The following is a 57,671-nucleotide window of genomic DNA, read 5'->3' as shown; positions in this document are numbered from 1 at the left end:
TATGGAGGCGTGCACTTATTTATGAAAAATTATCTTCAAAGCTCAATTTTAGTCAGTACAATAAATTAAGTCCTGATGTTATCAAAGCCTTTGCGGCAGAAGTCAATAATGAAGACATAAAAGATGCCGATTTACTTATTCCTCATTTTCAATCATATTTATCGTTTCATCGTTTACTTATATCATACTTAAAGTATAAATCTGATTTTAATACATTACCTAATTTAATGAGTATTTCTGTTAAGCATTTTGAAGGTAAAATTCGAGATTGGCTAATGTTTGACTTGCTACAAAAAACAGATGATAGGAATTATGGATTTAAAGTATCTCAGCAAGAAAAAACTCAAATGACAAACACATTTTTGAGTATATGCAAAACAGATGAGTTTAAGGATTATATAAAGGAAAGAATAATACTTAATAATACTAATTTGAAAATAGATGAGCTTGTTAATATCAATAATGAGGTAATTCCTCTAAATAAAGTAATAAAAGGGAAAATCTCATTTGTTGATTTTTGGGCTTCATGGTGTGCCCCTTGCAGAGCAGAAATGCCAGCATCTAAAAAAATGAGATTAGCTTTTTCAAAAAAAGGTATAAATTTTATTTATATATCAATAGACGAGAATCCTTCTGCTTGGAAAAAAGCAATTAGACAAATTGGTTTAGGAGAAGATGAAAATTATCTGCTTCCAAAAGGAAATGAATCAGAATTAGCCAAGAAATTTAAGATTGAGTCTATACCAAGATATATGATTATCGGCAAAGATGGTAAAGTGATAAATGCCGATGCTTTACGCCCATCTGACCCTAAGTTAAAAGAGATTTTTGATGAGTTACTAAAAGAAAAATAGCAAAAACATGATGAACAATTAGATTAAAGTTACAGGCTTAAATAAAAGGATTTAAGTGCGGTTTTTGCTCTTTGAATAACCATGAAATACCAAAAAAATATTTGGCTCGTGATGTAGAGAAAATCATCAAGCATTACTCAACAATAGGATTTGCAAATCAACAATAGATTTATTTTTAACCTTAAAAAACAATGAAAAGTTTAGTGAATTTCACTGATTCAGCTTTGTCAAGGACAGAGATGAAAAATGTAAAAGGTGGAGCATGTGCAGTAGTCCACTGGTCAGGTGGCGCTAAAGGTGCGGGAATAAGACAGCAAAGTCCAAGTATTTTCACGAAAGCAGAAGCTATTCAATGGGCGAAGCAAGGCGGTGCAGGTTATGGATGGTGCTGTACTAGTTGTGCATAAGCCAAGTTGATTACAATATAGAGATAATACGTATTTATCCCTATGCTCACTATAAACTTCACAAATATGAAATATTGCTTTCTCGTCATTTTAGGTATCATTTTCTTTTCATGTAATAATGAAAAAAATAATAGTGCAGTTTCAGATTCAAAATCAACAGAGCTATCTCAAAACATCACAATTATTGTCAAAAACCCTTTGCAGAAGGAAATCTTTTTTGATTGGTCTTCTTTGCTTGATGCCGCTACTCAACCTTATGAAGCTACCTCAGCCCACGATACCATCTTTATAAAAAGTAATATTCCCGTTAAACTCAATAGTTCTGATATGATTAGAAGCGGTAAAAATATTCAGGTTGTACAACATACTTTTTTGTTATATCCAAACGATACCGTATTTCTTGAAAAGCCTCAATCAATCACCAGCATTTCTGGCAAATCTGAGCAAAGAAGTAAAGAGCTTTCATTTTTCCCTCAGTTCAGAGAACAATTTGGAAACTATGAAGGCTGGTATGTGCCAACACCCTTCCGTGATGATAAACCAGCGGTAAGACTACAAAAAATCAAAGAAGCTTATCAAAATCGTATAGCGTTTGCCAATCAATTCTTTAAAGTCAATCATTCAAGTGCATCTTTCAAAGATTTCATCAGCAAAGAATTTTACTACAAACAATATTCTGATTTCTTGGCTCTCTACCAAGAAAATCTCCTAAAAAATAAAGCTATCGTTAAGGATGCTCAAGTAGCTCGTTTTCTTGCTGATTTTAAAATTGATGATAGTGCCAGCGAAATTCCAATTTATGGGTATTCTGTCCTTTTGTTAGAATCTTTGTTGCAATCAGACAAATCTGAAATAGACTTCTATCAAAACCTTAAAACCAAATACTCAGGCAAAACACGAGACATCATTTTATATCGATTCGTTGATTTTTGTATTCTCAATACTTCTAAACATATCTCTACGCTTTATACTTATTTCCAAAAAGATGCAGAAAATATTGTATTGAAAAATAATCTAAAAGAGCAATATCAATTCATGGCGAATACTTTAAATTCGAGTGGAAATAAATCATTAGACAGTTCGACTGTTATTCATTTTTCAGACAAAAAAACGCTTACTTGGAAACAGTTTCTGGAAAAAAATGCTGGGAAAATCACCTATTTAGATTTTTGGGCAAGCTGGTGCAAACCATGTATTGAAGAAATGAAATATTCGCATGAGGTTCAGAAAAAATATCCCAACATTAACTTTATTTATCTCTCTCAAGATGAAAACTACAAACATTGGGAAAACTCCATACTTGCCCGAAATATGTCAAAGGAAAGCCATTATTTGATAGGTTCATCTAAAAACTCTGCCATATTATCGCAGTTTAATATCACAAGTATTCCCAGATATATGATTATTGACCAATATGGTAAAGTCTTAAATGCTGACGCTCCACGTCCTTCGGATGCTAAACTTAAGACAGTTTTTGATGAATTACTCAAAGAAAAGTAATGAACGAATAGCAATACACTTATGTAGAATTGAATGAATTTCTGTGAGTGGAGCTCTCTCTTGGAAAAATCGCAACATTTATCAATTCACAGTTTACCAGTTAACAAGTATTATCCAACAATCAATATAGTCTAAACCTCAAAACAATCCAGAATGAAAGTCAATCTCATCTTCCTATTACTTTTCATAACCATCTGTTTTTCATCTATTTCACAGACTCAAAAACCTGATTCTATAGTCGTGACAATGGATAAACAAACAAAACGTAATATTGATAAGTACAATAATTTTTGGTATTTATTTCCGTATGTAACTGTGTATGATAGTCATCATCCTAATGGGATTGAAATACTCAACAAACAGTCATTAAAAGATACAATCACAACCTTATTATTCTCTACTGAAGACGATTTCTATATACTCAATTGTAGAACCTTACAAAGTGAAGTTGAAGTAGTTGTTAAAAATGGAGATAAGGTTATTCTATCTTTAAATAATGAGCAAATAGCGATAAATGTTACCAACAGAACAACTCAGCCTTTAGAATTTAAGGTAGATGAAATATTATATCACAGACAGAAAACCCCATTAATTTTAGTTAAAAAATACTACAATCCACTACATTTTATGTCTATTGAGGAGGCATTGAAGACTCCTAAAAAAAAGTATCTCGTAAAAAAACAAGCATTTGAGGAAATTGCCGTTTGTATAAAATCGGCTACTCAAATAGTAGATTCTTTAGAGCAAAATGCCTTAATTTCCTCCAATACGGCTAGTTTTAATAAAACAAAATTTAAGACCTTCTTGCTTTCACTAAATATCTTGGAATCTAAAATAAACTTTGATTCTGCCAGAATATTACTAAACTCCTACCCTAATACGCTTCTGTACCCCGACAAATACCATTACAAATTAGCTGAATGTATTACCGATAAATTTATTGTCGAAAAAGCTAAAGAAATTCCATTTAATGATCTTACTAATAGAGACTACGCTGAAATATATGATAAAATAAACCAGAGTGACCTATTTCTAACAAGACATAAAAACTTTCTTTTAATGCGAGAATTAGACAGGATTTTCAAGTCTTTTTCGAGAAATATTAGTAAAAGATACTACGATTCTTTTCTTACCAATACTCAAGATAGTACAGCTAAAAATATAGTCCGTGATAAATATGCATTCTTTTTTACTCCAATCAATAACCGTGATGAAGTGTTATCTGTACAAAATCAAAAGCAGTCATTGAGTGAATTACTAAAGGAAAATAAACTTACCTATGTTGACTTCTGGGCATCATGGTGTGGCCCTTGTAGAGTCGAAGTACCGCATTCTAAAAAGTTACAAGAAAAGTATGAAAAGGATATAAACTTCATATACCTTTCCACTGATCAAAATGCTACTCAATGGAAAACGGCGATAAATCAACTTACTCTACCTTTGAAGAAAAACTTCTTAATAACCAATCCTAAAAACAATACATTAATTCAAAAATATAAGGTTATCTCTATTCCTAGGTACATGATTATTGATGCTAAAGGGGTAGTGATTAATCAAAATGCCCCACGTCCTTCCGACCCTCGACTGATAAAGGTTTTTGATGAATTACTTAAAGAAAAATAAGGTGTATATACCAAATTAGATTGTCGTAGTTGGCTTGAATTAGCAGGAATAAGTGAAGCACCAACTACTTTTTTAAACAATTGTGAAATACCAAAAATTTATTTGCCTCGTGATGTAGAGAAAATCATCAAGCATTACTCAACAATAGGATTTGCAAATCAACAATAGATTTATTTTTAACCTTAAAAAACAAGAACAATGAAAAGTTTAGTAAATTTTTCTGGTTCAGCTTTGTCAAGGACAGAGATGAAATTAATTAATGGAGGTGGTACTTGTATGGTTCAAACCAAAGTAAGCGGTAAGGCTGTTGGAGGCTATACTAAGAGTGAAGCAAAAAGATTAGCAGGAATGTGGGGTACACATTGGTGTTGTACTGGCTGTAGTACAGCATCTTGGACATAATAATTCCCCTTCTCCTACTTGATATGAGCAGTTAGTGTTTTGATAACATTAACTGCTCATATAATAATTAAGTCATGCACAATTTTAATTAAATAAAAATGCGATATAGCTTTATTGTTTCGACGCTTATCTTAATATATTTATTAAATATTGGATTACTGGGTTGCAATCACTCCGAAAAAAGTAATGAAGTGCTAATCATTTTTAAAGGCTATCCCTCAAAAGAAACCCATTTTATCTTTGGCAGCGGACAAACATATACAGACGATTCTCCCAGAGTTTCATATTATGATTCTAAGAAGTCTGTTTTTATACCTGTGAATACAGAAAAAAAGATGGATACTGTAAGAATTAAGGTGGTTGCCGATTATATTGTTGTTACTCATAGATTCAACTCCATTACTAAAAATGATTATTTACTTAGAAAAGGAGATATAGCAGTTTTTGAATATAAGGGTGATTGTCCATCACTAAAAATATTAAATCGAACTGTGCTAAAATATGATGTACAGTATGATAGTCTTATAAAAAAAAGGTTTCACCGTGAAATTATTTCACCTATTGATAAGTACTTTGAACCATTATTCGCTCTTAACATTTCAAAACTTCCCCACAAAGATTTTGTAAAAGAAGTCAGCAATGAAGTGATTAATATCAAAAAAGTAAACTTAAAACTATCTCTTGATTTAGTTACTGAAGAGAGCATTTTTTTAGATTCTCTACTTTCACAAAAATTAATATCCGAAGATGCTTTTGGGTATTATAAAAACCGAAACTTTTTTACTAAACAAAAACTCTACCTTGCAGATAAACAATTACAATTAGGTGGATTTGAGAAAATACTAACTCAGAGTAATGATAAAATCATAAAAGACCTTAATTACAAATCCTTTTTAGAAAGTGGCTTTGATACTTTTTGGTTGAGTAAAACAACTCCAAGAGACTTGAAAGATGGCGTAAACAAAGATTATAAAGAAGCCTACCAAATGATAAAAGGGATTTCTTTTTTAGGAGTGGATGATAGAAATTATTTACTTGCCCGTGAAGTAAATCGTATAGCCAATTCATTTTCCAGTAAAGATTTTTTAGCCTATTTCTCTCTTTTTGAAAAAGACGTTACAGATACAACCTATGTCAACTACATTAGAAGTAATCACACACTAAAGTTTAATGATAAAAGAAATGAGACCAATTCCTTAGTTTTGATGTCGTCAGATAAAAAACAATTAAGTTTTGATGATCTAAAAAAACGCCATGTAGGGAAATTGATTTATGTTGATTTTTGGGCAAGTTGGTGTGCTCCTTGTCGCAAAGCTTTACCTGCCTCTGTAAAAATAAAAGATAAAAACAAAGAAGTAATTTTTGCCTATTTATCCATAGACAATTCTCCCCAACCTTGGATAAAAGCAATGAATGCTGAGGGTTTAAGTAATTATGCCGAAAGCTACTTGGTCATTAATACCAAAACTTCCAATTTTCTGAAAAAGCAAAATGTAAGTGCTATTCCCAGATATATGATTTTTGATAAAAAGGGAGTTTTAGCCTTTGCCAACGCCCCAAGTGCTGAGAGTAAGGAATTGGAAGCAACGTTTGAAAAGCTATTGAAGTAATGTATATTATGTGTTCTCTTTCTGATTGTATGCTAAACTTCACAAATATAAAATATTGCTTTCTCGTCATTTTAGGTATCATTTTCTTTTCATGTAATAATGAAAAAAATAATAGTGCAGTTTCAGATTCAAAATCAACAGAGCTATCTCAAAACATCACCATTATTGTCGAAAAACCTTTGAAGATGGAAATCTTTATTGATTGATTTTCTTTGCTTAATACACTAAGTTAAAAGAGTTTTTTGATGAATTATTAAAGGACAAATAAGATAAGCTTTATGGAACTAAGGTATTTAATCAAAACATGGAGAAGGAGCATAAATCAATATATTCATGCTCAAAAACAAAAATATATATATGATAAAAGCATCAAAATTTCTTTAAACAACCTACATCGAATAGATAACCACTTTATACCTGATACCAATGACGAAATTCGTCTTTTTGCCATAATTAGAAATGAATCATTACGACTGCCACATTTCCTGAATTACTATAAAAAATTAGGAGTAGATAGGCTTTTTTTTATTGATAACAACTCTACTGACCATTCAGCCCAAATACTTTTAAAAGAGTCCAATACACATCTCTTTTATACACAAGAAACGTATGTGAATCATTGGTGCTGGATGGAGTATTTGTTAGACAAATATGGCAAAAATCATTGGTGTGTTGTTGTAGATATTGATGAGTTGTTTACATTTCCCTACTCTGAAAAGCTAACTTTAAGAGATTTAATACAATACATGAATAATGAAAATACTCTTGCTATACAGACATTTTTATTGGATATGTATTCAAATCAAAGCGTTCAGCAAACAACTTATGTGGCAGGACAGAACCCCATCGATTCAGTAGCGTATTTCGATAAGTTTTATACGAAAACCCATTTTGAGTTTTTAAATAGAAAAACATTCCATACTTTTTATTCATCAATTTTTACAGGTGGAGTAAGAGATAGAGTATTTGGAAAAACATCACCACCACACATTTTGTCCAAAATACCATTCTTTAAAAACGTCAAAGGCTCTTATCTCGTTCAAGGTATGCATGCCATTGACGGTTCTAAGTTAAGTGATATTCAGGGTGCAGTTTTACATACAAAATTTTTATACGATTTCATTGAAGAGGTTCAAGAAGAAACACAAAGAAAACAGCATTTTGGAGGAGCATTTTACTACAAAAGCTTTAAAGATAGCATAGATAAAACCACAGCTTTATCGCTCTACAATACAGATTCTATTAAATATGTTGATTCTCAACAGTTAGTAGAATTAGGTATAATGAAAACAAATGATTTTTTTAATGAGTTTGCGGATAAACATTTAATATAATTATCCAAAGACTGTCTTTAACAAAGACATAACACAAAGATTTATGCCCAACTTCCCCTTCTACCAACAACTCGACCAAATGGAGTGTGGCCCTACTTGTTTACGCATGATAGCCAAACACTATGGGCTGAGTCTAAATATTCAAAGGCTTCGAGATGCTTCGGGGTTTAGTCGGGAGGGCGTTTCATTGTTGGGTATTGCGGAGGCGGCCGAAAGCATGGGTTTTAGAACTATCGCCGTAAAAGTTCCTTTTAATAAATTAATCAAAGATGCCCCGTTTCCTTGTATTATCCACTGGCAACAAAATCACTTTGTGGTTTTGGTTGAGGTACAAAAAAACACTGTTTTGTTGGCTGATCCAGCCAAAGGTTTACGCAAAATAGCTAAAGATGATTTTTGCGAGCATTGGGCTACTACGCAAGAAGATGGTCAACCTGTTGGCGTAGCTTTGCTATTAGAACCAACCCCTGCTTTTTATGAACAAGAGGACGATAAAAAACAGGGCTTAGATTTTTCGTATCTTCTCAAATACCTTTGGTCATATAAAAAACTATTGATACAGTTAGCCATTGGTTTGTTAGTGGGCAGTGGCTTGCAATTGGTTTTTCCCTTCCTTACGCAGTCTATTGTTGATGTTGGCATTCAGACACGTAATCTAAACTTTATTTATGTCATGCTGGCGGCACAATTGATGCTTTTTGCCAGTAGAACCGTCGTAGAGTTTATCCGTTCATGGATATTACTGCATATCAGTATCCGTATCAATCTCTCAATCCTTTCCGATTTTCTGATAAAACTGATGAAGTTGCCCATGTCATTTTTTGATACAAAAATGTTTGGCGACATTATGCAACGCATTGGCGACCATAGCCGTATTGAGCAGTTTATGACGGGGCAAACGCTCAATACGCTTTTCTCCATGGTCAACCTGCTGATTTTTGGCTGTGTGTTGGCATTATATAGTTTGCCTATCTTTTCCATTTTTATGATTGGGTCTGTTCTCTACGCATTTTGGGTCATACTTTTTTTAAAAGAAAGACGCAAATTAGATTTCAAAATGTTTGATGTGGCTGCCAAAAATCAAGGCTCATTGGTACAATTGATTCAGGGAATGCAAGAAATAAAATTAGCCAATGCCGAACACCTCAAACGCTGGGAATGGGAGCGTATTCAAACCAGAATGTTTCAATTTCAAACAAAAGGATTGGCTTTAAACCAGTACCAACAAGCAGGAGCGTTTTTCTTGAATGAAGGGAAAAATATCTTAATCACTTTTTTCTCTGCCAAAGCCGTGGTTGATGGTCAACTAACTTTAGGAACAATGCTGGCAGTCCAATACATTATTGGGCAACTGAATGCCCCGATTGAAGCACTGATCCAATTTGTACAAGCTGCCCAAAGTGCTAAAATTAGCTTAGAACGATTGAATGAAATCCATGAATTGGAAGATGAAGAGAAAAAAGAACAAATTACGTACAACCCTAATGGTAAACATCATGTGGGCATTTCCATCAAAAATTTAAGCTTTACCTATCCAGGAGCGGGTAATGATCCTGTTTTAAAAAATATCAATCTAGATATTCCAGAGGGAAAAGTAACTGCAATTGTAGGAACAAGTGGAAGTGGGAAAACCACATTACTGAAACTATTATTGAAGTTTTATGACATAAAAGGCGAAATCAAAATAGGAAATGTACCTTTTGATAGCTTTAGGGCACGAGATTGGCGAGGTAGGTGTGGTATCGTAATGCAAGATGGTTTTATTTTTTCTGATACTATTGCTCGGAATATCGCTTTGGGCGACGAACAACCCAACCTTGAAAAACTATACCATGCTTGTGAAGTGGCGAATATTTTGCCCTTTATCGAAAGCTTACCTTTGGGCTTTAATACCAAAATTGGTTCGGAAGGCAATGGCATAAGTCAAGGACAAAAACAACGCTTGTTGATTGCCAGAGCTGTCTATAAAAACCCCGAGTACTTGTTTTTTGATGAAGCAACTAACGCTTTAGATGCCAATAACGAGAAAACCATTCTAGAAAACTTAAATTCATTTTTCAAAGGAAAAACTGTTATTGTGGTAGCGCATAGACTCAGCACTGTCAAAAATGCTAATCAAATTATCGTTTTACACAATGGAGAGATTACCGAGATTGGCACTCACGAAAGTCTAACATCCAAACGTGGTGAGTATTTTAATCTTGTCAAAAATCAATTAGAATTAGGCAACTAATTCATTTTAATGCACTTATCATAAAATTTTGATATATGGAAAGCATCATCCAAACACCCAAGCCACCTATAAATGGTTCAGTAGTTTCTCCAAAGCCCACCCTAAGACCTCCTCTTGAACTTCGCTCAGACGAGGTTAACGATATATTATCAAATCGTCCAGCTTTTATTATCCGTTTTGGTCTATCTATTATTGCTTTAATAGGAATGTTAAGTATTATAATTTCATGGTATATCAAATATCCCGAGGTGATTAAGGGTAATGCCATAATTACAACTGAGATAGAACCCTTGAAGGTTATATCAAAGTCTTCGGGTAGATTACAAAAAATATTAGTCAAGCCAGAGCAGTGGATAAATCAAGGAGACTATATTGCAGAAATAGAAAATACCACACGTTTAGAAAATATTCCTATATTACAAACTTTGGCTCATCAAGCACAACGATATTTAACGAATAATAACGATAAAGTTATTTTTCCATTACACACCATCACATTCGGAGATCTACAGTCGGAATACAACCTATTACTTAAAAACTATGAAGAATCAGAAAGACTTATCAATGATGCCATTTATCTTCAAAGAAAAAAAATACTCACACAACAGATTATTGACTACAAAAAGTTGGTAGAAATAAACCAAAAACAAGTAGAAATAAATAAAGAGGAGTTTAGAAATGTGGAAACCAAATATCTGGCCGACAAAAAGATGTACAATGAGAAAGTCTACGGTAAACTTGAATTTCTAGGTTTTGAGAACGCTTTTTTACAAAAGAAAAAGGAAAATGAAAACTATGCAAAGGTATTAGTAGAAAATAGCTTGACTCTTTCCGAAAAAGAAAAACAATTATACGAGCTAGATTTTGAATACATCCAAAAGACCAGAACTTTTCGAGATAATATTGCGCAGTCTATTCAAAACATTGATAATCTTATAGCAAACTGGAAACAAAATTATATCATTACGGCTCCTTCAAGTGGTTACCTTGCTTTTTTAAGGAATTTAACAGAAAATCAAGTGATTCACGCAAATGATACTTTAATGTCGGTATTACCCCAAAAGCAACATTATATTGGGTATGCAAATGTTTCCTCACAAAACTTTGGAAAAGTAAAAGTTGGACAAAAAGTAATCATCAAACTTTCAAACTATGCACCAGAGGAGTATGGAAGTATTGATGGAACTATTCAAGATATTTCATCAAGTACTTCAAACAACCAATACCGTATAAAAATACAATTGCCGCATCAGCTAAAAACAACCTTCAATAAAAGTATAAGCTTCCGACCAGAAATGATGGCTAGTGCTGAAATTGTAACAGAAGATTTAAGATTATTAGAACGTCTATTTTATAGTTTTAGAAAGATAATAATACAGTTAAGCATAAATATATAATATAGTATTAAACACAAATCAATTAGCATGTATATTATATCTTTCCTATTACTACACTCAAAATTCCCAAAACTCATGTAAACTTCTAAATTCCATGAACAAGATTTACACCACCACCCTCTGTTTTATCACAATCATTTGTTTATTAGGCTCATGTAAACAAACAGAAAAATCTGATAATACAGGTGGGTCATACGCTACTCTATATGGTACCATCAATGTCTCTCCTGAGTTAGAATCAATTGATAATATTCCCTTGTATCAGTTCAACTATGCGCTTCAAGATAGAGCCCCAATAGCTCGTATAGCATTAGATAAACCACAAAAGGAGTATCAAATCAAACTAAAAATCGATAAGCCAGCACTCTTTCAATTGGCACATCAAGGAATTTTTGTTAGTCCTCACGATTCTGTCCATCTAAATATTTCCATCAAAAAAGACGCTCATTCTGATTTACCCAAGACAATCTTCCAAGTATTGTCTTCTCAAAACAAGGGTAATTATCTCTATTATCAACAGTTTTCTGACCCAGAAACTTCAAGTTTACTGAATATCAACATTGAAGATTATCTTCAGAATTTTAGTCAGTATAAGGCAAGATTAAAAGAGGAATATGATTTTCGCAGAAACCAGTTTAATAACTTTAGTCTTCAATATCCTGTTAGTAATGAGTTCAAATCATGGGTACTAAATGACTTAAAGTTTCAATATTTCGACGGTTTAATTAGCACACTATACTACACTAATCATACGACACTAGACGCAGATTTTTTTAAAGAAATTAAGACCTCTTTTCAGCAAAATGATAGTCTTCTTCACATGGTTTCGTATGGAAGTTTTTGCCTAAACTATATTTGGCAATACAAGAATCAAATCAAAAATGGTAATGACTATTGGAATAACCTGTCGAGTTTAAATCGCCTCACACATTCTATCAATACAAATTTTAAGGGGACTACAAGAGACTATCTGTTATATACACTGTTGAGAGATATTGCTGAAAACAAAAATCAGCGCTATGACTTTTCCATTCAACAGTTTTTTCATAACACAAAAAATCAGATAAAAGATAGCCTCTTTATCAAGGTTGTTAACCACTTAAACTTCACAGAATCAAATCTTTCTATCCCAGAAGATGTGCAAAAGCTATCACTAGAAAATAGTATTGGTGAGCGAAGTGAACTAAATGATATTTTGAAAAAACATAAAGGAAAAATCATTTTTGTTGATTTCTGGGCTTCGTGGTGCAGTCCATGTATAGCTGAATTTGGAAGCTTAAAAAAAATCATACGTTCATACAAAAATGAGATGGTCTTCATTAATATTTCCATTGACTCAGAACAATCAAAATGGCAAAAGAGTGCTCAAAAGAATCTACCCGAAGGAGTTGAATCATATAGGATTCTAGGAACCAAAGCCAATGATGACATATTAAGTTCATTCTGGGGTTTGTCCACTATTCCTCGCTATATCATTATTAACCAGCAAGGGAATATAGCTTATTTCAATGCTCCACGTCCTTCCGAATCCAAACTTCAAGAAATCATTAAGCAATTGACAAAGACCAATTAGCTCGATTGATTTAGCATACTTTCATGTATAAATATCTTTTCCTTAAATAGAAATTTTAGCTTTAGCCGTGTATCAAAAAGTACTTGTACTTTTTGATACACGGCTAGGAAATGAAAATATATTTTCTAAAATTTGTTATAACTAAGGATTTAGTAGTTTTTTTCTAAATCAAACTTTTACTCCTATTTCTAAACCTCATAAAATCATGTACATAACCTATTGCCTTCTCTCTTTTTTCTGGATATGCTTTCTATTTAAAAGTCATAGCGCTATTCTATATGCTGAAAATATTCGTACAACTGATTCCACGTTATTAGACATTCGAGCTTCAAAAGAGAAGCCGTTCAAATTCTACTATAACGATATATTTGGTGAACGTCCTGTTTTATACGAAATACAGAAAGATACCCTGTTAAAGCTACACTTCGACTACCCTATTTTGGTGATTGTAACTGATAGTACTCCCACTCGAAAAACACTTTACAGTAAGTTTCATGGGAGATTTACGGTAAATAACTTCTTAGTCCAGCCCAACGAATCAATCCTAGTCGAAAAAGATAAGGAAAACATCACTCATTTTAGTACCAAGGATAAAGTGCGTACAAATGAACTCAGCTTTTTTGTCGCAATGGAAAAGGAGCTGGGCTTATTTGAAGGCTTCGGAGCCGATTTAATGCCTGTCCAATTCACTGCCATTGATGAAATTACATTTGCTAGAGAGAAATTCGAGAGTCGTATGCATTTTTTGAGTAAGTACCAGCAAATTCATGAATTAAGTCCCTCTTTCATTTCACAATTACACGCACTTTTTCTATTCAGAAAACTCTCAAGCTTGATGTCTGGCTATTATTCTGTTTATAGAGGAACATTTAAAAAGAGTCATGAGCTGATTGAGCAGGAAATAAGCACCACTGTAAAATTAGATGAAGCTCTTTTCTATTCAAGCGAGCAAAGAAGTTACGTTCAACAATTTCTATACAGTTGGGCACTTAAGAGAAAACAGCCAACCGACGCAGCTACCTTGATAAGCATTGCAAGTGAAACATTTAAAGGAAATATCCGTGAAATGGCAATGTATGACTTAATCCGTGCTGCGGTGGTATTAGGACAAGAAAATACAAACACGACACTAGAAGCATACCTACAATATGCTTCGGATAGCTTTTTAAAAGAATACGTCATCAAGAGTTTTCAACCACAAATACTGGCTAAACGATTAGGCCCCAATAATGACATTTTAGATAGCGAACTTATTTCAAATAAAGATTTGGAGGCACATACATGGAGAGAGCTATTGAGTACAGACGAGAATAAACTTATTTATGTAGATTTTTGGGCTTCTTGGTGTGCTCCCTGCCGTGCAGAAATGCCTGCTTCAAAGCAACTGAGAGAAGCATATTCTACTAAAGGAATCAAGTTTGTTTATGTTTCAATTGATGATAATATAAGTGCTTGGCAAAAAGCTATTACTGAATTAGGCTTAGATTCGTCGACTCACTATCTAATGCCCGAAGGGAAAAAGTCTGCATTTGCTGACAAGTTTAAGGTAAGTTCCATTCCTCGTTATATGCTCGTAGGACGCGATGGCACAATGATCAGCGACAATGCACCCAGACCGACCAATCAACATATACGAAGTTTTTTGGACGAGTTTTTGAAGAAATAAGATACATATACACAAACCCTACAACTATGAAACTCATTCTCATCAATCTCTCTCTTATATGTATGATGGCATGTACAAGTCTTGCACAAAAGCAAGATACAATCAGGGTATTTGATATTGAACCTTTTATGAGTTCTTACCAAGAAATTAGCCCTGATACGATGGTATATATGGCAACACAACACCCTGCAACGTTCCTCGAAGGAAATATGGCGCTGAATCGTTTTGTAAAACAATATCTACAAAAGCACATTAAAAGCTCCGTACAAGATAAGGTCATGGTTTTGTGTTCTATCATTATCGAAAAAAATGGTTGCATCTCTTCTGTTCATATTCTACCTACCAACAATACCGATAAAGGTTTAGAAAGTCATGTAAAAGAAGCGTTATTTGCCTCCGCACCATGGATTCCTGCTTTACAAGACGGTAAACGCTTGAGATATAAAACCTACTTTTCTATTCAGTTTCCTTAGGTCGGCTTTTAAGGTTTTTCAGAAATACTGCTTGCTCAACCCATTTTCACTTAGGTATAAAGGCTTTAAAAGCCGAAGATCTTTCTCTATCTGCTAATTATCTTTTGTCCAAAGATTTCGGTTCGGAGCTTGCCAAAAAATATAAGATTAAATCCATTCCTCGCTATATGATTGTTGATAAAAATGGCAAATTTATCAATACTGACGCCCCTCGCCCATCAGACCCTAAACTTAAGGAGTTGTTAAAAGAGCTTTTGTAAGGGGGACACTTGAGAAAGTGAGCAACATTAGATTTGAGTTTTTTTAGGCATAAGGCAACAGGCACAAGGCAAAGAGTCCTAAAATATTTTTAAAAATCAAAGACATACTTTTTTTCAAAGCCCAAAGCTGAAAGCCGATACCTCAAAATGTTTCCCTCTTAGCGGGCAACTTAAGTCGCCCGCTAAGAGAAATGACATATCGCTAGACGCAAAGTATTGCGTCTCTACTTGTAAATAATAACTACTCATTCAAAAACATTTACACCTTATCTCATCCTTTTTTCAAAAAGATGAAAAACTGGTATATCTACGCTTAAAGTCATACCATAACGCAACATACTCACTTCTGATACCGTATTAGTCAATCCTCCTGACGAAGTGGCAACATTGACCTCTCTCAATTGTGGCGTGATTTGCGCTCCTACTTTTAGGGCAATAGGCGCATTTTTAACGCCCCAAACCAAATAACAACCTGGTGAAAAGATTTGAGAAAACTTAATTTTCGGAAAACCATTAATCTCGTCTCCTTGTGACCAACGATAGCTGAATGCCGCCCCAATATCTACAATTGGCACAAACAAACTCAATGAATGTCCTCCACGACTATCTCCTTCGTAACCGCCCAATACCTTACGTTTTTTGCCCCAACTAAATGCCACACCAATCGGTGCAGTAATACCTGTAACGAAGGCACTTTGCGATACGCCTCTACTTGAAGCAATGGGTTGCTCAACGCCCGCATACAACCCTGGGTAAGCATTGATATCGAGACTAAAAGCATTTTTGCGCTTAAGACTATAGGAGCCAACAGGAGCTGCATATTTATCAATAATCTCCTGCAAATCCGTGGTCGAATCAGAGGTAATTACATCGGTCATAAAATTGGCATAAAACGTAATTTGGTCAAATTTTGCTTTAAGACGTTCCTTCTGTTTTTCCTGAACCTTGGTATTATTTTGAGCCATCAATTCATCGATATTTTTTACTTCCGATAAGCTTTTCTGAATACTTTCAAAAGTCCTTTTCTGACTTGTCAAATCTTCTACTTGCTTTTGTAGCAACTCCAGCTGTATTTTGGTTTCTTGTAATTTTTTGATGGTCAAAATTCTCAAAGAATCTTTGTCCATGTTGTCTTTTAGTTGCTTCAAAAGCTGATTCGCTTCTTTCTCTTTTGTTGCTATCAAACCTTTATTGGCTAGCAAATCCTTTTCTACCTGAGCAATATGTGTTTTTTGTAAAATTGCCAAACCATTATTCAAAAGTCCTAAGCGTATATCTTTGGGACTAACCTCTGCCCAAATAGGCTTCATCGCTGCAATAGTATGCAGTAAGCCTGAACCGTAACTTTTGGTATAAAATGCCTTAATAGCTTCGATGGCATCGGTGGCGATGGGTTTCCATTTTTGATTATAAGCACTTTTGTAAAAACTCGTATCGGGCTCACCACTTTTGAGCAAATATTTGATTTGAAAACCTACATTTACCATATCAAAAATCGATTGGGTATAATGTAAAAAGGGCTTTACATCTCGCAAAGGCAGATTATCGGAGGTAGAATTATAGATAATTTGCTTTTGAATATCATCTAGCATGAGTAAAAACTGGCTAACCGTCTGATTAAAATATTCTAAACGATTATTGGACTCGCCTAGCCAATTTCCAAGACTCTGCCCGTCCGCACCTACTTTCAAATTATTGAAAAGCAAGGTGTCTTTTTGGTACAACAAGCCCAAGAAATAGCGACCAACCAAAGGGTCAGAAAACTGCTTCAATGCCTCCGAAGGACGAATCCACATTTTATTGGCAGGGTCGTTAGTCAAATCAATAAGGTTGTCTGACAACAAAGCTAACAAACGTATCGTGCGACTCACCTCCGAAGTTCGAATGTCGGCATCGGTCGCATAACGTGTTTTCAGAAAATCTAAAAGTGTAGCAGGATTAGTACCTTTTTCCAATAAATCAAAAGAATGATAGGTCATCAAAAAGATTTTGAAGCTATCTTCCTTCAACATTTCTGGATGATATTGCTGAATATAGCTTTCAAAATTTTGAGGAATTTTGGTTACATCAGTATGAAAAGCCGCCAACCACGTATTTCCTAATGAGGGCAATCGGTAAATATTTTCATCATTCTGCAACATCAAGTAAGTAGCAGGAAAAAAAGCCCGAAGCTCTGGAATTGTATCAAGTCGATTTCGGAGTTTATCAAAAAAGGCCAATGTCAATTCCTGTTTAGTACGTTTGACCAACCATCTGGCAGTGGCGTCCACCATGCGAGTGGTCATGTCCAAAGATAGTCCTGAGCCCGAGGATGAAACATTTTGTAATTGAGGTTTTCGTGTATTATTAAGCGCATCAGTCGTAACAAATGATTGTGTTTCGAGAATTTCTTTTTCCTTTTTCTTGATAAGATTTTTGTTAATGACCGAATCCATAATCGCTATACGAGCACCTGCCATTTCACTCAAAGTAGAATCCAAATCAGAGGCTATTTCACCTACTTTGAATTGAGTTATCTGAATCGACTCCTGATACTTTTGGCGAATAGAATCAGGCATCGGTTCAAACTTTACATACAAATTACGGCTCGAAATAGGCAAACGTTCAGCCCCTACAAAACTAGTCGTTTTATATACCACATTGACTTTGTAGCGTGTATTGAGCGAATCTATACGCAGTTTGAGTTTGCTCATGAGGGTATCTATCGCCTTAGCCGTTACACGAGCCTTGTCATTAATCACCGACTGGGCTCCGTCAAACTCATGAAAAAGTTTAAAGGCATTTGGGAGCTGATTAATCGTATTCAACTCATTATTGACTTTAGAGAAAGGCTTTTTGACAAAACTTTTAATCGCCTCATAATCTTTGGCATTCATGACTCTTTTCGTATCCAAATAGCCAAAGAAAGTCCGTTTGGCGCCACCACGGCTTGAGTTTGGATAAATTTTCTCCAAAGAATCCTTGTACACCCGCAGCGTGAGCGCATCATAATAGGCATTTTGAGAAAATGAAGAAAAGCCTAAAAACAGGCATAATCCTACTAGTAGTAAACGTGTTTTCATAGATTATTTTATGAGTTAGAAAGAGTGGCAGGTGGTCAGCCGTTGGCAGTCGGCTATCGGCGGTCGGCTATTGGAAATATATCCTTTCGATAGCCGATAGTCACTAACTACCGAAAGCCGAAGACCAATAGCCACAAACCGCCGACAGCTGTAAGCTGAAAGCCGAAAGCCGAAAGCCGAAAGCCATCACACATAGCTATATGCCCATGCCATGAGAGCAAATTGGAGTGGCAAACGAGCATACAAAATCCATTTAGGAAATTGTTTGAATTTATCGGAAGTAGCCATATAAATGTTGGCAGGAAATACGGCAACAAAAAGTGCAATAAGCCCCCAAGCAGCCCATGAGCGAGTATTTTCGAGTAATAGCCCTGCGCCAAAAATAATTTCAGCAAAACCACTTAGTGCCACCATCAGTTGATGAGCAGGAATATACGGTGGCATTATTGCTAGAAAAAACTTAGGTTTGACAAAGTGAAAAATGCCAGCCAATACCATCAGTAAACTCAATAAGTACATCATAGCTATGGATTTGAAAGGTTAGGAATATGTTTGATTTGAGATTTTTGATTGCTGATTTGGGATTATGATAAATTTTTTAAGAAGCTGTTTAAACTTTCTTAAAATTGCTTTCGTAAGCAATGAATTTATACTGTTTGAGCGAAGCGAGGTGGTACGCCACTCCGATTATAATTCTTGATTTTTTTGCGGCCGCCGCTGCGGTTACTTTTTGTATCAAGGCGGGAACACCTAGTTAAAAAGTAAGACGAAGAATTAATCAATAAAATATGTTTTTCGAAAAGTTTAAACAGCTTCGATATTTACGAATCTGAAATCCAAAATCTAAAATCCGAAATCCTTATGATAGTTCTACACTCCAGTTACACTAAGGTAGGGATAATTTATGTATCCTAAAACATTCTTATTTTACAGGCTGTTATCTCAGATAGGAAGTGTAACTTTGTGGTCTGTTTTGGATTCTATAAATTACAGAAGCGCAGTTAGACTTTCAAGGCATTTTTTTCATCAAAATATTTTGTACAATGACAGTACTTCCATACAAAGAGCAAGAGGCTAGCAAAAAAGAGCAAGTAGCTCAAATGTTTAATAATATTTCACATAAGTACGACTTTTTGAATCACCTTTTGAGTGGTGGTATTGATATTTTATGGCGTAAAAAAGCCATCAAATTATTGAAAGCTGCTCAACCAAAAACAATTTTGGATATTGCTACAGGAACGGGTGATTTTGCTATTGAAGCTTTAGCTTTAAAGCCTGAAAAAATTGTCGGCGTGGATATTTCGGAAGGAATGTTGAATGTGGGTAAAGAGAAAATCAAGAAATTGGGCGTTGATAATATCATCGACATGCAATTGGGCGATTCTGAAAGATTACTTTTCGAAGACAATACTTTTGATGCTGTCATCGTTAGTTTTGGCGTAAGAAACTTCGAAAATTTGGAGAAAGGACTCACAGACATGTGCCGTGTGTTAAAACCAGGAGGTACATGTATCGTTTTGGAATTTTCAAAACCGAAGTCATTCCCTTTCAAACAGATATATAATTTCTATTTCAAATACATTTTGCCTACTATTGGTAATATGGTTTCAAAAGATTCATCGGCTTATACATATCTTCCAGAGTCTGTACAAGCATTTCCTGATGGTGAAGACTTTTTGAAAGTATATCACAAAGCAGGTTTTACTCAGACGCAATGCTTACCACTTACGTTCGGAATAAGTACGATTTACATTGGCAAAAAATAATTTTTGCGATTGTTACAGGCATATTGGTGCTAGGGTTTTCTCCAAAATCTCAGGCGCAACGCTACAAATACAAAAGAATCTATGACGAGTTTTATGATGAAAAACTTGTACATTTTGGTTTTCTTTTTGGTTTTGGTGACGCTCGATTCAACTTGTATCATGGTCCTCAAGTAGCAGCGCCTTCCGATACATCAAGGTCGATCGTTTCGCCAGGCAATTTTGCCTTCCTCGTTGGAGGTATTGCTAACTTTACGCTAAGTAAGCATTTTGACCTTAAAACGGGTATTAATATTGCGCTCTATGGTCGTGAAATTGATTACCGTTTCAACAATTCTCCCAATTACCCACCCGAATTGCGAGAATCAACATGGCTTGAAATACCTGTATTATTAAAACTAAAATCTCAAAGAAGGGGTAATTCGAGGATGTTTGTCGATGCAGGATTTAAGATAGGCCTTGAGGCAAATGTTCGTAAAAATGCAGCGACAACCACTCGATTAAATACCAAAACGGGAGATTTTTCGATTGAATATGGCATTGGATTTGAACAATTTTTCAAATACTTCAAATTCACCCCAGAACTACGATTCTCACATGGATTAGCCAATATGTATGTGGCGCCAACTAATCCACTTTCATATTCTAATGCCATACAAAGACTTAATTCTCATTCAGTTACACTGTATTTGATGTTTGAGTAAGCGTTATTTGTTAATAGTTATTCGTTATTGGATAATTCATTAAAAAAGCCCTCATTCGAAATGTTCGAATGAGGGCTTTTTTAGGTTAGAGAAGCTAAAAGTCTAAATATAATTCTATCCTTTCAATAAATTCATGTTCTTTCTTTTCAATTAGTTTTTCCCTTATTAACAACAAATCTTTATTTTTTCTTTGCGCATATAAATCACGCATTTCATCAGTTATGAATAATTCTTCATATTGCCCTCTAAACTCATCAGAAAGAAGATACTGTAACGAGGTTTGCTTTTTATTTAAATCATTAAGCATGTTTCTCTGAATAGGTACAAAAACAGTATTTCCTATCGAGTTTTCATTACGAAATAGCTTATACTCATTAATACCTGTAATGATATTGGAATTAATTGGTTCGGTAGTTAAAATACTATTTTTATGAATAGCATAGTTAACCATGAATAAAGCTAAAGTTTGCTTTCTTACACCACCAAAGTCAATTTTATCTGGAAATGTCTCTATATCAAGCTGCACATCTGGATCCCAATAAAAAGCGTTTGTGTTATTCTCTCTGCAAAACTTCAAGAAGTATTCAAACGCTTTTTTACGTTTTGAAGGATTATACTTGGTAAAACAATTTGTATAAGCAGACTGCCAAAACCATAGTTTTAAATTATAAATATCCTCTTTTACTAACTTTTCTTTAATATTAAAATACTGAACTAAAAAGATAAAATGTAGATTTGCAGGAATATATTTCAAATCAAATATTGCTAAGTATTTCTTAAAAAAATCTACAGAAAAATTACAATTTTCTAATGTCCTTGTAACAACTTCAGAAAAATTTGGCTTTTTACTAAGCACCTCTACATCAGTCGCTTTACTATCTAAATATAATGGACCAAAAGAGCTTTGAATAGTTCGGAAAATATTTTCTCTGAATGATTCTCTTTTCTTTTTGTTGAAAAAATTTCCTTTTTCAATTTTTTCAACCAATTCTGATATTCGAGCCCCTAATCTAAAACTTTCAGTTGATGTAATAGCAGATAATTGTTCCTCTTCGTTTACAGGTTTTCCTCGTGTATTTACTCTAACAAACATTTGATTGGCAGTCTCAAAATCTCCTCCTGATATATCTACAGAAGGCAGCATATAGTCCTGTATTTTATATGCTATTTCCTTAAATTTTGATAGGTAATTGTTAATATCTTCGCCATTCAAAAGATTTATATTTTGTGCAAACTTGGTTTGAATATCATAAAATTCTCTTGTATCAGCTAGTTTATATAATTGTACTTTATAGAAATCCAGTTTCTCAATATTTTTGGGGCCAATTTCAACACGATCATCCTTAAAATTATAAATCAAATTAAAATTCTCTAACCATTCTATTTCATCTCTAATTAGATTTGTCGTATTCGGATTTATTAGACACCCAACAATAGTCGAAAGTCTTTGAAATCCATCTAAAATATAATTGGAGTATTCACTTGGAGTGTCGGATGTATATGAGCCTATATTCCTATCTTCATAGTCTGGATCATAAGCTATATCATCACTGGGTTTCCACAATAATACTGTTCCAATCGGATATCCTTTAATTATACTATCAAACAAATCTCGGCGTTCTTCGGGACTCCATTTATATCTTCTTTGGAAAAATGGTATTCTAAAATTGCCCTTTTCAAAGTCATCTAAATAATACGCTAATCGCCTAACTCGTGCATTTATCTGTAGATTGGTCATAAAAGGTAATTTATTTCATGAATGATGTGTTCAAATTCATTACGCTCAGTACTATCTCGATTATTAACCTTTGATTTGAATAATGGCTGGTGTCTTATTATTTCCTCTAAATCTTTCCTACCAACATGTTCAAAATTAGAAGAAAAATTAGATTTAAAATTTGGGAAAGGTAGTCCTAAACCAATTCTCCTAAATAGATCATCACTCAAATTAGCATACAGATTTTTGATTTCAGGTTTTAATGATGCCCTATCCCTAAGTTTCCCTTTTGATGAAAAGCCTTCCTCTAAATCAAAAAAGTCCATTTGATATGGCTCTAATTTAATATATGCTTTTATGAAATCTTTTTTATCACGCTTATGTAGCATGCTATTAAATACAGATTTTGGCATATAGTTTTCTTTTTCTCGTTTGAATAAAATGTGATATGCAATATTTCTTTTCTCTAAATACTGTGTTTTACTTTTAGGCAAACTTGGCAGGCTAATCGTTCCATCATTATTCACTATACAATACTCTCTATCACTATCTTTGATTACATAACAACGCAAATAGTCTTCTTTATTTTTTGTAAGTTGCGGATGATTGAACATCTCTTTTAACATACCATTTACTGTATTATCACTTCCTCCACCACCATTTTCAAATTTTAACCAATGATTATCTTTTGCTTCAATTAATTCATTGGCAAAATTTTTGAATATACAATTAATAAACACTGGTTCATATTCATAATTCTCAACTATAATAGTTAGAGGTTGATTTAGATACAATTGAGCTTCAAAGGTATTGAAACTGTCTGAGGCATTTTCACTGATATTAATAGTTTTTTTTGTAGAAGAGGGTCTTATACTTCTTTGAAAAAGTTTTTCCAAAGATTTGATATCTCTTGTACCTAATTCTTTATACCATTCTGTTTGCTCGATACTTTCAAGATCCATACCTAGCCATGTGTGTCTACCAGATATAAAAAAGTCTAGGATTTCATCAAGAGAATCAAAATTTTGTGAGTTTAAAAAGCAATTATTATCAATTTTTACTTGCATCCGTTTTTCTCTTTTTTTGGTTTCTTCTCAATTTGTAAACTTCATCAATGCTCTCATTAAATACATTGTCAGGCCAATCTTCAATCTCGCCATCCTCCTCTATTACGATTGGCTTTAAAGTGCTAATTTGATTGTTCTCATCATAATCTACATAGTAAATTTGGAGATCATCTGGCGTAAAATGAAAATCAGGATCGGCAATTAGATTTTGTAATCTTAAAATAAAATTTTCAGAATGAGTTTCGACCAGATATCTCTTGTTATTATCCTCTAAAAATGATTCTACAAATCTCTGGGCTAAATTGCCGTGAGCAGCGGGATGTAAATGACTCTCAGGCTCCTCTATGATGATAAGAGTAGGCTCTATTTCTTTCATAAAAGACCTTGTTATCAGAGGTAATACTTGTGTAATTCCTTGTCCAGTATTTACGATATTGACAGGCTCTATATTATTATTTTTCAGAGTAAATCTATATTTGAGATTTGAAGACCCTGGAATTTGATGATCTTGAATTTCAAAAGACCAATTTTCAAAATTAGATTTATACCAACTACTTACTGCGTTGCAAATTTCTTTTTCATTATTATAATCATTAATTAAAATAGAATAGGCATTTTCTCCTCGTAATCCAATTTTAGTAAACTCTTCATTTTTAAATGTGTATTCCTCCTCAGGCTTTACGCGTAATGCTTCTATATAGTCGTAATTTAGTTGTATATCTTCAATAACATTATTTTCCCGTACAAACCCTTGAAATAATGACTCTTCCTCCTTTGTAAAAAGGACTTTATCATTTTCAAAATATGTCCACTCTTCTATTTCCGACTTATCTTTAATCATATTTGTTGGAAGTTTGACGGCAACCTTTAATAACCCAAAAGTAGAGTCATCCTCACTATTGGAAATTTCAAATCTTAAATACTCCCCTGGAAATATTCTTCTGTTATAAACTAAGTCTCTATATTCTGAACCAATTTTTACTCCTCCAGATTCAAGCTTTAAAGCTTCATTAATTTTACCTTTTAAACTATCTCCCAGCATTGTAGGGAGCTTCAACACAGCCGTTTTACCAGTATTATTCTTGCCTATAAGAATAGTAATAGGCTTTATTTCCAATGTTTGCCAGTCTTTAAACAACTTAAAGTTTTTAAATTTTATCTTGCTAATCATATCTTTTGCGTTTTGAAACATTTATTTTTCAAGAATATAAATGTCATATCCAAATATAATAGGGTGAACTTTAGTATCTATTTAGAATACATTTTAATGCTAATCTACATGAATTTAGATAGAATTCATACTAATTCACAATATCCCAAATCTCTGCCGTATCATTATTTTTGGCAATGAGTAGGGCTTTTTTACCATTTGCTTTTTTGAGAATTCTTGTTTTGCGCACTTGTCCTTTTACTAAAAATCCTGTTTCTAAAGAGGTCATTTTCCTAAAATTACCTTTCCCATCATTTTGAAGAATTATACCGAAGTTGGCATCAAATCTTCCGATTTCTGGTAAAACATCAAAGAAATTTCCATTCATGATAATTTCTAGTACGCCATCTTTATTCAAGTCTACACACTGGATACTGGTAATAGGCGAGGTTTGTGCCATCATGGGGAATGGTGTAAACTTGAATTGTCCTTTGCCCAAATTCCACATAACGCCAGACTCACTATTATTGACCTTTTGGACTGTAGCAGATTCCAATTGACTGTCTTCAAAAAGGTCCCCCATTTGGGCTGAAGCATAATCTGAAAACTTCAAAAACTTCTGTTTTATTTCTGGTAACTGCTTTTGCAAATCGGCTTTCAAAACCATTGGCCAAGGCTCTCCTTGACGATAACAAGTCATGATTTGCTCGAAAGAACCATTTTTATCAAAATCATTTACATATAATTCTGCTGGTTCGGTGGCAGATACTTTGAAGTGATGATTATTGCCTAGATTACCCAACACAAAATCCAAGTCTCCATCATTATCCAAATCCGCTGCTTGGATGGCGTTCCACCAACCGTTTAAAGCTTGATTCCCAAGGTCTGATTTTGTAAAGTTTTTACCTTTGCTATTTTGTAAAATAACTACAGACATCCAGTCGCCAACAGCTATTATTTCGGGATAATGGTCGCCATTCAAATCCTGAATAGTCACATCGGTAATCATTCCTAGTGCTTGGTTAGTACCTAGAAGCTGACCCGATACGTCTTTGAAATTACCCTTGCCATCATTCTGTAGAATAAAACTGTTTGGGTTCTGCCCATAGCGTGCGGGAGTCATACGAGTACCTACAAATAGGTCTAAATCCCCATCTAAATCATAATCTAATGCCTTGGCACAAGCTCCACTGGTACGATTAGTTGGGAGAGTTGGACTATAAGTAAAATTTCCTTTCCCATCATTCAAGAAAAGACAATCCGCCAATTGTGGGTCGTTAGGTAAAAACTCGTTACTGCCTGTGACCCAGTATAAGTCCAAATCTTTATCACCATCAGCATCAAACAATAAGGCATCAACCACCTCAAAACCCTTATATGGTTCAAAAGAAGGCATATTTTTAGGCGATAGTTGTCCCGATGTTGACTGCAAATAGATTTGCTTGGGTTGCGTTGCCGAACCACCGATAAATACATCCTCGATGCCGTCGCCATTGATGTCTCCTACAGCTAAGGCTGGTCCTTGGGTAGAGTATTTTTGCTTGAGCAAACCATCACGGTTATAATCTACAAAGTCATTTTCAACATGGGTATATTTCCAACCAGACTGTACGGTATGATTTACTAATAATGGCTTTAGATTGTTTGGCGTTTTATAGACGAATCTCTCCTTAGCTTGAGCGTGTTCCAACGTAAGAGTTTGATTCGCTTTAATGTTGCGAAGTGTCTGTTTAGCGTCATCACTCCAAATAACCACTAAAGAATCGATAGTTGTATTTTTTCCTAAACCAAAGTTTAAAGACAAGTCCATTGAAGACTGGAAGCCTCGATTGGGTAGCTGTTGTAAAACCTGTTGTTCTCCCTTTTGAAAAATTGAAACCTTCGCTCCTACACCAAAAACATTTTTTTCATATCCTTTCAAACGAATCTTCAAGTAATTACGCTGAAGTTTTTCGTTGGTTTTGTTTCTGTAAATCGAAACAGGAGAGTCATTGTTGTTTACCACTAAATCCAAATCACCATCATTATCCAAATCGGCATAGGCAGCGCCATTCGAAAATCCTGGACCTTCAAGTCCAAAATCTTCAGCATGATTTTCGAATTTTAGATTCCCCAAATTCTTGAAAGCATAATTGGGCACTGGTGTAGAGGTCATTTTATCAACAAACTCATGGTAATCAAACTTCTTCCCGTTCAACATTTGTTGCATGGTATTTTCGTCGCCCAAGAAGGCAATATAATCTTGGTCGGTAAGGTCTTTCATGATGCCTGTTGCCACGAAAAAGTCTTTTAAACCATCATTATCCATATCAAACATCAAACCGCCCCAACTCCAGTCGGTCGCATGTAAACCTAGCTGCTGCCCCATTTCTGAAAATGTCCCATCTCCATTATTGATATGCACCATATTGCGCATATATTGGTAATAATAGTCCTGTTTGAGCTTAAACTGGAAGAAATCGTAACTTTCATAAGTGGCAGTACGCTTGACACGCTCTTCACTTTCTGGAAACATTTCAGTCACGATAATATCCTGCCACCCGTCGTTATTCAAATCGGCAATATCTGAGCCCATAGATGATAATGGGGTATGTCCGATTTGTTCTTCAATAGCTTCTTTAAAAGTACCATTACGCTGGTTGATATAGAGATAATCTCTTTCGTAGAAATCATTTGACACATAAATATCTGGCCAGTTATCATTGTTGACGTCGCCGACAGTTACACCCAACCCAAAGCCAATTAAACTTCCATAAATACCTGCTTGGTCGCTGACATCTACAAAGTGGTTATTATCATTCCGATACAACTTATCGCCACCCAAAGAGTCTCTTTTTGCCCTGAGATTGGCATATCCTAGCCTATCCATTGGCGTGAAGCTGTTGTTGAGACAGTACATATCGAGGTCACCATCGCGGTCGTAATCAAAAAATGCGGCATGGGTTGTAAAACCACCATTGGTCAAACCATACGCTTGGGCTTGCTCTTTGAAAGTTGGCATTCCATCTTTTATTCCCTGATTGATATAAAGTTGGTTACCTCGGTTATCTTTATTTCCTGAATTACAAACATAAATATCCAGCAAACCATCGCCATTGACATCCGCCATGGTTACGCCTGTACTCCAAAACTTTTTCCCAGAAATCCCTGCTTTTTCGGTAATATCCTCAAACTGTAAATTGCCTTTGTTGAGATACAAACGGTTTTGTTCAAAATTTGAAGTCAAAAATAGGTCAGGCAAACCATCATTGTTGAGGTCGCCAAGGGCTACACCACCGCCATTATAAAAATTACGGTAGTTAAAAATGTTGAAATCTGGTCGATCAAGAATATGATTGGTAAAGTCCACACCCGTTTGACTAGCAGAAAGCTCTTCAAAAAGGGTATCCTTGGGCGATGTAGAACAACTCCATAAACACGATATTGCTACTAGTAATCCAACTATTTTTTTCATATAAACAGAATGCTATGAGCCAAAGCTTTAGGCATTTTCTAAGGTCATTTTTTGTATGGGTATGTTTGAAAAAAGGGATAAACTTACGCTGATCATACTGTTCTCACTTTGTGCCTATAAACCTTTTCCCTTATTCCCACTATCTACAACTTTTCCTTACAAAAATACAAACCTCACCACGCTTTTACGCATAGTGAGGTTTGTATTTTAGCATTTATTCGACCATTTGGAAAAACTATTAGACTTGAGACAGCACCATCAATGTATCATTGTTTCTAACCACCAAAATATAGGTCTTCCCTTGTATTTTAATCGGCTTCAAACGCTTGACTTGTCCTTTGATAGAAATACCTAAAGGTTTCACCTCAAAATCTCCTTTTCCCTTATTAACCAACAAGGTTCCGTAATCGGCATCGTAGCGTCCCATTTGGACATTACAATCGTAAAAATTGCCCATCAGGAGAAAATCGGGCAGATTATCACTATTGGCATTTATGGCTTGTGCCGCAAAGTATGGGGCAAGTTGCGCCTGATATGGCAAGGCTTTGATGCTAAAGTTTCCTTTACCATCATTCAGAAGCACGGCATTTGAAAAATAGTTGGCTTCTAAGGTTTTGGCAGCTTCTAGTTCAGTGCTTCCCACCAAGTCTTTGATTTCGGCTTTGGCAAAATCCTTGGCTAGCAAAAATTTCTTTTTCATAAAAGGAAACTGCTTTTGGGTCTCGGTCTTATTGGCAAATAGAATTTCTTGTCCACCTAAATAATAGGTCAATAAGCCATCGGTTGAGCCATTTTTATCAAAATCATTCACATACAAACGCACAGGTTGCTCAGGAGAGGCTTTTAATCGACTATTTAAGCCTAAGTTCCCTGCCACAATATCCAAATCGCCGTCAGCATCAATGTCAGTAGTGTAGGTAAAATTCCACCAACCTCTTTCTTGCGTTAGCATTTTTTTCACCAACTTTCCTTTTTGATTTTCGAATAAACAAAGTCCATCCCATTCCAAAGACAACAGTAAATCCGTGTCGCCATCTTTATCTAAATCTACACTTTCAGTATTTTTGACCAAACCTACTTCTGATAATTCTGGAGCTGTTTTGGCTGTAATATCCACAAATTGTTTTCCATTGTATTTGAACAAATACGAATGAGGAATTTTACCATAAGCAAACGGCACCGAGCGCCCACCCACAAATACTTCTGGGCGACCATCACCGTTAATATCTTGGGCTTTGATACAAGCTTCGGTCATTTTTACAGCTGGAAAAGCGCCTTCTTGAGCTTTTAAAAGACCTTTACCATCATTGAGATACAAACGAGGCTGGATATATTCGGAGCCAACAGCGTATTGATTTCCACCTTCTGCCACTAGTAAATCTAAATGTGAATCGCCATTGATGTCTACCCATTGCGCATCTACCTCCTCATAATTCAGGTCTTTTTGCAAATCGGGTTGAGCGATTTCTTTAAACTTCCCATTACTTTGCTGAAGGTACACTTTTGCCAAACTGGTTTGCGATGACCCAATAAAGAAATCTTCCAAACCATCATGGTTGATGTCGGCGACCGCTAAAGCTGGTCCTTCCGATGACATTTTGTGCGGGATTAACGCTTCTCTTTCAAACTCATGGAAAAGATTTTCTTCATGCTTTACTGTTACTCCTAAAATGTCTGAAGCATCCTTAAAATATGTTTTCGGACGATATTTATTTTTGAAACCTTCAAAATCAAATACAGGAAGATTAGCCTTATACGAAATCGTTAAAGAATCTTTCAAGTCTTCTTTTCTAATTTTCTGAAAAGTTCGGTCGGGCCAAATCAAATAAGCCGAATCCACCTCGGCACGATTGCCTAATCCCATCACCATCGGAATCTCCATACTCGCTTGGAATGCTCTTACGGGAAATTTTTCAAAATAAAGGGTTTCATTTTTCTTAAAAATCAAGACCTTCGCTCCTATGGCATTCAGGTTTTGAGCTTTCCCTTTCAAATACAAACGCGTATGTCCTCGTTCTGGGGCGTAGGCATCCGCTAAGTTCTTGTAGACGTATGCTTTTTCATTGATATTATTGGTCACAATATCCAAATCGCCATCATTGTCCAAATCGGCATAGATAGCGCCGTTGGAATAGGAGTTTTGATTATTGGTAATTTGAGAAGCGATTTCTTCAAAAGCTAAGTCAGGTTTATTCTTAAAAAACTGATTGGGAATTTTGATTTCAGGAAGTTTCCCGTCTAAAGAAATATCCTTCTCATCCATCTGCTTTTGGTCTAGCTTATTTTGAACCTCCTCCGAAGAAATAAAGTTGATATAATCCATATCATTTACCCGTTTCGGAATACCATTGGACACAAATAAATCTTTACGACCATCATTATCAAAATCAAAAATCAATGGCGACCACGACCAGTCTGTAGCAAACATATTGGCATATAAACCTATTTCACTAAAAGTATTATCGCCTCGATTCAGTTGTAAATTATTTCTTGAAAACTGATACCCATAACCTGCTTGGATTTTGTAAAAAAAAGTAGAGTAAGAATCTTCCCCTTCCGAGCGTTTGAGGATTTCTCGGTCATAAGGAAGCATATCCATAGACACAATATCGTCCCAAAAATCATTGTTCAAATCGGCCACATCGACTCCCATCGAAAACTGGCTTGTATGACCAATCTGACTCGTAAGTTGATCGGCAAAGCTTCCATTTTTTTGATTGATGTACAAATAATCATTTTCATGAAAATCATTTCCAATGTACATATCTGGGTAGCCGTCAAAGTTGAAATCGCCCAAACCAATCCCTAATCCATAGCCCAAAGCATCGGCAGCTATGCCTGCTTGCTGGGTGATTTCCTCAAATTTGCCATTATTGTTTACGTAAAATCTATCGCCAGCCAAAGGGTGAATGCTTCCCTTAAAATTATCTCTAGAACCAAAAGTACCATTTTGATGCACCGAGTGATTCAATTGGAACATATCCAAATCACCATCTAAATCATAGTCGAAAAAGGCCGCTTGTGTGCCAAACCCAATTAAATCAAGTCCATATTTTTGGGATTGTTCCTCATAAACAGGCACGCCATCAGCGCCTATTTTCTGGCAAACAAACAATAAGTTATGTCCTTTTAAAATCTCAAAATCACCAACTTGGCTGACGTAAATGTCCAATAATCCATCTTGATTTATATCGACAATCGATACGCCATTTGACCAACCTTTTCCACCTTTGAAGTTTGCTTTTTCGGTAACATTTTCAAATTTCATATTACCCTTATTCAAAAAGACCTTGTTGTCGGTCATGTTGGCTGTAAACACCAAGTCTACCCAACCATCGTTGTTTAAATCTCCTGCACCTATACCTCCACCATTGTAGAAATACATATAGCGGAAAATATTAAAATCTTTAGTTGGATTGAGGTCGTTCGAAAAGTCGATACCTGTAGTTTCGCTCTCTAACAACTCAAATGCAGGTGGCGTTTTCTTCTGACAACTTTGCGTAAAAAGAAGGAATAGGACGAGAGGGAGGTATATAAGAAATGAAAATCTTTTCATCGAATCAGCGAGAATGATGTGTATATCGAAAAATTCCCCTTACAAGGGTGATTGCCAATGTAAGGGGATACAAAACTATTTTTTGAGCGCAAATAACCTTGGTACTTCGTTATTAATGAGTGCCAAATATTCGGTTTGAGTTTTTACTTTAACAGGCAAAATTTGCTTGATTTCACCATTCAAAACAAAACCACTTTCTTGATTGGTAAGTACTTCAAACTGTCCTTTTCCCTTATTAATCAATACATTTCCACGACTTGCATCAATCATCGCCAACTGCGGAATAAAGCCTGTGTAATTGCCTCCAATAATCAAATCTGGTTTACCATCGTGGTTTACGTCAGCTTGTTCGATAGCATTGATACATGATAACTGAGCTACCTCTGGTAGAGCTACTACCGTAAATTTACCTTTGCCATCGTTAATAGCCACTATAGATTTACAGTAAGTCACTGTTTTGGTCAAGCTTCCCTCTAAGACATCCGATGGGAACAAATCTTGCAATGACTTTTTAGCATACTCAGCATGTTGCAGAATTTGCTTTTTCAAGGCTGGGAATTGCTCTGCCATTTCTCTTTTCAAGAAAACAGGAGAATCCTTTTCGTCAATTGTCTTGGTTAAAATTTTATCAATGCTTCCATTTTTATCAAAATCTTTCACCCAAATCTTCAAAGGAGCATCTAACTGGGTATGTAGCGTAAAGTTTTCACCCATATTACCCAATACCATATCGTTATCGCCATCGCCATCTACATCTAATACTTTAATAGCTCCCCAGAAGCCTGTGTATTCTTCTAGACCATTATCTGCTTTTTCGAATTTGGCACCTTTAGATAATAAGGTGACAGGTGCCATCCAGTCGCCCACGATGACCAAATCCTTCTTGCCATCTTTGTTGACATCCGACAGAGAGGCATCACGTACCATACCGAGTTCTTTCAATTGTGGCGCAACGCTTGCTGTCACATCTTTGAATGCACCTTTACCGTCGTTTTGGTAAATAAAACTATTAGGATTTAAACCATATTGCATCGGTACACTACGACTTCCTACAAACAAATCTATATCGCCATCAGCATCATAATCGAGTGGCAATACTACAGAAGTATTCAAGGTATTCATCGGGATAGCCCCTGACGAATACGTAAATTTGCCTTTACCGTCGTTTAGATACAGTCTATCCAACAAGTCATTCGTACCTTCCGAAACCTCATTACCTCCGCTACCTACCAACAAATCCAAATCACCATCTTTGTCGGCATCAAAAAATAGCACCGCAGTATCTTCAAAAAAGGCTGTTCTTTCAAACGATTCTTGTTTGGACAATTTGAACCCAGTGGCTGTTTGCAAATACAACATACCTGCTTGATCCTTTGCCCCTGCAATGTATATATCCTCTAAACCATCGCCATTGACATCGCCAACGGTAGCCTTTGGTCCTTCTTTCGAAAGCATAGCAGGAAGATTTTTTTCTTGGTAAAAATCCTCGTATGGATCTTCTTGATGTTTTTCAAACGGCTGAGTTACCCATTGAAAATATCCATCTACTAGCTTTGCCTTTGGATAAGACATTTTTTTACCATCCTTCATTTGATACGAAACCAAGCCATCAATTTTCGGATTTTTGTAAATACTAATACGTTGATCAGGCCAAGTAATAATGAGGGAGTCTACTTTGGTATTTTTTCCCAGACCAAAATTCAAGACATACTCCGCACTCGACTGGAATCCACGAGAAGGAATCAGTGAACGAGTTTGTGTTTCTTTTCCTGTAAAAACATCTACTTTAGCTCCTACTGCATAGGTATTCTGACCTTCGCCTTGAAGTTTAACTTTTAAGAAATGAGGTTTTTCTGCTTGTTTGTCAGAATTGTTGCGATATACAAAACATTGAGCGTTCACGTTGTTTACCACCAAATCTTCATCTCCATCGTTATCCAAATCGGCATACATCGCACCATTAGAGAACGAAGGTGCATCAAAACCAAAATCCTTAGCCTTTTCTTCAAACTTCAATGATTTAGTATTATGGAAAAAATTATTAGGAATCGGCGTTGAAGGCATTTTTTCAATGATTTTATTAAAATCTTGCTTCACGCCTGTCATGCGCATATCCTGTACCAGTTCATTGGCAAAAAAGTCAATAAAATCTTGGTCGATTACGTCGTTATAAATACCATTACAAACATAAATATCATTGTATCCATCGTTATCGGCGTCGAACATTAAGGCACCCCAACTCCAGTCACTCGCTGCTACACCAGCGTAATTTCCTATTTCCGAAAAAGTACCATCTTGGTTATTTAACTGAAGACTATTTTGCTGAAATTGGTTATAAAAACCACGTTCTTTTTTCAGTTTAAAAACATAATGATTATCGAAAGAAGAAGTAGTTTTCAAACGATATTCATCACGTGGAAGCATATCTGTAGTAATGATTTCTTGGTAACCATCATTATTGATATCAGCCATATCAGCACCCATAGAAGCAAGGCTGATATGTTTCATACGCTGTTCGATTTCTTCTTTGAAAGTTCCATCCTTTTGGTTGATATAGAGATAGTCTTTTTCATAAAAATCGTTAGAAACATAGATGTCTGGATAGTTATCATTGTTAGCATCGCCAATGGTTACGCCCAAACCAAAACCAATCAAAGAGCTGTAAATACCTGCATCTTTGGATACGTCATGGAAAAAGCCGTTATCGTTACGCATCAATTTATCACCTCCACCTTTCAAGAAATCTTTTACTGGCCAATCCTCAGCACGTAATTCACGGTTGTTGGCATAATTGAGCGTATTGACAGGGATAAAGCTGTTGTTGAGAATATAACAATCCAAATCGCCATCCAAATCATAATCAAAAAATGCCGCATGGGTAGTATAACCTCCTTCGTCCAAGCCATATTTTGCGGCTGACTCAGTAAAAGTCGAGTTACCATTGTTGATAAAAAGGGCATTTTTTTGTTTTTGGGTAAACTTATTAATCCCTGCATTACACACATAGATATCTAGAAAACCATCATGATTGATATCTACCATGACCACGCCAGTATTCCATTTACCTATTTCTTCTACGCCTGCTTTTTTGGAAATATCCTCAAATTTCCAGTCGCCTTTATTAAGATATAGTTTGTTGGCGCCCATGTTGGATGTCAAGAAAATATCGGGCAAACCGTCGTTATTGATATCGCCAATGGCTACGCCTCCGCCATTATAAAAATTGCGGTAATTGAATATATTGAAGTCTTTTGAGTTTTCGACTTTATTCACAAAATCAATGCCCGTATCCTTACTATCCATGAGTTCGAACACGGTGTCGCTTTTACTCGAACATCCCAATCCAATTCCCATGAGGGCTATAAGCGACAATTGTTGTAATACTTTCATTCTTTTGTTTATATAAGGTTAGTTATGGTTGTTGGGAAAAGTATTCCATTTTTCAACCCAACAGTCGATATCCTATTTAATACTGATTGCAAAACCACCACCTTTAGCGATTTTGATTGTGCGCTTGGTTTGTGAATCTACCGAAACTTTTTGGATTTGATAAGCTTCTGGATTTTTCTCCCAATCCGCATTGCTAGCATCTTGATAGATGGTTGCTGTGTAAGTTTTACCAGAAGGCAAAAAATCAAAATTTACTAAAAGCTCTCTTGAATTTTCATCACTCACAGCTCCTACAAACCATTGGTTCTGTCCTTTTTGCTTACGAGCAATCATGATAAATTCTCCTGGTTCTGCCGATAAAATTTTGGTATCGTCCCAATCTACAGGAACATCTTTGATAAATTGTAAAGCATCGGGATAAACCTTGAGATTTTCTGGCAAATCGCCCACCATCTGCAAAGGACTGTACATGGTCACATACAACGCCAATTGTTTTGCCAAGGTCGTGCGCACACGAGTGGTGCGAGATGGAATAAACTGATTGAGGTGCATTTTGAAAAAACCTGGCGTATAATCCATAGGACCGCCCATCAAGCGAGTAAATGGCAAGATGGTTTCATGCTCTGGGACCAAACCCAACGTTGGGGCGTTGTTAAACTCATTCCCACGAGCAGCTTCGTTGGCAAGCCAGTTTGGATACGTACGGTGCAAGCCCGTTGGACGAGATGACTCATGCGCTTCAATCATAATTTGGTACTCAGCAGCTTTTGCTGCTACACGATTGAAGTGATTTACCATCCATTGACTATCATGATGCTCGCCACGAGGAATAATACGACCTACATAGCCCGTTTTGGCTGTTTCAAAGCCTTTATTTTTCATAAACTGAAATGCCTTATCCATTCGACGCTCATAGTTGGTCACCGAACCCGATGTTTCGTGGTGCATAATCAGTTTTACATTTTTCTTTTTGGCATAAGCGAGTAACGCATCTACATCATAGTCCGAATATGGAGTAACAAAATCGAAAACTTCCTCTTTCCAATTCCCAAACCAATCTTCCCAGCCTTCGTTCCAACCTTCTACTAGCACACCGTCAAAGCCATTGTCAGAAGCAAAATCAATGTATTTTTTTACATTTTCGGTATTTGCCCCATGCTTTCCACCTACTTTTTCCCAAGTAGCTTTGCCCACGTGCATTTCCCACCACATACCGATAAACTTTTGTGGTTTTATCCAATCAGTCTTTTCAATTTTAGATGGTTCATTAAGATTGAGAATAAGTTTAGATGACAAAATTTCTTCAGCTTTATTACTCAAAACAATCGTTCTCCAAGGGGTATTAAAAGGTGTTTGCAAATAGGCTTTATTCCCTACCGCATCAGGCGTAAGATGAGAAGTAAGCCCAAAAGTTTTGGTATTTGCCATCAGGTGCATAACAGGATAATTGACCAAAGCAGCCTCGTGGATATTGAGATAAATTCCTTGAGGGGTTTTCATCATCAAAGGCGTTTGAACGGCATTATCCGCAATCAAGGATTGTAGGGCAATATCCTTTTCTTTTTTAGCAGCAGCTAAGGCATGAATCTCTGAAAATAAGGTTGTATTGTACAAATATTCGTTGGTATCATAATCTCCTGGAATCCAAAAAGTTTTGTTATTAGTCGCCAAATTAAATTGCGTTAGCTCATCAGCAACAATAAAATGCTTAAACCCTTCTTGCTCTGGAAACTCATATCGAAATCCAATACCATCGTTAAAAACCCTAAACACAACATCTACCAATACATTCGCAGGAATGGCTTTTACACGAAGTTTTAGTTGTTTATAATGATTTTCGATACTCTTTACTTCTCCCCAAACAGGATTCCAAGTTTCAGAAAATTCACTAGAATCAGCAGAAATAAGGGTAAAGTTTGTGAGAGAAATAGCAGGTTTTTGGAGCTTAAAACCTAGAGCAGAAGGCTTTACAACCGAGGTTTGAGCCAAATTTAAGGCATACGTAAGTTTACCTTCTTTGGTGACATTTAGAGTCAAATTAACACGTGCATTCGGAGAGGCAAGATGATATGCCTTTTGAGAAAAAACCTCTGCTGAAAACAGCAAAAGCCCCAATAATAAGCCAGTGAATTTCATAGATTGATATAATTGTTTAAATAAAAATGGTTCTTTTTTTGAGGGATAAGGCATAAAGGGCGAATTGTGAGTTGAGAGTTGTGAGTGATGAGTTGAGTAATGAATGTAAAATTTTAATTGCCCACTAAAACCCAACTTCTCTTTACCTATACCCTGAACCCTATCCCCTAAAAACACTTTGTACCGCTGTACCTTTGTGCCTGTTCACTAAAATCCAACTCCTCCTTGCCTATCCCCTAAACCCTATCCCCTCTTCACCACACATACCCTTCAACTCCTTCGCTATTTTTTCCAACGAATAAATGTTTTGGTAACGCTAGGATAGATTTAATATCTCCTTTGAAAAATAGACCTGTTTGAGCGACGGACATGCTTTCGAAGGCAAACTTTCCTTTATTTTTCAACAAAATACCATAATTAGCGTCAACCTTACCAATTCTCAAACGCAATTTACTATTATTACCTGCCAACAAAATATCAGTTTTGCCATCCTTATCAAAATCTTGCAAAGCTATCGCATACACAGGAGCGTATTGGGCTTGCATCGGTAATTGATGTGCCACAAATTTCCCTTTTTGATTTTCCAGAACCAGCGTTTTCAAGTTAGTAATCTCCAGTCTATGTGCTTTCTCTAAAGCTGCTTGGTCAAAAACGTCCTCTATGGTTGCCTTCGCAAAAGTGGCATAATCTGGAAATTTCTTTTTCAAAATTGGCATCTGTTCTGCCATTTCATCTCTGGTACAAGCAGGATACGACTTTCCTTGAATATAATAATTAAGGAAAAAGTCAACCGTTCCGTTCATGTCAAAATCATCAAAAACCAAGCTAGCTGGCTCTGCTTTCGAAGCACGAATTTGGGTATTGAGTCCCATATTTCCCAGTACTAAATCCAAGTCTTTGTCTCCATCCAAGTCGACTTGTGCAATACTTGTGTACCAGCCTGAAGGAATATCTGTTGCCTGAATCTCGAACGCTCTATTACCCTTATTTTTTAGGATTATCGGACTCATCCACTCTCCTACGACAACTAAATCAGTTGTACCATTTTGATCAAAATCATCTGCTTCAACACCCGTGATCAAGCCGTAGGCTTCTAGTTCTTGTTTGGTAAAATGTCCCTTCCCGTCATTCCAAAGGATAGCACTCTTTTCTGCCACTGGAAAACGGTTAGGCTGAATATGACCACCAACAAAAACATCTAAATCGCCGTCTTTATCCAAGTCAGCAGCTTTTACTGTTTTAGTATTCAAACCATCTTCGATAGTTTGAGCGAGTTTTAGATTTCCTTTTCCATCATTTAACCATAACTGGTCTTGCTGTTCGCTCAATTGTGCGTTGGCATAGTTACCAACTGTCACATATACATCTGGCCACTGATCACCATTAAAATCGCCTACGACTGCATCTTGTTGAAAAGCAGGCGGAGATGAAAGTTTTTGCTGCTTGAAACCTTCTCCGTTTGCCAGATAGATTACTGGCGACGACAAAGCATTTCCACATACCCAAACATCCATTTGTCCATCCTTATTAAAATCACCTGCCACCATTTTGGGACCTGTATAAGAATAGTGCATTGGCAACATTACCTGACGGTCGAAGTTATTGGTAAGAGCAATCTCAGAAACCACCGAAGGAATGGTTGTTTTGGTAAAAATTGGATTTACTTTTTGCTCCGATTGAAGAGCATTACAAGTTGGTGTTTTCTGATAAATTATGTCGTATTTATTATCAGCTTTAGGTTGACACAGTTCTGTAATAGAACCTTGTGCATCAGGCCAAAATACTTTTACAGAAATAACTTTCCCAGTACCAATCCCAAAAGTCAAGGGCTCAAGGCTACTTGACAGGAAACCACGACTATTGGCTATTTCTTGGGTCAAAGTCATTGTGGAATCTTTTCCTTGCACACGAACCTGCACTTTAGCACCTATAGCAAAAGGGTTTTGTGAAGAACCTGTCAATTTTACTTTTACCGCATGAAAATCTGGCTGAATTTTTTGACTTTGATTTTCATAAACGTGTGCCTTATCGTTTAGGTTGTTTGTAATAATTTCAATATCCCCATCATTATCCAAGTCTGCGTACACTGCACCGCTTGCTACAGTAGCACGGTCGAAACCCCAATTTACTTGTTCATTGATAAAGCCTAATTGGTGATTATTTCTAAAAATATAATTCTTGGTTTGACTCGTTGGCATCTGCTTCAAATGCTCTAATAATGGCTTTTTAGAACCATAAGCCTCCTCATCGTTGTAATATTTGATAAAGTCGGCATTGGTATAGTCTTTTCCTAGTCCATTACTTACAAAAATATCTTTGTAACCATCCAAGTCAAAATCTGCCATGAGTGTTCCCCAACTCCAATCGGTATTAGATACACCAGCCAATTGACCGATTTCAGCAAATTGTCCGTTTCCTTGATTTACCTGCAACATATTACGCATATTGGCATGCCAGAAGCCATTTTGTAATTGTGCCTGATAGGTATTCCAGTTGTCTGGCCAAAGCAACAATTTCTGGCGAGCATTATCCTCTGGCAACATATCTAGGGTAAAAATATCAGGTAGGTTATCGTTGTTGATGTCGGCAATATCAACTCCCATCGACGAATACGACGTATGTCCGATACGCTCACGAAGTTCATCTTTGAAGGTACCATTTTTCTGGTTGATGTATAAATAATCATCCTCCACGTAGTCATTGGTTACATAAATATCGGGATACCCATCCTGATTAACATCCGAAACCATTACTCCCAGACCAAAACCCAATGGGTTTCCTTTGATACCAGCTTGTTCGGACACATCAGTAAAATGCCCCTTATCATTTCTGAAAAGTTTATCTCCTGCATTATAATCACGAGCAGCACGCATAACGGCGGCCTCCTTACGTTGGTATCCAGCCAGATTATGATTAATTAAAAAGCAGTCTAAATCGCCATCAAGGTCATAATCAACAAAACTAGCTTGCGTAGAATACCCTGAATCATCCAATCCATATTCTTGTGCTTTTTCGGTAAATGTTAGATTATGATTATTGATAAAAAGCTGGTTTTTACGCAAATCTTCTGACCTTAAACCAGAGTAACACACATAAATATCCAGCCAACCATCGGCGTTAATATCAACTACCGAAACACCTGTTTTCCAAGCACCTTGGCGACCCGCTACCCCAGCTTTGGACGTGATATCCTCAAATTGCATTTCTCCTTTGTTCAGATACAAAGCATTAAGCACCTGATTTCCTGTAAAATACAAATCTGTCAAGCCATCATTATTGAAATCGGCAGCAGCAACACCTCCTCCGTTATAAAAATATTCATAATTGAGAATATTTTCCTGTTCAGATTCTGTCACGATATTGGCAAACTGAATACCAGTTTCTTCAGGTGTTTTAAGCGTAAAAAGTGTTTCTTGTTGTTGGCAAGAAATACCCATTATACCCAAAAGACCTAGGTAGAATATGTTTTTGAAAATATGTTTAATCACTATCAGATTCTTTATCATGCTTTTATTCCTTTGGCTTATTCACGCCAAGCTTCAGGTTCTTTTTTTGTTCGAAATTTACCCTCAATGCAAGGGGTTAATGGACCACTAATGGCACCTGGAGGCGGTGGAATGGCTCTTCCTTGATATACTTTTGGAATAGCCGTATATCCGTCTGAACCAATCGAGCGGTCAATATATACTATTTTTTGTTTGGCTCCGAATACTTCAAAAACACCTAAAATCTTTTCTTCAGGAAAATCTACAGAAGTGATATTGGGGCTAAACTGTGTTTCGGCAGGTACGTCAAATAGCGTTCCTGAGCTCTGAGATACATTTTTGATTGTTCTCAAATACTGATAAAGTTTAGTCGGAATAGCTCTTTGTTCAATCTTCAAATAATACAAAGATTTATCAGTGTAAGGAACACTCGCTACTTTTACGCCTCTGATTGTTTGTCCATTCAACAAATTATCAGAAAGAATATTAATTAAAGTTGAATATTCTATATCAAAACAAGTCTCTGAGCATTTGTAATTTATCAACTCTGGGACTGTTTGCCCTAAAGGAAAATTATTTTCTATGCTACATTTATTTTGAATATAATCGTAACCACGTTCACAACTTGCACAATAGAGAGTACGCTCATAATGTGTCCATTTCCATTCATAATATTGCTGTGGATTTGCCGGGTCTTTAAAATCGGCAAATACTTGAAAAGCATATCTTCGTGCATCGTTGGTCGGATAATCCGTATCTATTTTAAACTGTGTATAAACACTATCTATCGCAGGCGATGCCGTAATTTGCTCTGGTGTTGATTTATATTTTTTACCATTTTGCAAGGTAATATTTAAGGTATAACTTCTACCTACAACGCCTTGAAATGTGGATGAAGACTCATAAACTCCTCCTGAAAGCTCTGAGAGCCTTTCCTGTTTTCCTGAATCATCTTCAAAAAATACCGTTGCACCAGTTATGGGTGTACTTTCGGTATTGATATTGATGTTGGGAGACGAAAAAGACAGGTATACTCTATGAGGTCCTTTCAAATCCGAAAGCGAGGCTTCTACCGACAAATATCGTTCTCCTGCAGCTTGGGTGTAATCTCTAAGTTCGTCGATACAAGAACTCAAGCCCAGCATTAAACTCAGAATTAAAAATCTTAAATAGGTTTTCATACGCTATGAATGCTAAAGGTCGGTAAAACTTATTTGAACTTGAAATTATAACCTAAGGAAACAATCGGCGAGGCGAAAACACTCAATCGGTAAGCTCTAATTACGTCGTTTTGTGTTTTGAAAAATACTGAATAAGCATTTGAGCGCCCCAAAAGGTTATATACCGTAAATGCCCAACTTCCTTCCCATCGTTTGGTTTTCATACTCGGATTAGAAATAATCCAAGAAAAATCTAGTCGGTAGTAGTCAGGAATGCGGTCATTGTTTCGACTCGTATATACCAGAATCTTCTGGTCATCAAGCGTATAAGTTCCTACAGGTGCTGTCAACGGACGTCCTGTGCTATAGACAAAGTTGAAGGAAAAACTATTATGCTTATCAGGCTGCGCATTAAACATCAAGTTGAGCGTATGAGGCTTATCATAATTAGTCGGATACCAGTCTCCTTTATTAATACGTTGTTCTGGATATTGACCATCAACTTTCGAAAACGAACGAGCGAAGGTATATCCAATCGAGCCTGTAACCTCTCCTTTTTTCTTCGTAAGCATCAACTCTGCGCCATAAGCCAAACCCTTTCCGTTTAATAATTGAGTTTCGATCGTAGGATTGAGCTGTAGATTTGCGCCTGAAATATAATCAATCATATCTTGAGTTCTGCGATAGTAAGTCTCTACAGATAACTCCCAAATACTTTCTTTCAAATTTTTGAAGTATCCCAATGACACCAAATCGCTACTTTGAGGCTTGATATTATTGTCCGACAATTTCCATCTAGCCGTTGGCAAAGGCGTTGTATTATTGGAAACTAATTGCAAAAACTGATGCATTCGGTTATAACCTAGTTTCAAAGAAGAGTTTGCGTCGATGGTATAAAGTGCGGTCAAACGAGGTTCTAGTCCTCCATAATTTTCAATCACTCCTGATGTCAATGTACTTTGTAAAAGCGTTTCGCCCGAAAGAGGCTCACCAGCCACATATACTCGCTTAGGAGCTGGTCCCATACTCAAGTATTGTACATAGCGCAAACCCAATTGAACTCTTAGTTTTTCACTAAGCTTATATTCATCATCAACATAAGTTGCCAGTTCGTAGCCCTGTTCTTTATCCAAAATAACTTTGGCAATATTTGACACAATATCCTTGTTCAATATACCTGGCTCTAACTCATATCGAATACCCGATATACCCGCATTGATTTTATGCTTCTCGTTAGGATAGTAGGAAAATTGAGCTTTGAAATTATAATATCGAATCGAATTGCGAAGGTCTATCTTATTAGCAGTATCAGGAGCAACCGTCTGGCTTTTGTACAAACTAGAAATCGCAGAAACCTCTAAACTACTTTTACTTGAAAAAAAATGATTCCAACGTAGGGCTAAATTCTGATGTCCGTAAGTAAAATCCGTTTGATTGGCTACTACATTTTCAAGGCTAAACAAGGAATCTACTCGATAAAAATCATGATTAATATAAGCGGTCAGCGAAATCGTATTTTTCTTATCAGGCTTAAAAAATACTTTAGATGCCAAATCGTAAAAGTTAGCTCTGGTATTTCTTACTTCAGGAGAGCCAAACCATTTAAACCAAAAATCATTAAAGGATACCCGAGCAGAAGTCATCAATGACAGTTTATCCTTAATTAAAGGCGTTTCAAATGTCAAACGATTTGATATGGCACCGATTCCACCCTGTACACTCCCCTTTTCGAGACTAGGCTCGCTCATCTTAATATCTAACACAGAAGCAGTGCGTCCTCCAAAACGAGCAGGAACACCACCTTTGTACAATTCAACCTCGCGAATCGCATCGGATGGAAAAATGGAAAATAACCCAAACAAATGCGTTGGATTAAAAATGGGAGTGTCGTCAACATATATTAAATTTTGATCAACAGCTCCTCCACGTACATTGATACCATTGCTACCTTCGCCCACGGAGCTTACACCTGGGAGAGTCTGCAAACTTCTCAAAATATCCACTTCTCCCATCATAGCAGGAATCTTTTTGATACCTTTTAAGCTCAACAAAGAAACCCCTAAAGAGGGTGTCTGAATATCCTTACGAGTTGCTACACTCGAAACAATCACTTCTTCAAGCATATTAGATACAGATTGAAGTTCAATCTTCATTTTAGTATCTTTATCTAGCTTGATATACTTTCTAAATATCTTATATCCTACGGCTGAGATTTTCAAAATATATTCACCTTGTGTCAATCTCATATAAAAATTACCGGTAGAATCTGTAATCACCCCTGACTTCACATAATCAATTGAAACACTTGCATTTGGAATGGGCTTTTGGTTTTCTAGATCAACCACATTTCCAACAAGAGCAAAGGTTCGTAGGAAGGTTCTATCTCTGTTGACTGACGAATTCAATCTAGCTAGTAATTCATTTGAACTCCTCTGAGTTTGTCCCAAAGAAAAAAAGTTAGCTCCCAAAATACCTACTAGTAGGATGACTATAGGAAGCGTAATGCTATTAATAGGTTTAATTTTTCTCATTAATTCATAGGTTCAAACGATTCAGTTGTCTAGTAAAGCGTATTGGCTTCATTTACATCCAGAAAAGCTATTTTTGGTTTTTTGCACACAATAATACCTTCCACCTCAAAAGCTGGATCTGTTTCACCAACATTAGGGTATTTTTTTGCTTTTCCGACTACCTCAATAACGATTTTATCTTTGTTAAGAGATTTGAACGTAAGAAGCCCTTGGCTCATCAAGTACCCTTCACCTTTTCTTTTCGCTTTGTCTTTGATTTTACCAAACATTACCGTAGAAGTTGAGGAGTTAAACATTCTGATAGGGGCTTTAATGGGTTTTTCTTCATACCATTTATCCGCACCGAAATGAATCATTACATTGCTATCAAACTGATCGAAATAGTTAATAGTAAAAGATTTTTCTACGATTTCGAGGTGACCATGAAAGATACTTTCCTCCTTGTAAAAGTTGCTACCTTTGATATGTAAAATAATTTTTGCTTGGTCGTCCTTCAACTGATTATAAACTTCATCAACCTTGAATTTATCTGAAATTGTACAACCCGAAACCAACAATAAAATTCCAATAATAAAAAAGAATTGACGTACCATTATTTTGAGAGCTTATTAATGTTTATGGAGTAATTAAGTAATAATGTAAAATAAAATTGCATTATTACGCATTAGGCTATAAGCCGTAGGCATTAAGCCAAAAATGAATTCATTGGGGTTATTGTTGCCGAAAGCCGATTGCTGAAAAAGGCATATAACAACATCCTTAAAAGGAAAATGCTCGATAAATCGAGCATTTTCCAGTATTATAAAACTATCAGATGATTAATATCCAACGTTTTGTTTCAAGTTTGAGTTGATTTCCAATTCTCTTTGAGGGATTGGGAATACAACACGGTAAGCAGGAGACGCTGTTGTTCTGTTATCAACAGGGTTTGCGAAAGTACCAAAACGGATTTGGTCGTTTCTTCTCCAACCTTCCCAGTACAATTCACGACCACGTTCAGCCAAGATATCGTTTGCAGTTAATGCAGCCAAAGCAGCTACACCACGAGTTTTTCTCAAGTCATTGATGATTGTTAAAGCACCAGCTGTGTTTCCACCTCTAAACAAAGCCTCAGCTTTCATTAATAACAAGTCAGCATAACGGAAGAAAACGTAGTCATTCGCAGGAGAATCGATGTCTGACAAATCTGGAATATATTTGATAACACGGATACCATCTGCTTCACTTGCCACTTTAAAGTCATACTTTGCAGTAAAGCTAAGTGGTTTACCAGAACGGTCATTCAATGCTACACCGTTTTGATCATATTGTTGACCTGCCAAGAAACCTGCACGCAAGCCTGACTTGTCAGTCAATCCTGGAACGGCTGCTCCCAAACGGCTATCCGTTTTTTCGAAGCTATTATAGAAATCAGACAAAGTAGTAAAACCATTCCAACCACTAGGAACTTGGTTGTAGTGCGTTGTCATGTAATAACGGTTTCTTACAGAAGAACCATTATTATTACTAGCACCTTTTTCGTTCTGAATTACAAAAATCAATTCTTTTGAACGAGATGAGTTTTCGAAGTGGAAGTTATCAAAATAGTTAGCTGTCAAACTAAATTTACCAGAACCAGTAATGGCATCTGCTAATGATACTACTTGATCCATATCAGCTTTTGCAAAAGTAAATGGACCTGCTGGGCTAGATGGATCTTGATCGTAAACAGCTTTGTTCAAATAAACTTTAGCCAATAAGAAACGAGCTGCTTCTTTAGTTGCTGTACCTGAGTTAGAGCCAGAAGCATTATCCAATGATGGAATATTAGCATTCAAATCAGAAATGATTTGAGCAGCAGCTTCTTTACGGCTCAAAGCTTTTGGCAATGCCCCTGGGTTAGCTGGATCTCTAAATGCTACTTGACCGAACAAATCCATGGTATAAAACATGTAGAATGCACGAAGATAAATAGCTTCAGCTTTTTGCTTTGCCGTTGCTTTAGGATTGTTAATTACTTCATTAGCAAGAGCATGACCTCTATTTAAATTATTCCAAGCGCCAAGAACATCATCACTCTGGTTTGTCCAAGTGTGCGTGTGAAGGTTTCTCCAACGACCATTATCATCCCAGTCAGCACCACGCGTAGGACCTTGCATTTCATCGGAAGGATGCTCTGTCAATGCGTATACGTTGGCTTGATCCGTAAAGTTAGATCCAAGACTTTGATAAGCAGACTTCAATGTTAAATCAGGCGAAATAGATGAAGCGTCCGTCAAACGATCTAGCACAGCATCATCCAAGTTCGTACATCCGATCGCGCCTCCCATTGCTAGTGTTAACAACGAAGGATACAATATATTTTTAAAATTTTTCATTTTTTTATTTCGGATAATGTGGATTAAAGTAAAGTCTTAAGCTATGTCAAAACTAAACTATACAAGTTGTTAGAAGTTAGCGTTGATACCCAATGAGAATGTTCTAGCCTTAGGATATGAGATGTAATCAATACCTAATGAAGGAACACCATTTCTAGTAGCAGCAGTGTTAGTCACTTCTGGATCTAGACCTGAGTAATTAGAGATCAACAATAAGTTCTGTCCTGTCAAAGAGATGTTAAGAGACTTAGCAAAACTGTTAGCAGGTAACTTGAATGTATAACCCAATGAGAAGTTAGATACACGAATGAAATCAGACTTCTCTAGGTAGAATGATGACGGTACTGGAGCGTCACCGAATGCTTGACCTGTAGTGCTAGAGATCGTGTAGTTTGTAACGTTGTTACCTTGTTTTACCGATGCTCTGTTCAATACAGCGTTAGCAGTGTTGTTGTAAACGTATCCACCTTGTTGGCCATTGATAAACAAACTAGCATTCCAGCTACCCAAAGAGAAACTGTTGTTCAAACCCCAAGTCATTGTAGGGAATGGACTTCCTTTGTATGATTTATCTGCAGACAATTTAGTATTACCGTTTGAGTCATAGCCTAAGAAATCAGACAAGAAGAATCCATACAATGGATAGCCTTGAGTGATTGGTTGGATAAATGCTCCTGACAAGCCTTGACCGTACAAGTTACCAGTTTGAATAGTTGCTACGTTTAAACTAGCTACTTCGTTTTTCAAGAATGTTGCATTACCAGAAACTTCCCAATCCAATTTTTTACCTGCCAATACTTGGTAAGTTAAAGAAACTTCAACCCCTTTGTTTCTGATGTCAGCAGGAATATTGCTCCATCTTGTAATAGCTACATCTGGTAGTGGTGCAGCAAATGGGAACAACAAGTTGTTAGTAGATTTGTTGAAGTAGTCAACAGTACCAGACAATCTTCCTTTCAACAATGAGAAGTCTAAACCGATGTTATAGGCCGTTGTAGTTTCCCATTTGATGTCAGGGTTAGGTACGTTTTCTTTTTGCAAACCACCTGATGAAGAGTTAGGAGCAAAAGTAGCCAAAGAAGTATTTGTAGGGAACTCTTGGTTACCTGTAACACCCCAGCCAGCTCTCAATTTCAAATCAGTAAATACTTCTTTCGGAACGAAAGTTTCGTTAGATAATCTCCATGCACCTGCAAATGATGGGAAATAACCATATTTGTTGTTAGCACCAAATTTTGATGAACCATCCACACGTAAAGTAGCTGTTAATAAGTACTTGTCTGAGTAGTTGTAGTTAACACGACCAAAATATGATTGCAATTCACTCATACCTTTGCTAGAACCTCCAGAGTAAGCTTTGTTTGTTCCTGAGTTATCTACAAAGTTTATGTTGTTTACCAAATCAAATCCCGCAGGAGAAACAAAATAATTAGCTTGAACATAGTTACTTTGGTTTTCAAATTTTTGATAAGAGAAACCAGCCAAAGCGTCGATTTTGTTTTTACCCAAATCCAACTTATAGTTGAACGTGTGTTCTAAAGTTGTAGTAGTCAAGTAACGGTTAGCAATACGAGCATAACCTTGGTTACCTGGAATGTTTGTTGCAAAACCTGGTGTATTAGGGTCAACACTTGTTCTTGTTACACCATCAGAGTTGTCATAACCGAAGTTAGCTTTGTAAGACAAGTTTGGAAGGATATTCCAAGTACCACTGATGTTCATTAACGTTCTGTTAGTTACAACACCACCTCTATATTGGTTCAACAAAGAAACTGGGTTACGGAACGATGGCGTACCACTTGTAAAATAAGAACCATCAGCAGCATAAACTGGGTAAGTTGGGTTAGTTTTGATAGCTGTTGAAATAACGTTACCTTCAAAACCGATGTCACCACCTGTTGCAGACAATTGGTCAGTTACTTTAGATGTAGTCATTGCTACAGCCAAAACAACTTTATTATCAAACAATTTGTGAGTAGCATTTACACGAGCCGTAACTTTCTTCATTCCTGAGTTTTTGATAGTACCTTGTTGGTCATTGTAACCCAAAGAGAAGAAGTAGTTAGTATTATCATTACCACCGCCGTAGCTTAAGTTGTAGTTTTGAGCAACCGCAGTACGATATACTTGATCTTGCCAGTTTGTACTAGAGCCAGCGTTGATCAATTTGTTGCTTGCATCCAAACCTGCAGCAGTAGCTTGCTTTAAGAAATCAGCAGTAGACAATACATCATAGTTTTTGTAGTTGTTTGAAATCGCAGTGTTTGCTGAGAAGTTCAAGTTACTTTGACCAGATTTACCTTTTTTAGTTGTAATCAAAACAACACCGTTTGCACCACGAGAACCGTAGATAGCAGCAGCCGAAGCATCTTTCAATACAGAGATGTTTTCAATATCACTTGGGTTCAAGAAGTTCAATGGGTTTCTTGCCGCTGTTGTACCAACACCTGCACTACCATCTGTACCATCAGAAGTGTTACCACCATCCAATGGAATACCATCTACAACATACAATGGACCATTACCTGAACGAATTGAAGTTGTACCACGAATACGAATATTGATACCTGCACCTGGCTCACCAGAGTTAGGAGTCATTTGTACACCCGCCGCACGGCCTTGCAATAATTGTTCAGGAGAAGCAATCACACCTTTGTTAAAATCCTTAGCAGTCAACGCTACAACACCACCTGTTGCATCTTTCTTCGTTGTAGTACCATAACCTACTACTACAACTTCTTCTAATGCTTTTGTTTCAGATGCCAACGATACGTTCACTTGAGAACGACCACCTACTGAAACTTCTTGTTTTGCATAACCTACAAATGAGAAAACCAAAACAGCATTGTCTGATACATTGCTCAGTTTGAATGAACCCGTAGCATCTGTTTGTGTACCTTTGTTTGTTCCTTTTACACTTACAGATACACCTGGTAGTCCAGAGCCATCGCCACTGTCAGTAACTTTTCCGGTAACAGTTTTGTCTTGAGCATAAGCCCCAATAGACAAAAGCATAGCTACAGCTATCGTCGCGAACTTAAGAAGTCCCGTTGATACTGCACCTTGTCGCATTGGGCGACCAAACCATCGGTAAAAATGATTTTTCATAGGTAATATTAAGATTGGGAAAAATGGTTAATGAAATTTGAGAATGCTCTTCACAGCATTTTTAAGTAAAAACCATCATACTAGAAGGATTGTTTTGGGAATTAGTAGTTAGTCTAGTTATGGAATTTTCTTACTAAAAAGTATGAATTTGCTGTGATTTCACACAACAAAGTAGGCGATAAAGTTTCTATAATTCAATTTTTTTTGGAAAAAATTTTATTTCAAAAAAATACTTATTTTTACCAAAATTGCACTAAAACGATACTTTGCAAACTTAGCACAGTGTAGGACAGATTTGCAAAACTTTGTAAAACTTTGCGTATTCACGTTTTTTGTTAATAAATGTTAAAAACGTCTTCAATAACACAATAAAAAAACATTGTACTTTTCCAATAAATAAAATAATGAATTTTGTACTCTTTAGAACAGTCTAACATTCTTTTATTAATACATTAAAACAGGAAAATTTCTACATTTGAGCCTATCATCACAAAAAAGTACAATTATTTATTTTACTTAATTCAAAATCATTTTGGTATTTTACTTCATATAATGTTTATTTGGTATCTATTAAAAGACCCCTTAATTTCTTCGTTTATCGCGTGCATGCTTTGGAGCAATAGTTTGAACAAGTTTGCATAATATTTGCAATCATTTGCAAAATATTTCACCTTAATCATCGTTATGTATATTCTAAATAATCTGTACTTTATGGTTTAAATCATTCTCAATTTTTCCCTCAAAATAAATATTTCTGAAAGGCTCATAAGTATATTTTTGCAGGAATTTGCTTTTAACTTAATTACCTAACTCCTTCTTATTTATCGCTCTATTTAACCAAGTTATCTACACTTTCCAAGAGCTCTTCTACAGGAATTAATAAGTATACCCCAGATTATTCCATTTCTACTTTTTCAATCTTTTATTACCGTAATTTTACTTAGGCTTATGCCTTTAATTTCGTATCTTTGAGCATTCAATTCTGTATTGATGAACCAAAAAACTCTTTCATAATTCGTACTAATTTTGCATTAATCTGAATAGCAATTACACTATTGATAGATTAATCCCTTATCAAAAATGAGTCAAAAAGTAAGTAATCAGCTCTTAGCACAACTTGCTGGTACGCTTGAAGGTGATTTCCATTACGATACTGTAATGCGTACCTTGTATGCGACCGACGCTTCAGCCTATCGTGAAATGCCTACCGCTGTTGCTATCCCAAAATCGGTGGAGGACATCAAAAAACTTATTGCTTTTGCTGCCAATAATGGTTCTTCCATCATTCCTCGCACCGCTGGTACTTCGCTAGCTGGGCAGGTTGTGGGCGATGGTATTGTCGTTGATGTTTCCAAAAACTTTACAAAAATTCTTGAAGTTAATAAAGAAGAACATTGGGTACGTGTACAACCAGGTGTAGTGCGTGACGTACTCAACATGGAACTCAAAAAACATGGTTTGTTCTTCGGTCCTGAGACTTCTACTGCCAATCGTGCTATGATTGGCGGCATGGTTGGCAATAACTCATGTGGCTCAAACTCTGTGGTTTATGGCTCGACCCGTGACCATTTATTAGAAGTACATGCTATTTTGGCAGATGGTTCAGAAACAGTTTTTAAGTCAACCGACAAAGCTGACTTTAGCTCTTTGGTAGCTACAGCACAACAAAAAAACGGCTCTGCAACCTTGTTAGATAAGATTTATCTTAAAACTAACGATATACTCAGCGATTCAAAAAATCAAGACGAAATCCGTGCGGAGTTTCCTAAGCCTACCATCGAACGTAGAAATACAGGATATGCACTTGATATGCTACTGAACTGTGAGCCATTTACACCAAATGGTAAAGCATTCAATATGTGCGAACTTATTGCTGGTTCCGAAGGAACACTTTGTTTTATTACCGAAATTAAAATTCATGTCAACGATTTACCTCCTAAAGAAATCGGTTTATTATGTGTTCATTTCAATACCATAGACGAAGCTCTTAGAGCCAATCTTATTGCGATGAAATACAAGCCTTCTGCTTCGGAGTTGATGGATCATTATATCCTAGAATGTACTAAAGCAAACCCTGAGCATCGCCAAAATCGTTTCTTTGTGGAAGGTGACCCAGGTGCACTTTTGGTGGTTGAGCTTCGCGATAATGATGTTGCCGAAATCGAAAAACAGGCTGCTGCTATCGAGGCTGAAATGCGTGCTGCTGGCTTTGGCTATCATTTCCCAAGAGTTTACGGTGCTGATACCAAGCGCGTTTGGGATTTACGCAAGGCTGGTTTAGGACTATTATCAAATCTTCCTGGCGACGAAAAAGCAGTAGCTGTTATCGAAGATACAGCCGTGGATGTCAATGACCTGCCTGAATTTATTAAAGAGTTTAATGAAATTCTTGCAGCCAATAATATGTATTGTGTGCATTATGCGCACGCTGGCTCTGGCGAACTTCACCTCCGCCCTATCATTAATTTAAAGACGGAAGAAGGCAATAAACAGTTTAGATTGATTGCGGAAGAGATTGCTACTTTAGTAAAAAAATTCAAAGGCTCTCTTTCTGGAGAACACGGTGATGGTCGTTTGAGAGGCGAGTTTATCAAGCAGATGGTTGGTGACCACAACTATCAATTGATGAAAGAAATCAAAAAGGTCTGGGATCCTAAAAATATCTTCAATCCAAATAAAATTGTAGATACTCCTCCGATGGATACGTTCCTACGCTATACGCCGGGACAAACTACCCCAGAATTCAAAACAACTTTCCGTTTTTACGACCAAGATATCTTGCAACATGCCGAGCAATGTAACGGTTCGGGCGACTGTCGTAAGACGCATTTGTCAGGCGGAACTATGTGTCCTTCTTACATGGCTACTCGCAATGAGAAAGAAACAACTCGTGCTCGTGCTAATATTTTAAGAGAGTTTTTGACTCGTTCGGACAAAGCCAATCGTTTTGATCATGAAGAAATCAAAGAAGTGATGGATTTATGTTTGGCATGTAAAGGATGTAAATCTGATTGTCCGTCGAACGTAGATATGGCAAAACTAAAGATGGAATTCTTGCACCAATATTACAAGGATAATGGAGTACCTCTTCGTAGTAAATTAATTGCCAATTTCTCGAAACTTTCAAAAGTTGCGTCTTATGTTCCTTGGGCTTACAATTTGGTATTTGATACGCCTGCGCTACGTAAAATTGCTAATAATATCGTCGGGTTCCACCCTGAACGTACGATGCCTCTTTTGGCAAAGGAAACGTTTTTGAATTGGAATAAGAAACGCTCAAAAGCAACTGGTTTAAGTAAAAAAGTTTATCTCTTTGCTGATGAATTCACGAACTACAATGATGTGGAGATCGGTAAAAAAGCGGTTGAGTTACTAGAAAAACTGGGCTATGAAGTCGTTATTCCAAACCATGTGGAATCTGGTCGTCCACAATTATCAAAAGGTTTATTGGACGATGCAAAAGCATTGGCTACGAAAAACGTAACCTTACTAAAAGATGTTATTTCAGAAAATACTCCTTTAGTAGGTATTGAACCATCAGCAATTCTAACTTTCCGTGACGAATATCCTGATTTGGTTGATGATAATCTCCTAGAAGATGCTAGAAAATTAGCAAAAAACACTTTTATGGTTGAGGAGTTTTTAGCAAAAGAAATTGATGCTAAACGTATTGATAAGTCGTTGTTTACAAGTGAAAAACGTTTAATCAAATTACACGGTCACTGTCAACAAAAATCACTTTCTAGCTTAGTTCCTGCCAAAAAAGCGCTTTCATTACCAAGTAACTATGAAGTTCAATTGATTCCAAGTGGTTGTTGTGGTATGGCGGGTTCGTTTGGCTATGAAAAAGAACACTTCGAACTTTCTAATCAAGTGGGCGAATTAGTATTGTTCCCAACAATTCGCCAGCAACCAGATGAGGTAATCATTGCAGCTTCAGGTACAAGCTGCCGTCACCAAATCCATGATGGTACTGGTCGTACAGCTTTGCATGCAGTTGAAATCCTTCATGCAGCACTAATTTGATAAACTAAATGTAAAGGTCGCATAATACGACCTTTACATTTGGTGCATAAGTTATTATATCATAAATAAATATTAGAAACCACTGCACAATTTCATGATTACTCAGTTTTCGAAAGCTCTTCATAAGCATTATTCACCTTTATTATTTTGGATTATAGTATGTGTACCAACATCATTATTTTTCATTTGGTTGATACAAAATAGCTTCAATATGATTTCTAGAGATGAGTATCGTATTGCAGGAAAATTTCTAAAAAACTATTACAATGCTGAGGGATTCATAAATTCAGCCAAAACACTTATTGCTCCAGAAAATGAAAGTAGACCTGTGGTCGTTCGTCTTTTATATGTATTGAGTTACACATTAACTGGTAATGTCAACTTTCAATTTATTTGTATTCTTGGTAATTTAATTTTATTGGGGTATTTGTTTTTAATCAAAACAATTATAAAACAGCTAGATGTTTCTTCTTTCTACTTTTTACCCATTCCTTTCTTATTTTTAAATCTAGGACCTTACCTCACTTATCTTTTTTCATACGAGACTTTTTTTTATATCAGTTCCTTTGTTGTTCCTATTTATATTTTCTACTTAGATATAGTTAAGAAAAAAACATTCCTAGCTATCATATTTATTATTATATCCTTTGGTATAGGAAGCACGGCGCTACTCTGTGCATTATTTTTATTTTTAAATAATCTTGTGAGAAAATACTACAAGGAAAGTATGGTTTTTGGGATAGCTTTATTTTTGATGATTATCTCTATTCCAGACATTAAAGACCCACATTCAGGAAACCAACTATCAGGAATATTTCTCCATTTTAAAGAGATAACACTTTTAGTTGTTGCATTCTGCGGTAATATTATAACTATTTTCAATTCTTCTGAATTCACTACTATTATATTTGGTGCAATATTGTTATTCTGCCCTGTATTTTTATTTTTCACAAAAATGAGGTGGAATAATACAGTACATAACTTCATTATCACAAGTATAGCTTTTATGCTAATAATGATTACTTTGAATACGTTGAAACGATGGAGAGAAGATTATAATGGGTATTTATCAGAAATTTTGACTGGTCATAAATTAATATTTACATTGGGGCTTTTTAGCCTTATATATATATGTGTTCTTGCAGGACTTCAAAAAAGTGAAATAAAGAAAAGAATTGTGGGAATTAGTATGATGCTATTTGCTCTAGTATTTTATGCACGAGCTAACTTTATAAACTTTCGTAATGCCATTGAATATCAAAAAAGACTACAGTGTGACATTTTCAACTGGGAAGCTTCAAAGTATATAGCTAACGATGAAGAACATCAATATGACTTTTTAAGACAAAAAGGTATTTTTACTCCAAAAGGGTCTTTCACTCCAGCATTTGTTCAAAATCTTAAAGAGTTGGCAAAGGATACAACCTTACAGTATCAACCATCTTTATTTAAAGTTACTAGAGGACAAGGGAAAAATAAGGATATGTATGGGGTTTATCCTCAATATGAAGTGATTGAAAATAGTAACTTACCAGTACCATCAAAGATTTTGCATTCAAATGGGCATTTTATTGTGCTCATAGGAAAGCAAAATATGTTTATGACTGCATGTACCTTGAATGCCCTTTCTATTAGAAAATTATTATCTGGTAAAAATCCATTAAACCCTGGTTTTAGTTCTGGATTTTCTTATCTAGATATCCCGCGAGGCGATTATCAAATAGCCCTTTGTACTATTCAAAACCTAAAGATTACAAACTTTGGCTATATCGGGCAAAAAGTTCATTTATGGTAGATAAATATAAATAGTTCATAAACATACAAAATATGTTTATGAACTATTTATTTAAATTTCACACTCCTGCATCTAATGGTCTAACACTTACCTGATGAGGTTGAGGATAAGTGATTAATTTGGAAAAATCTACTTTCCAAAAATCTAAATCTAACAATTTGTTATTGGTATCTTTTGTGAGTGTAATCAACACGGGAGTTCCATCAGAATCTACGTATTCTACCTGAATCAAATCACCATCGTAAAGATTAGGGTCTTCGCCAACACTGATGCTTCCCATTTTACCATCTTCATACTCCACAACATCTTCACGAACAGGATATTGTTCTGTAGTAAACCCAACCAATCCTAAAAGGTGCTCTATCAATGCTAGCTCTTGCGGTTTAATTTTTCTTGTATCTTGACTCATTATTTTTGTTCTCTCAATCGTTTATCGTTTCAGAATGCTTTTATTTTAACTATAAATGGTATCCGTTAGCTCAAAGCTACAAAGATAAAACATTGTCTTTGTAGGAAAACATCTAAATTGCAATGGATTCGTTTTTATAGTTTCTGCCAAATCTACTTTTAAACATTCAACAACAGATGGTAAAAAAATTAATTGCCTTAGGTTCATTGCTTGCTTTGCATTGGAGCAGTCAGGCACAACAAAAATCTAATTACAGTCAATACGACCTTTTTAACCCGCTTTTCAATTACACTCTGTCTACTCCTACTCGCAGTGGCACAGGGTCGCCAGGGGCTACTTATTGGCAAAACCAAGCAGATTATAAAATCAATGTTGCACTCGATGACCAAAAAAATATCTTAGATGGCGACGTAGAAATTACCTATAAAAATGCCTCGCCAGATAAGCTTAATTTTCTTTGGTTACAACTTGACCAAAACCAATTTAATAACAAATCTCGTGGTTCGGCAACTACGCCCATTTCAGGCGGGCGCTTTGGCAATGTCAATTTCAATGGTGGCTATACCATCAAATCTGTGACAATCGATGGAAAGCCTGCGGAGTTTGTGGTAGAAGATACTCGTATGCAAATTCGTTTGGCGAATCCAATAGCTGAGAAAATCGGCTCAGCCAAAATTAAAATTGTATATTCTTTCCAGATTCCTAAATACGGCTCAGACCGCGTGGGAATGCACGAAGCACAACAAGGAACCGTTTATGAAATTGCTCAGTGGTATCCTCGTATGTGCGTATATGACGATGTTGAAGGCTGGAACGTTCTTCCTTATCTAGGCGCAGGCGAATTTTACCTAGAATATGGCAATTTTGAATATGCTATCACCGCTCCTGCATCACATATCATTGTAGGTTCGGGCGAACTTACCAATCCATCAGAATGCTGGACAAGTGAACAACTCAAAAGACTGGCTCAAGCTAGCAATAGCGATAAAACTGTCATGATTAGAAGTGCCGCAGAAGTTGTGGAAGCTAATTCAAGACCAAAAACTGAAGGTAAAATCACATGGAAGTTTAAATGCAGTACAGCCCGCGACGTAGCCTTTGCTTCTTCGAAAGCATTTGTGATTGATGCTGCTAGAATTAATTTACCAAGTGGTAAAAAATCGCTCGCAATGTCTGCTTATCCAGCAGAATCTGGAGGTGATAAAGGCTGGGGACGCTCAACAGAATACGTAAAATCATGCTTGGAGTTCTATTCAAAATGGTTGTATGAATACACCTATCCTGTGGCTACCAATGTGGCAGGTTCAATCAGCGGTATGGAGTATCCTGGAATTGTTTTTTGTGGAAGCACAAGTACTACACAAGGCCTCTGGGGCGTGACCGACCATGAATTTGGACATAACTGGTTCCCAATGATTGTAGGCTCAAACGAACGTAAATTCGCATGGATGGACGAAGGCTTTAATACC

General features: G+C 36.1%; 34 protein-coding genes (2 of these 34 cut by a window edge). 18 read left to right on the top strand and 16 right to left on the bottom strand.

Going from position 1 to position 57,671, the window contains the following annotated elements; translation table 11 throughout:
* From GVN22_RS07860 to GVN22_RS07800, 13 genes are all read left to right on the top strand, one after another.
* Positions 1 to 854 carry the 3' portion of a TlpA disulfide reductase family protein gene (locus tag GVN22_RS07860; RefSeq protein WP_166550486.1) on the top strand. Its footprint begins 559 nt before the window's first position, so the window shows 854 of its 1,413 coding nt (coding positions 560-1,413); the start codon falls outside the window, past its left edge; its stop codon occupies positions 852 to 854.
* A 191-nt stretch (positions 855 to 1,045) separates the two neighbouring features.
* Positions 1,046 to 1,261 carry a hypothetical protein gene (locus GVN22_RS07855; RefSeq protein ID WP_166550485.1) on the top strand — a complete coding sequence of 72 codons (216 nt, stop codon included), beginning with the start codon at positions 1,046 to 1,048 and terminating at the stop codon, positions 1,259 to 1,261.
* A 66-nt stretch (positions 1,262 to 1,327) separates the two neighbouring features.
* Positions 1,328 to 2,761, top strand: coding sequence for a TlpA disulfide reductase family protein (locus GVN22_RS07850; protein WP_166550484.1), 1,434 nt, complete (start codon positions 1,328 to 1,330; stop codon positions 2,759 to 2,761).
* Positions 2,762 to 2,914: 153 nt separating this feature from the next.
* On the top strand, positions 2,915 to 4,384 hold the full coding sequence (locus tag GVN22_RS07845; protein WP_166550483.1) for a TlpA disulfide reductase family protein: 1,470 nt from the start codon (positions 2,915 to 2,917) through the stop codon (positions 4,382 to 4,384).
* Between the two features lie 198 nt (positions 4,385 to 4,582).
* Positions 4,583 to 4,786, top strand: a complete 204-nt coding sequence (locus tag GVN22_RS07840) for a hypothetical protein (protein ID WP_166550482.1) — start codon at positions 4,583 to 4,585, stop codon at positions 4,784 to 4,786.
* 98 nt (positions 4,787 to 4,884) lie between these two features.
* Complete coding sequence (locus GVN22_RS07835) at positions 4,885 to 6,396, top strand: TlpA disulfide reductase family protein (protein ID WP_166550481.1); 1,512 nt, start codon at positions 4,885 to 4,887, stop codon at positions 6,394 to 6,396.
* A gap of 278 nt (positions 6,397 to 6,674) precedes the next feature.
* Positions 6,675 to 7,730 (top strand): glycosyltransferase family 2 protein, encoded by a 1,056-nt coding sequence (locus GVN22_RS07830; RefSeq protein WP_166550480.1) that lies wholly within the window; start codon positions 6,675 to 6,677, stop codon positions 7,728 to 7,730.
* 43 nt (positions 7,731 to 7,773) lie between these two features.
* Positions 7,774 to 9,963 carry a peptidase domain-containing ABC transporter gene (locus GVN22_RS07825; RefSeq protein WP_166550479.1) on the top strand — a complete coding sequence of 730 codons (2,190 nt, stop codon included), beginning with the start codon at positions 7,774 to 7,776 and terminating at the stop codon, positions 9,961 to 9,963.
* Between the two features lie 35 nt (positions 9,964 to 9,998).
* The gene (locus GVN22_RS07820; protein ID WP_166550478.1) at positions 9,999 to 11,360 is read left to right on the top strand and encodes an HlyD family secretion protein; all 1,362 of its coding nucleotides are present in this window, start codon (positions 9,999 to 10,001) and stop codon (positions 11,358 to 11,360) included.
* 94 nt (positions 11,361 to 11,454) lie between these two features.
* Positions 11,455 to 12,933: a TlpA disulfide reductase family protein gene (locus GVN22_RS07815; RefSeq protein WP_166550477.1), complete on the top strand. Its 1,479-nt coding sequence runs from the start codon at positions 11,455 to 11,457 to the stop codon at positions 12,931 to 12,933.
* Between the two features lie 205 nt (positions 12,934 to 13,138).
* Complete coding sequence (locus GVN22_RS07810) at positions 13,139 to 14,599, top strand: TlpA disulfide reductase family protein (RefSeq protein WP_166550476.1); 1,461 nt, start codon at positions 13,139 to 13,141, stop codon at positions 14,597 to 14,599.
* Positions 14,600 to 14,625: 26 nt separating this feature from the next.
* Positions 14,626 to 15,072 carry a hypothetical protein gene (locus tag GVN22_RS07805; protein ID WP_166550475.1) on the top strand — a complete coding sequence of 149 codons (447 nt, stop codon included), beginning with the start codon at positions 14,626 to 14,628 and terminating at the stop codon, positions 15,070 to 15,072.
* A gap of 104 nt (positions 15,073 to 15,176) precedes the next feature.
* A complete protein-coding gene (locus tag GVN22_RS07800; protein ID WP_205690814.1) occupies positions 15,177 to 15,332 on the top strand; it encodes a hypothetical protein in 156 nt (51 codons plus the stop codon).
* A 266-nt stretch (positions 15,333 to 15,598) separates the two neighbouring features.
* On the opposite strand, the gene GVN22_RS07795 is transcribed toward GVN22_RS07800, so the two are convergent.
* Positions 15,599 to 18,394 carry a hypothetical protein gene (locus GVN22_RS07795; protein WP_166550474.1) on the bottom strand — a complete coding sequence of 932 codons (2,796 nt, stop codon included), beginning with the start codon at positions 18,392 to 18,394 and terminating at the stop codon, positions 15,599 to 15,601.
* A 186-nt stretch (positions 18,395 to 18,580) separates the two neighbouring features.
* Positions 18,581 to 18,916, bottom strand: coding sequence for a DoxX family protein (locus tag GVN22_RS07790; protein ID WP_166550473.1), 336 nt, complete (start codon positions 18,914 to 18,916; stop codon positions 18,581 to 18,583).
* A 521-nt stretch (positions 18,917 to 19,437) separates the two neighbouring features.
* On the opposite strand from GVN22_RS07790, the gene ubiE reads away from it, so the two are divergent.
* Both ubiE and GVN22_RS07780 read left to right on the top strand, forming a co-directional pair.
* Positions 19,438 to 20,160, top strand: coding sequence for a bifunctional demethylmenaquinone methyltransferase/2-methoxy-6-polyprenyl-1,4-benzoquinol methylase UbiE (gene ubiE, locus GVN22_RS07785; protein WP_166550472.1), 723 nt, complete (start codon positions 19,438 to 19,440; stop codon positions 20,158 to 20,160).
* Complete coding sequence (locus GVN22_RS07780) at positions 20,109 to 20,861, top strand: porin family protein (protein ID WP_166550471.1); 753 nt, start codon at positions 20,109 to 20,111, stop codon at positions 20,859 to 20,861. The genes ubiE and GVN22_RS07780 overlap by 52 nt, the downstream gene beginning before the upstream one ends.
* 94 nt (positions 20,862 to 20,955) lie before the next feature.
* On the opposite strand, the gene GVN22_RS07775 is transcribed toward GVN22_RS07780, so the two are convergent.
* The 13 genes from GVN22_RS07775 to GVN22_RS07715 all read right to left on the bottom strand — a co-directional run bounded on the left by GVN22_RS07775 (position 20,956) and on the right by GVN22_RS07715 (position 49,972).
* The gene (locus GVN22_RS07775; RefSeq protein WP_166550470.1) at positions 20,956 to 22,599 is read right to left on the bottom strand and encodes a DUF262 domain-containing protein; all 1,644 of its coding nucleotides are present in this window, start codon (positions 22,597 to 22,599) and stop codon (positions 20,956 to 20,958) included.
* Positions 22,596 to 23,645, bottom strand: a complete 1,050-nt coding sequence (locus GVN22_RS07770) for a hypothetical protein (RefSeq protein WP_166550469.1) — start codon at positions 23,643 to 23,645, stop codon at positions 22,596 to 22,598. The genes GVN22_RS07775 and GVN22_RS07770 overlap by 4 nt, the downstream gene beginning before the upstream one ends.
* Positions 23,629 to 24,816: a DUF3696 domain-containing protein gene (locus GVN22_RS07765; RefSeq protein ID WP_166550468.1), complete on the bottom strand. Its 1,188-nt coding sequence runs from the start codon at positions 24,814 to 24,816 to the stop codon at positions 23,629 to 23,631. The genes GVN22_RS07770 and GVN22_RS07765 overlap by 17 nt, the downstream gene beginning before the upstream one ends.
* 130 nt (positions 24,817 to 24,946) lie before the next feature.
* Complete coding sequence (locus tag GVN22_RS07760) at positions 24,947 to 28,249, bottom strand: VCBS repeat-containing protein (RefSeq protein ID WP_166550467.1); 3,303 nt, start codon at positions 28,247 to 28,249, stop codon at positions 24,947 to 24,949.
* A gap of 238 nt (positions 28,250 to 28,487) precedes the next feature.
* On the bottom strand, positions 28,488 to 31,805 hold the full coding sequence (locus GVN22_RS07755; RefSeq protein WP_166550466.1) for a VCBS repeat-containing protein: 3,318 nt from the start codon (positions 31,803 to 31,805) through the stop codon (positions 28,488 to 28,490).
* Positions 31,806 to 31,880: 75 nt separating this feature from the next.
* Positions 31,881 to 35,195, bottom strand: a complete 3,315-nt coding sequence (locus GVN22_RS07750) for a VCBS repeat-containing protein (protein ID WP_166550465.1) — start codon at positions 35,193 to 35,195, stop codon at positions 31,881 to 31,883.
* Between the two features lie 72 nt (positions 35,196 to 35,267).
* Positions 35,268 to 37,331: a glycoside hydrolase family 97 protein gene (locus GVN22_RS07745; RefSeq protein ID WP_166550464.1), complete on the bottom strand. Its 2,064-nt coding sequence runs from the start codon at positions 37,329 to 37,331 to the stop codon at positions 35,268 to 35,270.
* 254 nt (positions 37,332 to 37,585) lie between these two features.
* Positions 37,586 to 40,837 (bottom strand): VCBS repeat-containing protein, encoded by a 3,252-nt coding sequence (locus GVN22_RS07740; RefSeq protein ID WP_166550463.1) that lies wholly within the window; start codon positions 40,835 to 40,837, stop codon positions 37,586 to 37,588.
* A gap of 17 nt (positions 40,838 to 40,854) precedes the next feature.
* Positions 40,855 to 41,997 (bottom strand): DUF4249 domain-containing protein, encoded by a 1,143-nt coding sequence (locus GVN22_RS07735; RefSeq protein ID WP_166550462.1) that lies wholly within the window; start codon positions 41,995 to 41,997, stop codon positions 40,855 to 40,857.
* 29 nt (positions 41,998 to 42,026) lie between these two features.
* Entirely contained in the window at positions 42,027 to 44,507 is a 2,481-nt protein-coding gene (locus tag GVN22_RS07730) for a TonB-dependent receptor (protein ID WP_166550461.1), read from the bottom strand.
* Between the two features lie 29 nt (positions 44,508 to 44,536).
* Positions 44,537 to 45,100: a hypothetical protein gene (locus GVN22_RS07725; protein ID WP_166550460.1), complete on the bottom strand. Its 564-nt coding sequence runs from the start codon at positions 45,098 to 45,100 to the stop codon at positions 44,537 to 44,539.
* Between the two features lie 225 nt (positions 45,101 to 45,325).
* On the bottom strand, positions 45,326 to 46,864 hold the full coding sequence (locus GVN22_RS07720) for a RagB/SusD family nutrient uptake outer membrane protein (protein ID WP_166550459.1): 1,539 nt from the start codon (positions 46,862 to 46,864) through the stop codon (positions 45,326 to 45,328).
* Positions 46,865 to 46,933: 69 nt separating this feature from the next.
* The gene (locus GVN22_RS07715; protein WP_166550458.1) at positions 46,934 to 49,972 is read right to left on the bottom strand and encodes a SusC/RagA family TonB-linked outer membrane protein; all 3,039 of its coding nucleotides are present in this window, start codon (positions 49,970 to 49,972) and stop codon (positions 46,934 to 46,936) included.
* 1,080 nt (positions 49,973 to 51,052) lie between these two features.
* Between GVN22_RS07715 and GVN22_RS07710 the strand changes: the two genes are divergently transcribed.
* Together GVN22_RS07710 and GVN22_RS07705 are read left to right on the top strand one after the other, a co-directional pair.
* Positions 51,053 to 53,998 (top strand): FAD-binding and (Fe-S)-binding domain-containing protein, encoded by a 2,946-nt coding sequence (locus GVN22_RS07710; RefSeq protein ID WP_166550457.1) that lies wholly within the window; start codon positions 51,053 to 51,055, stop codon positions 53,996 to 53,998.
* A 211-nt stretch (positions 53,999 to 54,209) separates the two neighbouring features.
* The gene (locus GVN22_RS07705) at positions 54,210 to 55,793 is read left to right on the top strand and encodes a hypothetical protein (RefSeq protein ID WP_166550456.1); all 1,584 of its coding nucleotides are present in this window, start codon (positions 54,210 to 54,212) and stop codon (positions 55,791 to 55,793) included.
* Positions 55,794 to 55,851: 58 nt separating this feature from the next.
* Here the strand turns inward: GVN22_RS07705 and GVN22_RS07700 are convergent, their stop codons facing one another.
* Positions 55,852 to 56,202: a hypothetical protein gene (locus GVN22_RS07700; protein WP_166550455.1), complete on the bottom strand. Its 351-nt coding sequence runs from the start codon at positions 56,200 to 56,202 to the stop codon at positions 55,852 to 55,854.
* A 176-nt stretch (positions 56,203 to 56,378) separates the two neighbouring features.
* Here GVN22_RS07700 and GVN22_RS07695 point away from each other — a divergent pair, with 176 nt between their 5' ends.
* Positions 56,379 to 57,671 carry the 5' portion of a M1 family metallopeptidase gene (locus tag GVN22_RS07695; protein ID WP_166550454.1) on the top strand. It continues 669 nt past the right edge of the window, so the window shows 1,293 of its 1,962 coding nt (coding positions 1-1,293); its start codon is at positions 56,379 to 56,381; its stop codon lies beyond the right edge, outside the window.

Origin of the sequence: Cellulophaga sp. BC115SP (assembly GCF_009905545.1) — a bacterium.
GTDB classification, from domain to species: Bacteria; Bacteroidota; Bacteroidia; order Cytophagales; family Spirosomataceae; genus Flectobacillus; species Flectobacillus rivi.
Note: the sequence above shows the minus strand (reverse complement) of the source record. Positions and strands in the feature narration are given on the sequence as shown.

Coding starts and splice junctions, on each gene's coding strand:
- GVN22_RS07855 (WP_166550485.1), top strand. CDS start 1,046: ATGAAAAGTTTAGTGAATTTCACTGATTCAGCTTTGTCAAGGACAGAG.
- GVN22_RS07850 (WP_166550484.1), top strand. CDS start 1,328: ATGAAATATTGCTTTCTCGTCATTTTAGGTATCATTTTCTTTTCATGT.
- GVN22_RS07845 (WP_166550483.1), top strand. CDS start 2,915: ATGAAAGTCAATCTCATCTTCCTATTACTTTTCATAACCATCTGTTTT.
- GVN22_RS07840 (WP_166550482.1), top strand. CDS start 4,583: ATGAAAAGTTTAGTAAATTTTTCTGGTTCAGCTTTGTCAAGGACAGAG.
- GVN22_RS07835 (WP_166550481.1), top strand. CDS start 4,885: ATGCGATATAGCTTTATTGTTTCGACGCTTATCTTAATATATTTATTA.
- GVN22_RS07830 (WP_166550480.1), top strand. CDS start 6,675: ATGGAACTAAGGTATTTAATCAAAACATGGAGAAGGAGCATAAATCAA.
- GVN22_RS07825 (WP_166550479.1), top strand. CDS start 7,774: ATGCCCAACTTCCCCTTCTACCAACAACTCGACCAAATGGAGTGTGGC.
- GVN22_RS07820 (WP_166550478.1), top strand. CDS start 9,999: ATGGAAAGCATCATCCAAACACCCAAGCCACCTATAAATGGTTCAGTA.
- GVN22_RS07815 (WP_166550477.1), top strand. CDS start 11,455: ATGAACAAGATTTACACCACCACCCTCTGTTTTATCACAATCATTTGT.
- GVN22_RS07810 (WP_166550476.1), top strand. CDS start 13,139: ATGTACATAACCTATTGCCTTCTCTCTTTTTTCTGGATATGCTTTCTA.
- GVN22_RS07805 (WP_166550475.1), top strand. CDS start 14,626: ATGAAACTCATTCTCATCAATCTCTCTCTTATATGTATGATGGCATGT.
- GVN22_RS07795 (WP_166550474.1), bottom strand. CDS start 18,394: ATGAAAACACGTTTACTACTAGTAGGATTATGCCTGTTTTTAGGCTTT.
- GVN22_RS07790 (WP_166550473.1), bottom strand. CDS start 18,916: ATGATGTACTTATTGAGTTTACTGATGGTATTGGCTGGCATTTTTCAC.
- ubiE (WP_166550472.1), top strand. CDS start 19,438: ATGACAGTACTTCCATACAAAGAGCAAGAGGCTAGCAAAAAAGAGCAA.
- GVN22_RS07780 (WP_166550471.1), top strand. CDS start 20,109: ATGCTTACCACTTACGTTCGGAATAAGTACGATTTACATTGGCAAAAA.
- GVN22_RS07775 (WP_166550470.1), bottom strand. CDS start 22,599: ATGACCAATCTACAGATAAATGCACGAGTTAGGCGATTAGCGTATTAT.
- GVN22_RS07770 (WP_166550469.1), bottom strand. CDS start 23,645: ATGCAAGTAAAAATTGATAATAATTGCTTTTTAAACTCACAAAATTTT.
- GVN22_RS07765 (WP_166550468.1), bottom strand. CDS start 24,816: ATGATTAGCAAGATAAAATTTAAAAACTTTAAGTTGTTTAAAGACTGG.
- GVN22_RS07760 (WP_166550467.1), bottom strand. CDS start 28,249: ATGAAAAAAATAGTTGGATTACTAGTAGCAATATCGTGTTTATGGAGT.
- GVN22_RS07755 (WP_166550466.1), bottom strand. CDS start 31,805: ATGAAAAGATTTTCATTTCTTATATACCTCCCTCTCGTCCTATTCCTT.
- GVN22_RS07750 (WP_166550465.1), bottom strand. CDS start 35,195: ATGAAAGTATTACAACAATTGTCGCTTATAGCCCTCATGGGAATTGGA.
- GVN22_RS07745 (WP_166550464.1), bottom strand. CDS start 37,331: ATGAAATTCACTGGCTTATTATTGGGGCTTTTGCTGTTTTCAGCAGAG.
- GVN22_RS07740 (WP_166550463.1), bottom strand. CDS start 40,837: ATGATAAAGAATCTGATAGTGATTAAACATATTTTCAAAAACATATTC.
- GVN22_RS07735 (WP_166550462.1), bottom strand. CDS start 41,997: ATGAAAACCTATTTAAGATTTTTAATTCTGAGTTTAATGCTGGGCTTG.
- GVN22_RS07730 (WP_166550461.1), bottom strand. CDS start 44,507: ATGAGAAAAATTAAACCTATTAATAGCATTACGCTTCCTATAGTCATC.
- GVN22_RS07725 (WP_166550460.1), bottom strand. CDS start 45,100: ATGGTACGTCAATTCTTTTTTATTATTGGAATTTTATTGTTGGTTTCG.
- GVN22_RS07720 (WP_166550459.1), bottom strand. CDS start 46,864: ATGAAAAATTTTAAAAATATATTGTATCCTTCGTTGTTAACACTAGCA.
- GVN22_RS07715 (WP_166550458.1), bottom strand. CDS start 49,972: ATGAAAAATCATTTTTACCGATGGTTTGGTCGCCCAATGCGACAAGGT.
- GVN22_RS07710 (WP_166550457.1), top strand. CDS start 51,053: ATGAGTCAAAAAGTAAGTAATCAGCTCTTAGCACAACTTGCTGGTACG.
- GVN22_RS07705 (WP_166550456.1), top strand. CDS start 54,210: ATGATTTCTAGAGATGAGTATCGTATTGCAGGAAAATTTCTAAAAAAC.
- GVN22_RS07700 (WP_166550455.1), bottom strand. CDS start 56,202: ATGAGTCAAGATACAAGAAAAATTAAACCGCAAGAGCTAGCATTGATA.